The 52,093-nt window shown below is 61.0% G+C and carries 74 protein-coding genes (1 of these 74 cut by a window edge); 54 read left to right on the forward strand and 20 right to left on the reverse strand.

The genetic code is table 11. The annotated features are described in order from the left end of the window. Together EGJ22_RS06535 and EGJ22_RS06540 are read right to left on the reverse strand one after the other, a co-directional pair. A partial coding sequence (locus EGJ22_RS06535) for a hypothetical protein (RefSeq protein WP_125920161.1) occupies nt 1-247 on the reverse strand: 247 nt, incomplete at its 3' end. After that, nucleotides 247-669 carry a hypothetical protein gene (locus tag EGJ22_RS06540; protein ID WP_029888042.1) on the reverse strand — a complete coding sequence of 141 codons (423 nt, stop codon included), beginning with the start codon at nt 667-669 and terminating at the stop codon, nt 247-249. The genes EGJ22_RS06540 and EGJ22_RS06535, both read right to left, overlap by 1 nt. A 182-nt stretch (nt 670-851) precedes the next feature. Between EGJ22_RS06540 and EGJ22_RS26400 the strand changes: the two genes are divergently transcribed. After that, nucleotides 852-1,151, forward strand: a complete 300-nt coding sequence (locus EGJ22_RS26400) for a hypothetical protein (protein ID WP_049274152.1) — start codon at nt 852-854, stop codon at nt 1,149-1,151. A 47-nt stretch (nt 1,152-1,198) separates the two neighbouring features. Here EGJ22_RS26400 and EGJ22_RS06550 read toward each other — a convergent pair whose 3' ends face one another. The 13 genes from EGJ22_RS06550 to EGJ22_RS06610 all read right to left on the reverse strand — a co-directional run bounded on the left by EGJ22_RS06550 (nt 1,199) and on the right by EGJ22_RS06610 (nt 9,266). Continuing rightward, nucleotides 1,199-2,122, reverse strand: a complete 924-nt coding sequence (locus tag EGJ22_RS06550; protein ID WP_125920162.1) for a DNA cytosine methyltransferase — start codon at nt 2,120-2,122, stop codon at nt 1,199-1,201. A gap of 18 nt (nt 2,123-2,140) precedes the next feature. After that, nucleotides 2,141-2,491: a hypothetical protein gene (locus EGJ22_RS06555; RefSeq protein WP_016711325.1), complete on the reverse strand. Its 351-nt coding sequence runs from the start codon at nt 2,489-2,491 to the stop codon at nt 2,141-2,143. An 83-nt stretch (nt 2,492-2,574) separates the two neighbouring features. After that, a complete protein-coding gene (locus EGJ22_RS06560; protein WP_060489023.1) occupies nt 2,575-3,000 on the reverse strand; it encodes a hypothetical protein in 426 nt (141 codons plus the stop codon). A gap of 365 nt (nt 3,001-3,365) precedes the next feature. Then, entirely contained in the window at nt 3,366-3,917 is a 552-nt protein-coding gene (locus tag EGJ22_RS06565; RefSeq protein WP_029885840.1) for a hypothetical protein, read from the reverse strand. Between the two features lie 249 nt (nt 3,918-4,166). Beyond that, nucleotides 4,167-4,679, reverse strand: a complete 513-nt coding sequence (locus EGJ22_RS06570; RefSeq protein WP_029885839.1) for a hypothetical protein — start codon at nt 4,677-4,679, stop codon at nt 4,167-4,169. Next, on the reverse strand, nt 4,676-5,305 hold the full coding sequence (locus tag EGJ22_RS06575; protein ID WP_029885838.1) for a lambda exonuclease family protein: 630 nt from the start codon (nt 5,303-5,305) through the stop codon (nt 4,676-4,678). Before EGJ22_RS06575 ends, EGJ22_RS06570 begins: the two co-directional genes overlap by 4 nt. Continuing rightward, nucleotides 5,292-6,236 carry a recombinase RecT gene (locus EGJ22_RS06580; protein ID WP_029885837.1) on the reverse strand — a complete coding sequence of 315 codons (945 nt, stop codon included), beginning with the start codon at nt 6,234-6,236 and terminating at the stop codon, nt 5,292-5,294. Before EGJ22_RS06580 ends, EGJ22_RS06575 begins: the two co-directional genes overlap by 14 nt. Nucleotides 6,237-6,243: 7 nt before the next feature. Further along, complete coding sequence (locus EGJ22_RS06585; protein ID WP_029885836.1) at nt 6,244-7,368, reverse strand: hypothetical protein; 1,125 nt, start codon at nt 7,366-7,368, stop codon at nt 6,244-6,246. Between the two features lie 288 nt (nt 7,369-7,656). Further along, nucleotides 7,657-8,112 carry a hypothetical protein gene (locus tag EGJ22_RS06590; RefSeq protein ID WP_029885835.1) on the reverse strand — a complete coding sequence of 152 codons (456 nt, stop codon included), beginning with the start codon at nt 8,110-8,112 and terminating at the stop codon, nt 7,657-7,659. Further along, nucleotides 8,109-8,324: a hypothetical protein gene (locus EGJ22_RS06595; RefSeq protein ID WP_016711314.1), complete on the reverse strand. Its 216-nt coding sequence runs from the start codon at nt 8,322-8,324 to the stop codon at nt 8,109-8,111. Before EGJ22_RS06595 ends, EGJ22_RS06590 begins: the two co-directional genes overlap by 4 nt. Continuing rightward, a complete protein-coding gene (locus EGJ22_RS06600) occupies nt 8,321-8,524 on the reverse strand; it encodes a hypothetical protein (protein ID WP_029885834.1) in 204 nt (67 codons plus the stop codon). The genes EGJ22_RS06595 and EGJ22_RS06600 overlap by 4 nt, the downstream gene beginning before the upstream one ends. After that, nucleotides 8,521-8,934: a hypothetical protein gene (locus tag EGJ22_RS06605; RefSeq protein WP_029885833.1), complete on the reverse strand. Its 414-nt coding sequence runs from the start codon at nt 8,932-8,934 to the stop codon at nt 8,521-8,523. Before EGJ22_RS06605 ends, EGJ22_RS06600 begins: the two co-directional genes overlap by 4 nt. A gap of 20 nt (nt 8,935-8,954) precedes the next feature. After that, entirely contained in the window at nt 8,955-9,266 is a 312-nt protein-coding gene (locus EGJ22_RS06610) for a hypothetical protein (protein WP_125920163.1), read from the reverse strand. A 917-nt stretch (nt 9,267-10,183) separates the two neighbouring features. Here EGJ22_RS06610 and EGJ22_RS06615 point away from each other — a divergent pair. Continuing rightward, nucleotides 10,184-10,510 carry a DUF1654 domain-containing protein gene (locus EGJ22_RS06615; protein WP_029885831.1) on the forward strand — a complete coding sequence of 109 codons (327 nt, stop codon included), beginning with the start codon at nt 10,184-10,186 and terminating at the stop codon, nt 10,508-10,510. Between the two features lie 40 nt (nt 10,511-10,550). Here the strand turns inward: EGJ22_RS06615 and EGJ22_RS06620 are convergent, their stop codons facing one another. The 3 genes from EGJ22_RS06620 to EGJ22_RS06630 all read right to left on the reverse strand — a co-directional run bounded on the left by EGJ22_RS06620 (nt 10,551) and on the right by EGJ22_RS06630 (nt 13,080). Continuing rightward, the gene (locus EGJ22_RS06620) at nt 10,551-11,375 is read right to left on the reverse strand and encodes a DUF3037 domain-containing protein (protein WP_029885830.1); all 825 of its coding nucleotides are present in this window, start codon (nt 11,373-11,375) and stop codon (nt 10,551-10,553) included. Then, nucleotides 11,375-12,175, reverse strand: a complete 801-nt coding sequence (locus tag EGJ22_RS06625; protein ID WP_125920164.1) for a HipA family kinase — start codon at nt 12,173-12,175, stop codon at nt 11,375-11,377. The genes EGJ22_RS06620 and EGJ22_RS06625 overlap by 1 nt, the downstream gene beginning before the upstream one ends. Before the next feature lie 62 nt (nt 12,176-12,237). Next, nucleotides 12,238-13,080 (reverse strand): S24 family peptidase, encoded by an 843-nt coding sequence (locus EGJ22_RS06630; RefSeq protein WP_029885828.1) that lies wholly within the window; start codon nt 13,078-13,080, stop codon nt 12,238-12,240. A gap of 96 nt (nt 13,081-13,176) precedes the next feature. Here EGJ22_RS06630 and EGJ22_RS06635 point away from each other — a divergent pair, with 96 nt between their 5' ends. The 40 genes from EGJ22_RS06635 to EGJ22_RS06820 all read left to right on the forward strand — a co-directional run bounded on the left by EGJ22_RS06635 (nt 13,177) and on the right by EGJ22_RS06820 (nt 38,368). Beyond that, on the forward strand, nt 13,177-13,425 hold the full coding sequence (locus tag EGJ22_RS06635) for a Cro/CI family transcriptional regulator (protein WP_029885827.1): 249 nt from the start codon (nt 13,177-13,179) through the stop codon (nt 13,423-13,425). A gap of 27 nt (nt 13,426-13,452) precedes the next feature. After that, nucleotides 13,453-13,644: a hypothetical protein gene (locus tag EGJ22_RS06640; protein WP_012053015.1), complete on the forward strand. Its 192-nt coding sequence runs from the start codon at nt 13,453-13,455 to the stop codon at nt 13,642-13,644. A gap of 18 nt (nt 13,645-13,662) precedes the next feature. After that, nucleotides 13,663-13,848, forward strand: a complete 186-nt coding sequence (locus EGJ22_RS06645) for a hypothetical protein (RefSeq protein WP_029885826.1) — start codon at nt 13,663-13,665, stop codon at nt 13,846-13,848. Nucleotides 13,849-13,977: 129 nt separating this feature from the next. Next, the gene (locus EGJ22_RS06650; protein WP_029885825.1) at nt 13,978-14,781 is read left to right on the forward strand and encodes a Rha family transcriptional regulator; all 804 of its coding nucleotides are present in this window, start codon (nt 13,978-13,980) and stop codon (nt 14,779-14,781) included. Continuing rightward, nucleotides 14,778-15,233, forward strand: coding sequence for a hypothetical protein (locus EGJ22_RS06655; protein WP_029885824.1), 456 nt, complete (start codon nt 14,778-14,780; stop codon nt 15,231-15,233). Before EGJ22_RS06650 ends, EGJ22_RS06655 begins: the two co-directional genes overlap by 4 nt. Further along, on the forward strand, nt 15,230-16,135 hold the full coding sequence (locus EGJ22_RS06660; RefSeq protein ID WP_029885823.1) for a helix-turn-helix domain-containing protein: 906 nt from the start codon (nt 15,230-15,232) through the stop codon (nt 16,133-16,135). Before EGJ22_RS06655 ends, EGJ22_RS06660 begins: the two co-directional genes overlap by 4 nt. Further along, nucleotides 16,122-16,928 carry a hypothetical protein gene (locus tag EGJ22_RS06665; RefSeq protein ID WP_029885822.1) on the forward strand — a complete coding sequence of 269 codons (807 nt, stop codon included), beginning with the start codon at nt 16,122-16,124 and terminating at the stop codon, nt 16,926-16,928. The genes EGJ22_RS06660 and EGJ22_RS06665 overlap by 14 nt, the downstream gene beginning before the upstream one ends. Beyond that, nucleotides 16,925-17,194, forward strand: a complete 270-nt coding sequence (locus EGJ22_RS06670) for a hypothetical protein (RefSeq protein ID WP_080709206.1) — start codon at nt 16,925-16,927, stop codon at nt 17,192-17,194. Before EGJ22_RS06665 ends, EGJ22_RS06670 begins: the two co-directional genes overlap by 4 nt. Beyond that, nucleotides 17,194-17,505, forward strand: coding sequence for a hypothetical protein (locus tag EGJ22_RS06675; protein ID WP_050492193.1), 312 nt, complete (start codon nt 17,194-17,196; stop codon nt 17,503-17,505). Before EGJ22_RS06670 ends, EGJ22_RS06675 begins: the two co-directional genes overlap by 1 nt. After that, a complete protein-coding gene (locus EGJ22_RS06680; RefSeq protein ID WP_029885820.1) occupies nt 17,502-17,972 on the forward strand; it encodes a hypothetical protein in 471 nt (156 codons plus the stop codon). Before EGJ22_RS06675 ends, EGJ22_RS06680 begins: the two co-directional genes overlap by 4 nt. Beyond that, nucleotides 17,969-18,286: a hypothetical protein gene (locus EGJ22_RS06685; protein ID WP_029885819.1), complete on the forward strand. Its 318-nt coding sequence runs from the start codon at nt 17,969-17,971 to the stop codon at nt 18,284-18,286. The genes EGJ22_RS06680 and EGJ22_RS06685 overlap by 4 nt, the downstream gene beginning before the upstream one ends. After that, nucleotides 18,277-18,579: a nuclease domain-containing protein gene (locus EGJ22_RS06690; RefSeq protein ID WP_029885818.1), complete on the forward strand. Its 303-nt coding sequence runs from the start codon at nt 18,277-18,279 to the stop codon at nt 18,577-18,579. The genes EGJ22_RS06685 and EGJ22_RS06690 overlap by 10 nt, the downstream gene beginning before the upstream one ends. Continuing rightward, the gene (locus tag EGJ22_RS06695; RefSeq protein WP_029885817.1) at nt 18,576-18,935 is read left to right on the forward strand and encodes an endodeoxyribonuclease RusA; all 360 of its coding nucleotides are present in this window, start codon (nt 18,576-18,578) and stop codon (nt 18,933-18,935) included. Before EGJ22_RS06690 ends, EGJ22_RS06695 begins: the two co-directional genes overlap by 4 nt. Further along, entirely contained in the window at nt 18,932-19,060 is a 129-nt protein-coding gene (locus EGJ22_RS26405) for a hypothetical protein (protein ID WP_256671754.1), read from the forward strand. The genes EGJ22_RS06695 and EGJ22_RS26405 overlap by 4 nt, the downstream gene beginning before the upstream one ends. After that, the gene (locus EGJ22_RS06700; protein WP_029885816.1) at nt 19,051-19,641 is read left to right on the forward strand and encodes a hypothetical protein; all 591 of its coding nucleotides are present in this window, start codon (nt 19,051-19,053) and stop codon (nt 19,639-19,641) included. The genes EGJ22_RS26405 and EGJ22_RS06700 overlap by 10 nt, the downstream gene beginning before the upstream one ends. Before the next feature lie 239 nt (nt 19,642-19,880). Beyond that, on the forward strand, nt 19,881-20,390 hold the full coding sequence (locus EGJ22_RS06705; RefSeq protein WP_023661594.1) for an acyloxyacyl hydrolase: 510 nt from the start codon (nt 19,881-19,883) through the stop codon (nt 20,388-20,390). A 243-nt stretch (nt 20,391-20,633) separates the two neighbouring features. Beyond that, on the forward strand, nt 20,634-21,407 hold the full coding sequence (locus tag EGJ22_RS06710; protein WP_029886754.1) for a hypothetical protein: 774 nt from the start codon (nt 20,634-20,636) through the stop codon (nt 21,405-21,407). A gap of 45 nt (nt 21,408-21,452) precedes the next feature. Continuing rightward, entirely contained in the window at nt 21,453-21,827 is a 375-nt protein-coding gene (locus EGJ22_RS06715) for a putative holin (protein WP_029886755.1), read from the forward strand. Beyond that, the gene (locus tag EGJ22_RS06720; RefSeq protein WP_029886756.1) at nt 21,828-22,109 is read left to right on the forward strand and encodes a phage holin family protein; all 282 of its coding nucleotides are present in this window, start codon (nt 21,828-21,830) and stop codon (nt 22,107-22,109) included. Between the two features lie 50 nt (nt 22,110-22,159). Next, the gene (locus tag EGJ22_RS26080; protein WP_023661590.1) at nt 22,160-22,324 is read left to right on the forward strand and encodes a hypothetical protein; all 165 of its coding nucleotides are present in this window, start codon (nt 22,160-22,162) and stop codon (nt 22,322-22,324) included. After that, complete coding sequence (locus EGJ22_RS06725; protein ID WP_023661589.1) at nt 22,321-22,755, forward strand: proteasome subunit beta; 435 nt, start codon at nt 22,321-22,323, stop codon at nt 22,753-22,755. Before EGJ22_RS26080 ends, EGJ22_RS06725 begins: the two co-directional genes overlap by 4 nt. 9 nt (nt 22,756-22,764) lie before the next feature. After that, nucleotides 22,765-23,382 (forward strand): hypothetical protein, encoded by a 618-nt coding sequence (locus EGJ22_RS06730; RefSeq protein WP_023661588.1) that lies wholly within the window; start codon nt 22,765-22,767, stop codon nt 23,380-23,382. Nucleotides 23,383-23,384: 2 nt separating this feature from the next. Beyond that, the gene (locus EGJ22_RS06735) at nt 23,385-24,875 is read left to right on the forward strand and encodes a hypothetical protein (RefSeq protein ID WP_029886757.1); all 1,491 of its coding nucleotides are present in this window, start codon (nt 23,385-23,387) and stop codon (nt 24,873-24,875) included. Continuing rightward, a complete protein-coding gene (locus tag EGJ22_RS06740) occupies nt 24,875-26,326 on the forward strand; it encodes a DUF4055 domain-containing protein (RefSeq protein WP_125920165.1) in 1,452 nt (483 codons plus the stop codon). The genes EGJ22_RS06735 and EGJ22_RS06740 overlap by 1 nt, the downstream gene beginning before the upstream one ends. Then, on the forward strand, nt 26,253-27,347 hold the full coding sequence (locus EGJ22_RS06745) for a minor capsid protein (protein WP_125855477.1): 1,095 nt from the start codon (nt 26,253-26,255) through the stop codon (nt 27,345-27,347). The genes EGJ22_RS06740 and EGJ22_RS06745 overlap by 74 nt, the downstream gene beginning before the upstream one ends. Nucleotides 27,348-27,460: 113 nt before the next feature. After that, nucleotides 27,461-28,234 carry a hypothetical protein gene (locus EGJ22_RS06750; RefSeq protein ID WP_125855478.1) on the forward strand — a complete coding sequence of 258 codons (774 nt, stop codon included), beginning with the start codon at nt 27,461-27,463 and terminating at the stop codon, nt 28,232-28,234. 3 nt (nt 28,235-28,237) lie between these two features. Beyond that, on the forward strand, nt 28,238-29,215 hold the full coding sequence (locus EGJ22_RS06755; protein ID WP_111475755.1) for a major capsid protein: 978 nt from the start codon (nt 28,238-28,240) through the stop codon (nt 29,213-29,215). A gap of 46 nt (nt 29,216-29,261) precedes the next feature. Then, entirely contained in the window at nt 29,262-29,567 is a 306-nt protein-coding gene (locus EGJ22_RS06760) for a HeH/LEM domain-containing protein (protein WP_125855479.1), read from the forward strand. Between the two features lie 3 nt (nt 29,568-29,570). Further along, nucleotides 29,571-29,948 carry a hypothetical protein gene (locus tag EGJ22_RS06765; protein ID WP_125855480.1) on the forward strand — a complete coding sequence of 126 codons (378 nt, stop codon included), beginning with the start codon at nt 29,571-29,573 and terminating at the stop codon, nt 29,946-29,948. A gap of 3 nt (nt 29,949-29,951) precedes the next feature. Further along, nucleotides 29,952-30,344 carry a hypothetical protein gene (locus tag EGJ22_RS06770; RefSeq protein ID WP_125855481.1) on the forward strand — a complete coding sequence of 131 codons (393 nt, stop codon included), beginning with the start codon at nt 29,952-29,954 and terminating at the stop codon, nt 30,342-30,344. Between the two features lie 19 nt (nt 30,345-30,363). After that, the gene (locus EGJ22_RS06775) at nt 30,364-31,020 is read left to right on the forward strand and encodes a hypothetical protein (RefSeq protein WP_371921035.1); all 657 of its coding nucleotides are present in this window, start codon (nt 30,364-30,366) and stop codon (nt 31,018-31,020) included. Then, the gene (locus tag EGJ22_RS06780) at nt 31,017-31,445 is read left to right on the forward strand and encodes a phage tail terminator-like protein (RefSeq protein WP_125920167.1); all 429 of its coding nucleotides are present in this window, start codon (nt 31,017-31,019) and stop codon (nt 31,443-31,445) included. Before EGJ22_RS06775 ends, EGJ22_RS06780 begins: the two co-directional genes overlap by 4 nt. 39 nt (nt 31,446-31,484) lie before the next feature. Further along, the gene (locus EGJ22_RS06785) at nt 31,485-32,144 is read left to right on the forward strand and encodes a phage tail protein (RefSeq protein ID WP_125920168.1); all 660 of its coding nucleotides are present in this window, start codon (nt 31,485-31,487) and stop codon (nt 32,142-32,144) included. Nucleotides 32,145-32,153: 9 nt separating this feature from the next. Continuing rightward, nucleotides 32,154-32,537, forward strand: a complete 384-nt coding sequence (locus tag EGJ22_RS06790; RefSeq protein WP_029886761.1) for a phage tail assembly chaperone — start codon at nt 32,154-32,156, stop codon at nt 32,535-32,537. A 62-nt stretch (nt 32,538-32,599) separates the two neighbouring features. After that, nucleotides 32,600-32,851 carry a DUF1799 domain-containing protein gene (locus EGJ22_RS06795; protein ID WP_029886762.1) on the forward strand — a complete coding sequence of 84 codons (252 nt, stop codon included), beginning with the start codon at nt 32,600-32,602 and terminating at the stop codon, nt 32,849-32,851. A 3-nt stretch (nt 32,852-32,854) separates the two neighbouring features. After that, on the forward strand, nt 32,855-36,292 hold the full coding sequence (locus EGJ22_RS06800) for a phage tail tape measure protein (protein ID WP_029886763.1): 3,438 nt from the start codon (nt 32,855-32,857) through the stop codon (nt 36,290-36,292). Beyond that, nucleotides 36,292-36,630 (forward strand): phage tail protein, encoded by a 339-nt coding sequence (locus EGJ22_RS06805; RefSeq protein ID WP_029886764.1) that lies wholly within the window; start codon nt 36,292-36,294, stop codon nt 36,628-36,630. The genes EGJ22_RS06800 and EGJ22_RS06805 overlap by 1 nt, the downstream gene beginning before the upstream one ends. Nucleotides 36,631-36,639: 9 nt before the next feature. After that, nucleotides 36,640-37,389: a phage minor tail protein L gene (locus EGJ22_RS06810; protein WP_029886765.1), complete on the forward strand. Its 750-nt coding sequence runs from the start codon at nt 36,640-36,642 to the stop codon at nt 37,387-37,389. A gap of 2 nt (nt 37,390-37,391) precedes the next feature. Continuing rightward, complete coding sequence (locus EGJ22_RS06815) at nt 37,392-38,147, forward strand: C40 family peptidase (protein ID WP_029886766.1); 756 nt, start codon at nt 37,392-37,394, stop codon at nt 38,145-38,147. Nucleotides 38,148-38,173: 26 nt separating this feature from the next. Further along, a complete protein-coding gene (locus EGJ22_RS06820; protein ID WP_125920169.1) occupies nt 38,174-38,368 on the forward strand; it encodes a hypothetical protein in 195 nt (64 codons plus the stop codon). Here the strand turns inward: EGJ22_RS06820 and EGJ22_RS06825 are convergent. Further along, nucleotides 38,352-38,597: a hypothetical protein gene (locus EGJ22_RS06825; protein WP_029886768.1), complete on the reverse strand. Its 246-nt coding sequence runs from the start codon at nt 38,595-38,597 to the stop codon at nt 38,352-38,354. The two genes, EGJ22_RS06820 and EGJ22_RS06825, sit on opposite strands and share 17 nt — an antisense overlap. Before the next feature lie 329 nt (nt 38,598-38,926). Between EGJ22_RS06825 and EGJ22_RS06830 the strand changes: the two genes are divergently transcribed. From EGJ22_RS06830 to EGJ22_RS06880, 12 genes are all read left to right on the forward strand, one after another. Then, the gene (locus EGJ22_RS06830; RefSeq protein ID WP_050492223.1) at nt 38,927-39,577 is read left to right on the forward strand and encodes an NYN domain-containing protein; all 651 of its coding nucleotides are present in this window, start codon (nt 38,927-38,929) and stop codon (nt 39,575-39,577) included. Between the two features lie 208 nt (nt 39,578-39,785). Next, nucleotides 39,786-40,127, forward strand: coding sequence for a hypothetical protein (locus EGJ22_RS06835; RefSeq protein ID WP_029886770.1), 342 nt, complete (start codon nt 39,786-39,788; stop codon nt 40,125-40,127). A 192-nt stretch (nt 40,128-40,319) separates the two neighbouring features. Then, a complete protein-coding gene (locus tag EGJ22_RS26410) occupies nt 40,320-40,499 on the forward strand; it encodes a hypothetical protein (RefSeq protein ID WP_225785667.1) in 180 nt (59 codons plus the stop codon). Nucleotides 40,500-40,556: 57 nt separating this feature from the next. Next, entirely contained in the window at nt 40,557-41,135 is a 579-nt protein-coding gene (locus EGJ22_RS06845) for a tail assembly protein (RefSeq protein ID WP_029886772.1), read from the forward strand. Nucleotides 41,136-41,191: 56 nt separating this feature from the next. Next, nucleotides 41,192-48,517, forward strand: coding sequence for a phage tail protein (locus tag EGJ22_RS26770; protein ID WP_125920170.1), 7,326 nt, complete (start codon nt 41,192-41,194; stop codon nt 48,515-48,517). Next, nucleotides 48,514-48,894, forward strand: a complete 381-nt coding sequence (locus tag EGJ22_RS06855; protein WP_029887515.1) for a hypothetical protein — start codon at nt 48,514-48,516, stop codon at nt 48,892-48,894. Before EGJ22_RS26770 ends, EGJ22_RS06855 begins: the two co-directional genes overlap by 4 nt. Continuing rightward, nucleotides 48,878-49,048, forward strand: coding sequence for a hypothetical protein (locus tag EGJ22_RS26085; RefSeq protein WP_019750987.1), 171 nt, complete (start codon nt 48,878-48,880; stop codon nt 49,046-49,048). The genes EGJ22_RS06855 and EGJ22_RS26085 overlap by 17 nt, the downstream gene beginning before the upstream one ends. Before the next feature lie 61 nt (nt 49,049-49,109). Continuing rightward, nucleotides 49,110-49,334, forward strand: a complete 225-nt coding sequence (locus EGJ22_RS06860; RefSeq protein WP_029887516.1) for a hypothetical protein — start codon at nt 49,110-49,112, stop codon at nt 49,332-49,334. Nucleotides 49,335-49,394: 60 nt separating this feature from the next. Then, on the forward strand, nt 49,395-49,826 hold the full coding sequence (locus EGJ22_RS06865; protein ID WP_125920171.1) for a lysozyme: 432 nt from the start codon (nt 49,395-49,397) through the stop codon (nt 49,824-49,826). Continuing rightward, entirely contained in the window at nt 49,823-50,185 is a 363-nt protein-coding gene (locus EGJ22_RS06870; protein ID WP_054881867.1) for a hypothetical protein, read from the forward strand. The genes EGJ22_RS06865 and EGJ22_RS06870 overlap by 4 nt, the downstream gene beginning before the upstream one ends. 125 nt (nt 50,186-50,310) lie before the next feature. After that, on the forward strand, nt 50,311-50,616 hold the full coding sequence (locus EGJ22_RS06875) for a hypothetical protein (RefSeq protein ID WP_029886948.1): 306 nt from the start codon (nt 50,311-50,313) through the stop codon (nt 50,614-50,616). Nucleotides 50,617-50,695: 79 nt separating this feature from the next. Then, nucleotides 50,696-51,040: a LexA family transcriptional regulator gene (locus EGJ22_RS06880; RefSeq protein WP_230584491.1), complete on the forward strand. Its 345-nt coding sequence runs from the start codon at nt 50,696-50,698 to the stop codon at nt 51,038-51,040. A gap of 5 nt (nt 51,041-51,045) precedes the next feature. Here the strand turns inward: EGJ22_RS06880 and EGJ22_RS06885 are convergent, their stop codons facing one another. After that, nucleotides 51,046-52,093: the 3' portion of a tyrosine-type recombinase/integrase gene (locus EGJ22_RS06885; protein ID WP_029886950.1), read on the reverse strand. 131 nt of this gene lie beyond the right edge of the window; 1,048 of the gene's 1,179 nt are visible here — the last part of the coding sequence; the start codon falls outside the window, past its right edge; it ends in the stop codon at nt 51,046-51,048.

Raw genomic sequence — 52,093 nt, forward strand, 5'->3', positions numbered from 1 at the left:
GCTGATACCTCTCATCAATCCAGCGCCCAGGCGCCAGAGCGGGTGTAGGTTCGGGTTGGGTTTCGTGCGGGGAGAGCTGGCGCTGGTTGCCGGCCTGCAGCTGGCTGTCGGGGATGCAGCTGATGCCGACCCCATTGAGCAGGTAACAGGTGACGCCGCGCTTGCTGTCGTGCTGCACGTCGATGACGTTCTCGGTTGCGCTGGCACCGGTGGCCAGCAGCAGGAGGCAGAGGGCGAGGCGGGTCATCAATAGTCCTCCCAGTTGAGCTCTTTGATGAAGTCCCCACCAGAGCAAAGGTGCTTGTCCTCGATGGCTTCGACGCTTTTCAGATCCTCTAGCGCGGCCTTTGCACGTTCCATGGCAAGCTCTGCATGCCCCATCTGGCGCCGCTTGCGAATCTTGTAGGAGTGCAGGGCCTTCGCCTTGTCGGGGTATGCGTAGCGCCGACCATGTGATGCCTTGAGTACGCGCTTGATTCGACTGGTCTTCTCGCCTCTTTCGAGAGAGCGCCGGGCCCAGTGTTCTTCTCGCTCGTGGACAATCCAGTAGCAATGCTCAGACTCGCGCAGCACTACGAAGCGATGACACACGATCGTCACCCCGTCAGGGCTGATATCGTCGGCGTATCGGAAATGGTCCGGCCAAGCCGGTTGCTTTTCTGCAGGCATGACTTCGTCCTTGGCCGCCGTATCGCGGCAGTGAGTTGTACAAGTGGTTGGGTTCGGTACAAGAAAATCGGCCGATGGTCCGATTCAGTTCTCAAGCTGCGATACCGAGATTGCGTCTCGCCTCGCTTTGGCTATGGTGAGAGTTCACCTGTGGCATACAACTAAACTCGTAGGAGGTCGACATGAGGATTCGCGGTGAGGTTTTTTGGGGGTGGGCTGATCCAACGCTTCACCACCGTACTCACGACGAAACCCTCAGCGATGGAACGCATATTGATGTTCAGGTGCGACTGTCGCGGGGAGGTACGACGCAGATGTTCATCGGGGTTTATGCCCCTAGCGGTATGGCTATCCATGAGGAGGCCTTCGATTCGCGACCAGGGGAGTCGATGACTCGAGCTCTGGCCTGGGGGGTTGGTCGTGCTCGCCGTATTGCCTCTGATGGCCCTCCCGCCGCTGATCGAATCGCCGCCTCGAAATAATTGGGAGAGGGGTTACAGCTGGATGGAGTACAGATGTGCTCTTTCGGTCATGCGGCCTTCATCAAGGCCTCGATGACTCGCTGACCGGCCAGCGGTGGTACCGCATTGCCGGCCATGTGCATGGTCAGCCGGTGATTGTCCGGCCGTAGGGTGTCAGCTGGGAATGACATCGCGGCCAGGGCCTCGCTGGCGCTGAGCATCCGCATGCGGTCGCCGTCGACCAGAGCCCATCGGTCTAGGGTGGTAATGGTGCCGATCGGCCGGTTGATGTCGCGGCCGGTGGTGCCGGAGCCCTTGCCGTAGTAGGGCATGATGAAGCGATCTCCGAAGCGTTGGCGCCCGTTGCGCACTCGGTCGAGCGTGGCCTGGACCCGGCCTAGCTTCTCGATCTGTGACCAGCGCCCGGCGTCGAAGTCGAGGAAACTGGCGGCTGACACATGCCGTTCCTGCGGCAGCTGCAGCATCAGCGGGGCCTTGCTGCGCGTCAGGACCATGAACAGGCGCACCCGGTGCTGCGGCACACCGAGGTCAGCGCAGTCCACGATGTGCGGCGCTGCCTGATACCCCAGCGCCTGGATGGCTTGCAACCAAGCCGGGTAGAGCACCCAGTCGGTGAACTCCGGTACGTTCTCGATGATGGCTGCCTGCGGCCGGTGGAACTCAAGGGCCGCTACCGGCGCCCAGGCCGTCGAGCGCGATGCGTCATGCTCAGGGTTCCCCGATTTCTTCCCGCGGGCCTTGGCGTGCCCCTGGCAACACGGCGAAGCGAGCAGGATGTCGTGAGCAGGTACCTGCTCCCAGCGAGCCTGGTGCAGATCCTGGCAGACATGCTCGGTGTTGGGATGGTTGGCTGCATGCCATTTCACGGCATCTGGCCAGTGGTTTGCCGCCCAGAGAACCTGGACGCCTGCGGCGCGCGCGCCGGTGCTCCATCCGCCGAGGCCGGCGAACAGGTCGATTGCTGTGGTCATAGTGGTCTCGGTCGAGGATCAGTCGAACAGGTGCTCGCGGCGCCCGGTCTCGTGGTAATGCAGGTCCTGAATGGCCTGCTGCTGGTCGATGGTGAACATCGGGTTGCAGGTGGTGCAGTGGCCGGCGATCTTGATTGCCTGGAACGACAGCGTGATGGATGAATGGTCCCTGTAGCAGGATGGGCACTTGATCGAGTCGCTTTCGCAGCACAAGCGCGCTTCGTCCTCGCCGTCATGGATGGTCTTGCATACCGGGCATTCGAACATCTCCTCCACTTCTGGCTGGCAGCACTCCCGGGCTCCATCTTCATCGTCGTGGATGTCGCCACAGAAGCCGCACTTGTAGAGCGTCCTGATCTGAACCTTCATGGTGTCTCCAGGCAGGCGCCGCCCTCTCCGGGGAGGCGTTCATCGTTTGAGAGGGGAAGGCGCTGGCGGGCAGCGCCGGAGGGTCAGGCGGCGACAGCGTTCTCGAACTTGATCAGAAGGCTCCGGCTGTCGTTGGTGCAGCCATCTTCCTTGACCCGGTAGGTGGCTGGCTCGTAATCGTAGATTCCAGTGATTACGCCCTGCGTGATGCGAGTTCCAATAGGCAGCGGAGGTTGTGGGTTATGCTCTTCAGCCCATGCTTTCACGGCCTTACGCTCCGCCTGATCAACCAGGGCATCGACTTCATCCAGCGCTTCCATGTCATCCCTGGTGGTGTCCCAGTAGGCGTATTTGTCGAGCTCCTTCGCCAGTTCGAAGCCATCCATGTGGCGTCGGTAGTGCTGGGCGATCGTCTCGGCGTCGGCGCCGTCCAGCTTCTCTGCTACCACCTTGCAGGCTTCCAGGATCATTGCCTTGTCGGCTGTCGGGCGGGGCGGGATGTTCTGCATGCGGAATCTCCTGAGCATGCGCCGCCCTCCGTGCTGGTGGCGGCATGGTGGCAATTTGGTTTGGGATGGGGTATTACGGGTGACCGGCATGGGGCCGGGCCATGGAGGTGCTGGATTGAAGAGGTTTCTGGTATTGGCAGCGCTGCTGCTTCCGTTTGGAGCCCAAGCTGAATCTGTAGAGGACAAGTATCCAGGCGATTGGAACTGGGAATACAACACCGCAATCTCCTCGTCGTTGGCTCAAGCCAAGGTAAAAAGCTGCGGCATCATCAGATACAGAGTCAGCAGGGATAGCAGTAGCGAATTCCTGGTTTACTGCTCAAACGACAATGAGAACTGGAAGGCCTACCTAGTCTGGCCAAACATCAACAAAGTTCTTGGGCCATACCAGCCAGACCCCTCATTGCCATAGGCTGGATAACCTCATCCCCTGGATCCTGCTGAATCATCAGCATGCTCTTCCGGTCGAAGGCCATGGCCATGCGGGGCGATATGCTGATTTCATGCCGTGGCGGGGTGAGAAACTTCGCTGCGTGCAGCCTGCCCAGAGCGTGGATGCCGTGGATCAGCGCCTCGATCATCTGGCTGTAAGTGGCGTCCGCCCAGCCGCATATCGCTCGCAGGTGCTGGCCGGTTCGTTTCCTGGCTGACAGCCGCAGCGGTTCAGACCGCGCCACAGATCGGTGAGCTTCGATTTCGTGGCGCGTAATCCTGAATAATGCGTGATGCCCGAGCGCTTCGATGTGATGAATCATCAGCGTCATCGCCTCGCCCTGTTCCTCGATGCCGGCCCACTCCATCAGCTCCAGCAGGGCCTGTTTAGTCCCTGGTCGAACCTTCAAGCGCAGGTCTTCTTCCTGTAACCGTTCGGCTTTGGCGCGGCGCTTCTCGTCGCGTTCCCTGGGTGACATCGCCATACGGCGCCTCCATGATTCCGCTGGGCGGGATGTGTATGTGCAGCTGGCGGCGACGCTGCTGCGTGAGCTTCTGGATGCGTCTCATGGGTGGCACACCTCAATGGGCGTTTTCTTCGTCGAGCCAGACGGCATAACCACCAGTAGACGCTTGTTTCCTCGGTATACGCCCCAAGGCTGACCAGTGGATCTGGCCATGGCGGCCGCGTACTTCACGGCTGGCACAGGCTGAGACATGGTGGCGATCATGGCCTACCCCCGATTCCGCTGGAGCGGGAAGTCGATGTCGAACGCAGCGAGGATGCGGGCGAATCTGCAGTTTCCAATGCCTAGCTCCAGTGTCACGCCCCACCGGGACATGCCGGAATCACGCAGGGCTATGATCTTGTCGGCGAGGTCGCGATCTTCCTGACTCGGCTCGGCCTTTACCTTCTCCGGTCTGGTCGGTTTCGGCGGACTGAAGAACCTGAATCCTCCCCTCGCTGCGACACCCCATAGAGCGGTCTTGGTTTCTCCGAGGAGCTCAGCCACCTCGCCACAGGTCATGGTCTTGGCAAGCTCGGATACCTGTGCAGCGCGAGCCTTGGCACGTGTCTGTTGAGGGTGTTCCTTTGCGGGAGACGCCGGCTTAAGCCTCTTTGGTTTCGGCTCAGGATGCTTGCGCTGCGGTAGCGGGCGGTAGGTGAAGCCCTCCAGCACCACAAGCTGGCCGCCAGATGCGAAGAAGGCCGCTTTTGCGGCCTCCAGGTCGATTGATTGGTTCATGCTGCCTCCTTCATTCGCTCGCGCATCTCCTTTTCCAGGTCGCTGAGCTCTTCCAGAAACACCTTGATCTCTGACTCCATCTCGCGGATGCGCTTGAAGTCGCGCTCAAAGCGGTGGCAAACGTACTGAAGCGGTTCTGGCAAGCGGTCGTCGTAGCTGACGAAGTCTGCCCAGGCCCTGCCGGTGCAGGCCATCTGGGCCAGCATTTGCCACTCGTACTGCGGGTCGTGACGCTCAGATTGCATGGTGGCGATGTGGGTCGCAGTGTTTGGGCACTTGATCTCCAGCACGCCATCGTCGCCTACCAAACCATCCGGTGACGCACCAAAGCCAGCAATTGTCGGATGCATGACCAGGCCGGTTTCGACCACCATCAGGCCTTTGTCGGCCTCGTAGGCCATGCAGGCAAACGGCTCAAGCTCGACGCCGCGCTGCACGGCAGGCTTGTTGGACAGGTCAGGTCCGCTTTGCTGGCCGGTGAGGCGCTCGCACAGCAGCTCCATCATGTAGTTCTTGCGGGTCGCAGATGGCGCGCCACCTCGGCCGCTTGCCATAACGTCTTTCACCCGGCTGGCGGTCACACACCCAAGGCGTGCCGCGAACCATTCAGCGCTACGCTGCTCCATCTAACACCTCCTCAGATTCGCCTTCGATGGGCGCCGCCTCTGCCTTGATGGCGTCGGCGCGCTTGGTGACCTCGGCCTTGAAGCGAGCGTGTCCGGTTGCATCCTTTGCCTGCTTCATGGCTGCGGTTCCCTGCTGATACACATCGGTCAGTGCTTCTAGGCTGCCGGCCTTCTGTGCCAGTGCAATCCAGTTGTTCACCATCTCGGGGTCGGTGGGTGCCGAGCCAGCCAGGCTGGCCAGACCCTCACCACCGTCCGTGTTCAAATGGTGAATCGCCTGCTCCAGGCGCTCAGTCTTCGGCCAGTACTTGTAACCGCGCTTCACTACGGTCTTCTTGGCCATCTCGCCCGGGTCGGTGACCCATGGGCAGGATTTGTTCTTGCTGACCCAAGCCTTCCAAGCGCTGGACCTGTCCCGGATGGCGTTCACATCCTCTATGCTCATCGTTTCGGTCAGGTAGTCGCCGTCGGCTGTCTTGACCACCACGTACACGCCGATAACCTCGCCGCGATCCTTGGCGAACGGGTTGTAGGAATGGGTCGGCGGTTTGTCGAAGCCGTTCAGGCTGAAAGCGTCTGCGGCGTAGACCAGTTCAGCCTGGGCCCAGCGGATTGCGCCGGTCGACATGGCCAGGTCCATCAAGCCGATGTAGCTGATGTCCAAGCAGATGCGGCCGTCTCGAGGTACCAGGTAGGCCTGTTTCTTGGCCGGGTTCAGGCTGATGCCGATTGCGGCGATGTTGGTGATCGCGTTGGCCACCGACTGCCTGTTCTGCATTGCCACCTTGGTGGCGTACTCGCTCGAGGTGATCACCTGGATGGCGAATTCGGCCTCGCGCTCGAAGTTCAGCGAGCGGTCAGTCAGCACATTGGCGAACTGGTTCCGCTGCGCGTAAATGTCCTGCGAGATGATGGCTACTGCCTGGCTCATGGCGACCTCAGTAGGAAATGGCGATGTTCGGGATCTTGCGCTGGGCGATCAGGGTGACCGCTTGCTTGGCGCAAGCTTCTGGCATGCCCTCGGCCATGAAGGCTTCCAGGGCGGCGCGGTTGATGCTCGCCCGGTGCGCCTTGTCGGCCTCGCGTGCTTCTTGCTGGCGAAGGATCTCGGCGGCAGCGGCATCGGCCCGACGGCGTTCTTCCTGGCGGGCCTGCTCGGCTGCTTCCTCTTGCCGGCGTGCGGCGTCTTGGCGCTCCTGCTCCATCCGTTGCTCGGTGGCAACGCGGTCGGCTTCAGCCTGGATTCGGGCGCGCTCGGCTTGCTCGGCCTGCAACTTGAGCTGGAGGCGCTGATTCTCGGCTTCGCGCTCTTGCGCAGCGGCCTGGTCAAGCAGTTCCTGTTCACGACGGGCTGCCGCTTCGCGTTCTGCTTGTTGCTGCTGGGCCACGCGCTGCCGCTCGGCCTCGACCGCGGCCTCTTGTGCCAGCCTGATGCGGTCCTGCTCGGCGCGTTCTTCTGCTTCGCGGCGCAGGCGGGCTAGTTCGGCCTGTTCTGCTTCATACTTCTGCCGCGCGGCCAAAGCTTCACGCAGCGCAGCCAGCACCTGGTCTTTCACCTGGCCAGCCTCGGCGGCGAACTCTTCCCAGGAGTCGTCCAAAGCCACGCTTTCGACCCTGGCGATGCTGCTCAGCAGTTCCTCGGTGTTTAGGGAACCAAGATCTGAAGCTTCGGCGCGAAGGCCAAGCATCCGCATCTCATGCCCTTTAACTCGCTCGGCCTCGGCCTGCTCCCACTCGGTGAGTGGCCGGCGCGTCTCGTCCCGCAGCGCGTCCATTTTGGTCACGAACTCGCGCAGTTCAGCTTCGACCACCTTCGGCATTTCCTTGAGCCGGCGCAGGTAGTCGCGGCCGGGCTTCTCGACGGCCGTCTTCGACTTGCTGACCTTCGCGGCAAGGCTGGCGATGCGCTCACGGCCCTTGCGGGTGGTCAGATCGGGTACCTCACCTTCAACCTCGGCCTTCACCAGGTCGATAAATTGCTTCAGGCCGCCGGCCACGTAGATGGCCGGGGCGTTCTCCTCGCTGATCTCTTCGATCGCGATCAGTTTCTGTTCTGCGGACATTAGAAAACCTCGCGCCAGGCCGGCGCCGTCAGTTGAAAGGGGAAATGCCAGGTCACCCAGGCACGGAGGTACGCTCCAGGCCCTGGCTGCGGTGGATGGTTGCGCGCTCTCGCCGCTTACGCTCCGGGTAGGTCCGGTTATCCCCTAAGGGCCCGCCGGGCTCGGGTGCGTTGAATCAGGAAGTGATGTTGCCGGCCAGAGCGCTCAGGAGCAGCCAGCCGGTGCAGAAGGTGAGGGCGATGAAGCTGCCGCGCCAGGTGGCGATACGGCGTGCACGCTGGTAGATGGTCATGGCTTAGGATCCAGGGCCGCGATCGCCGACTTGCCGAGCGCTCTCAGCGAGCGGCGGAAGTTGCCGAGGTCGCGGCGCGCTTTCTTGCGCTCCCTGACGAAGTAAAATGCTCTGGTGCAGTGGACGCATCCTTGCTTGAGCAGATAATCCATCACTTCTTCGTCATTTAGACCTCGATCTTCATCTTGAGACCACTCTCGGAATGCATCCCACATATGCGTCTTTCGGCGATTTTTCTCGTCGTACAGGATGTTCCAGTGCTCTTCGCTGCCGTTCGGCCAAGGCAGATCGCCAAGCTCGGGGGATTCATTGACAGGCTTCGGACCAATCAACTCGTATCGGCTCTCGCATCGGCCAAGGTGAAGCCCGATCTCAGCCGTCAACGACTTGATCTGCTGCAAGGTTGATTCGTGGGCAGCCAAGGTGATGAGTATCGAGCGCTCCAGCTTCATGTCCGCACCTCGTAGGCCAGGGTGCACATGCCGCATAGGTAGGCCCGGCCCGACCAGGCTGCCGGGTTCTCGATGTGGGCCAGGCGCGCCTGGTTCATGGCGTCTTCCATGGTCAGGCCCTTGAACACCAGCAAGATTCGATCGTCTGGCACGGCCTGAGCGACCTCGGCCACCTGGTCGTCGATGATCGACGGGAAGATCGGCGTAGTCATGCAGCCTCCTTGCGCCGCTCGGCAATACGCCGGATGCGCTCGCAGTAGTGTTTGAACTCCTCAGCGTCGATGGCGAGGAGGGAGAAGTAGGCGACCACCAGGGTCTCGGCCTTGGCGTCCTCCACCAGGCCAGAGCCCGGCAGAAGCATCGTTTCGATAGCCGCGTTGATCGCGCTGACGGCGATGGTGTGAGGGCTCATTCCGCCCCCTCGGCCTGGGCCAGCACTCCTTCTTTGGCGAAGGGGGTGAGCAGCTGGCGGGCGATCTCTTCCAGCGCCGACTCAGGGTTGGCCACGCTCAGGATCTCGTCGGCTGCCGCTGCTGCATCGCTGGTTACCTTGCACCGCGCAGCCAGAACCAGGCGGCCCAGCACCGTGTTGCTGATATCCGGCTGGCCAAGCTGACCCATAACGAACTCATCCACCGCCTGGGCGAAGCGCTCATAGGTGACACCCTGCTTCGGGCGCATCCGGCGCTGAAACACTACGTCGCGGCGCGCCATCAGCTCAGCGATGCCGTCGTCGATCCAGCGCTCCTCCGGCGAGCTCTCACTCACCGCCGGCGGCATCCGGTTGTCGTACTCAAACTGTGCTGCTCGAAGTGCGCCCATGGTCGCCTCCAGGTGGTGGGTTACTTGATAACGATTGATGCCAGGTAGGCGCGCCATTCCTGAACGCGCTTTTCTGCCGCATCAAGCTCTGCGCCAAGGGCCTTGAGCGCGCCTAGGTGAATCATTTCTCGGCCTCGGATTAGCGTCCCTTGGTAGGTGCGGCTGTCGCACTCAGAAACCGCTACAGTCACGCCGTTTACTGTGACCGAGTAGCCACGCTGGCCGCAGTGATTGCGGACAGCGGCAAGTCGCTCTGCTGCGACCTTGTGAGCGGCTTCTGCTTTTTCGAGCCCCTGCGCGGCCTGAACAATTTCCTCCGTGTATTTGCTCATCTTGTGAACCTCGGTAGCCAACCGCATTGGCCAGGCGTCAGGCGCGGGTGACCAAACCCACCATGAAGGGTGGCCTGGTGCCTGCCAATGCGGTCGAATGTTGGGGAGGGGATAGGAAAGAAACCCGGTCTTGCCGAATGTGGGATGAATCAGAAGAGGAGCCGGCGGTAGAGGCCTACTCTGAGCCGCCGGCAATAAGAATTTTCACTCTACGATGCAGGTCCAGCGGTGGTTATGTCGGTACGGCGCTCTGGTAAATGCGACGTCTGAAACTAGGAACATACCGCGCTTCTGGAGCGCTTCGGTAAGTTGAGCGAGTGTCTCTGCTTCGATAGTCATTGCTGTTACCTCGTCAGATTTACTGCGTTCATAAATCCTGACCCAGTAGGCAACTGTCGGATTCAATATTTTTGACTCACTTGCCTTCGCGACGCCGCGTGAGCAATCGATTTCCCGTCTGGCCCTGTCGCCAAGGCCAGCCAGTGAAATCTGTGTTTCCTCGCTGCTCGCACTGTGCCAGGCACCGACGCCCGTTCTGAGGGCATCCCGGCAGGGAGCGGTTGCAGCGCAACCCTTGGCCCGCTTGACGCTTTCAGTGAGGGAGCGCGCCGCATGGCTTCGAGCTGGCCAGTTCCAGAGCTGGCATGGGGATCGAATTTATTGCTCGCGCTGTGCCGTTGCCGGGATCGATCCGCGAGGTTCCCATCAATGTGAAAGAGCGGTGAGGCTTGAGGGCCTCCCGAGGGGCTGTGTAGCGCCTCGATGGAATGAAAGATAAGCCAATGCCTAATTCTTGTAAATAGGTAATGCCTAACTTTTTTCATGAGTGCCTAATCCGCTCTCCGGGCTTGCATCGTTCGATGGCTCGGGTAAGCTCTGCCTAATACTGGATGTATGTACAGTTAACGGAGGAAGGTATGGGCAAGCAGAAGAAGTCGACCCCACAAGCGCGCCAAGAGATGACAGCCCTTGAGCGGCTGGGCCTGCGGGTGTCGTCGATGATCAATCACCCGATCGCGCAGTCGCAGCGCTGGGTGACAATCCATCGCCTGGACACGGATGGAGACATGGAGTGGGAGGAGGTGATGGGACTGCTGGCCGAGACGCCGGAGCTGGACCTGACGTTCAACGACGACGAGAGCGTGACGGTTCGCTGGGAGCCGCAGAGCGCCGAGGATCGCGACGACCTAGTCGTTGAAAAGGATTGGGAGGAGGAGAGGATTGAGGAGGAGGCGCCTTTCTGATACCCAAAGAAAAGCCCGCCGAAGCGGGCTCCTTAACTTATTAGTGTAAAAGTCTATTATGGCCTGCTAGCGAAGAAATCATATCAAAATAACGAGCTGAGTCTTTGGCATTAGCTAGATTGAAGAGTTCATCGCTATAGTCGCTCGCCATGTTAAGGTGTGAAGTGATTTCTTTTTCGATAGTACTGGTCGCGGTGTAAACAAAGTAGCTCCCAGTGTTTTCTCCGAGAGCCTTTCGGCCTTCCATGAAGGTCATAACTTTCATAGAGGTCTCTTTTAGTTTGGAGTTAAGATCGTTCACGTTGAAATCTATAGCTTCAGTTATATGAAACTTCCCATTCTTTAAAATGAAGTCTGCGTGAAATCCACTTTTTTCATTAAGAGGGTAATTGTATACTACTTTGTGTCTGCTAAGGTCATCGGTGTTTTTTGCAAGCAGATCCATCGATTCAAACTTGTCTTTCAAGTGGCTCAAGATGCGCGGGGTGCGAACCGTTTTCTCTTTGGTAGAGTGTGGCTTAATAAGAAGATTGAACAGGTTTCTAACCCGCTGTTCGTATTGATTGTCGTCGTCAATTACGAACTCGCCAGGATCAGATAAGTAGCTAGGCGAACGGAAAGCTCTCAATATAGAAAGCGATCGCTCTACCGAGCCGGCAAGCTCGGAAACTTCTTCTATTGAGTGTTTCAGATTCTCAATATCATCCATGCTAGAGCTACCGTCGAGCATCCGAAGCTTGGCGGAAGCATTTATTACGCGGACGTCGAGTTTATCTGGTAAAAACACTACTAAGCCAATATTGATGACCTCGCCGCGCTTAGGATCTGGCATGTACTTTATTATTGAGTACTTAAAGTGTTTCATCAGATCCTCCTTTTGATAGTATTGATCCTATCGATCCTGGCTTGTGACTTCCACCAGTCAGTATAGCTTTTTTTCTCAGCCTTTGTCAGCCATCCAGCCGGCATGTTTTCTAGGATCTCTTCCACATCCTCAACAGATATTGCGGCAAGTTGATCCAAGCAAGCAATCGCTTCGGTGCGGTCATAATTCATGGTTAAGTTAATAAGCATGAACGAGTCTTGAGTGTTGCAGTCTGGGTGAAGCGCATCATAACAGTCATGGCCGGTTTCAAAGCAGGCCCTGCTGAAATCAAATGCCAGGGCGATAAAGTTGTTGTCAAAGCTCTGCCTCCACAGGTAGTTACCCCAGTGGCGGTCTTCATTGTTTACAAAAATATCAAAAGCATATAGCCGGCTAAGGAAGGTCTTGAGGTTATTAACCTTGATTTTGGCCTTAAGAATCTGCATAACATCATGCATGTCAGATAGTTTTTTTACGCCGCCTTCCCAGAGTGATCCGAACCCAAGCGTTCCGTCAGATAATCTGATGAAAGCGTAATTTGGGGTGGGGATTGTCACCCGGTAAGCCAACTCGTAGCATACAAGCTCGCTTGCGGGGACCTTCCCTTTACCATCGGTGGGCTTTTTAACCGCATAGTCCTTCCCGTCACGCGCATTAACGATCAGCTGAAGGTCCGCAGAACCTTGATTATTAGGGTATTCCGTTAGGATATCCACAGGGAAAAGACGCTTTTGATAACCCCCAACATGCCTAGCGGGTGAAGGATTTATCACTTTTGCTGGGTCTTTTTCTTTGGTCATCACGCTTCCCTTCCCTTGAGTAAAATATCTCTTATTAAGCTGAATTCTGTTTTATTAACTGCTCAGACCAAATGCGCATTCCACACCAGTAGCACTCGAGCCTGGATGTAGGTCATGTCCCGGCGGATCAGCCGATCCTTGTGCCGCGGGTTGTCCGAAATCATCTCGAAGTGCTCCTCATCAGCCACCTGCAGGCGCTTGATGTAGAGCAGGTCATCCCAGACGAAGAGGTACACCCCATCGCCCACGAAGTCGCGGACGTTGATGTTCACGATCAGCGGGTCCCGATGCTTGATGGTGGGCTCCATCGACTGACCCCAGCCGGTGACCACTTTCAGGTGGTAGTGCTCCTCAAACTCGACGCCGATTTCCCGCAGGTGACTGGGGCTGACGCGAATGTCCTTGAGCATTTCCGGGTAGTCGTGGGGGAGTTGGCCGCCACCCATTGCAGCGCGGATATCGTAGTGAGCGATCCGGACTTCGTCCCCGACCAGGCCAGGCCGGGTGAAATCTACGGTAATTACATTTCCCTCATCGGTCGCTTCGGCGGCTGCAATCAACTGCGCGCGCGCCGAATCCGACAAGTTCTTGCCTTGCTTCGCGAGCATGGCGCGAACCATGTCGGCAGCTGAGGTTGGCGCCGGCTCTGCGACAGGTTCCGAAGTGACATCCTGGATGCTCTCGTAGGAGAAACCTGGGCGAAGCCCCCAGTGCTCAGGGCCCACCACATCAGAAAAGTAAGCGATCACGTCCATCAGCTTGGACTTGTCGATCCGGCCGTTTTTCACCCAGCCCTGTACCGACGGAGGCTTCACCTGGAAGTCGTCTGCAAGCTGTTTCTTAGATACGCCCTTGGCGATCCGCGCAGCATCAATGGCTGCACCTAATTCTGGTCCGGTAAGCATTGCCTAATTAGGCCTATCGCCAGCGCGATTAGGCAATGGCTTGTACGAAATAAGGTAATGCCTTATATTCATCGGTAAATCTCCAGGAGAGAACTCATGAAATCAGCAGAAGCAGCCAAAGAAGCATCCCGCGTGCTGGGCAGCCAGGCGGAATTGGCGCGCCGGCTGAATGTGGCGGCACCCACCGTCAACCAATGGTGTTCAGGAGAGCGCATGGTCCCAGCCAAGCGCGCACTACAGATTGAGGCGCTTACGAATGGTGCTGTGAATCGTGCCGATCTGTGTCCTTCGTTCCCATGGAGCCAGATCGACAGCAACCCGACCCACGCGCTTTCCGCCGCTTAACCACTTTCAACCACAAAGGAACCCACCGTGTCGTACTTCGACCCCGACCACCTGCACAACAAGCCCACCAAGGTTCGCTTGGATGAGGCTGCCGACGATCTGCTGTCGGCGATGGCTCGCTTCAAGCGCACGCAGAAGGCAGTGCTCGCCAGGGAAATTCTGGAGCGCGGTCTCGACCAGATGATGCAAGAGCTTAACGCGAAGACTGACGTGGCCTGAAGTGGCCGAGGAGGCCCTGTGCCAGAAAGCAAAGAGCTGGAGATCCAGCTCGACGGGAAGGGCAATTCGGATCTGGCGTATCTCGCCAGGCAGAAGGGCTTAACCCCTGAGCAACTGGCGGCACAAATCATCAACGAGGCTCTCAACCGGATGACGAGAACAGAGCCTGGCCGAAGCAATGTTCGGTCGTTTCGCAAGGGCTAATAAGCCCCTGAGGGACTCATGAGGAACTGCCGTTGAAAACACCAAAACCCAAACCGCGGACGCAAAAAAGCCGGTGGCTAGACCGGCTTCTTGTACTGCATTCGTAACGCTTGTGTGAGGTCATCATATATGCATCAGACCATCCAAAGCAATACCGCAGCCCTCGCGCCACAAAATGCGAACCACGATTTCGTGGCGCGCACGATGTCGTCGCGTGAGATAGCCAGCTTGACTGGCAAGCGTCACGCCAACGTGAAGCGCGACATTGCGGCCATGCTGGCCGAACTGAAAGCAGATGTACTCAGTTTTGAGCACATCTACTTGGACGGGCAGAACCGCGAGCAGGTCGAGTATTTGCTTGATCGGGAGCACACCGACTGTCTCCTGACCGGCTACAGCGCCGTCCTGCGCATGAAGGTAATTCGCCGCTGGCGTGAGCTGGAAGGCCAGTCCGAGGCGCGCCAGGCCGTGATGGCCAATGGCACCAAGGTGATAGGCGAGATCGCCATCATGGAGTGCTTCACGCGCCTGCTGAAGCCAGCCGCATCCTGCCAGGTGCAGATGCTCGCCAAGATCGCCGAGAGCAACGGCCTCGACCCGAAGTTCCTGCCCAGCTATGCAGTGGATGCGCCTGCTGACGCGGCTGGCGGAAGCTCTTTGCCAACCAAAGCGCTGACCGCCCTGCTCAAGGACAACGGTATCCGCATGTCGCCCGCGTCGTTCAACAAGGCGCTGCAGCAAGCCGGGGTGCTCAAGGTCATGCAGCGCAAGAACTCGAAGCAGGAGGTGGTCACCTTCTGGGCGATCACCGAGAAGGGTTTGCGCTACGGCAAGAACCTGACCAGCCCACAATGTCCTCGCGAAACGCAGCCTCACTGGTATGTGGATCGCTTCCCTGAGCTGGCCGAGATGGTCGGGAAGGGGCGGCCATGAAGTACGTGACCCTTGTTGTAGAAGACGCTGCCGAGCCGATCCACCTGGGCATGGCGCTGGCTGGAGGCCGCGTTACTGCGGCTGGCACCGGTGACTATTCCCTGTATTGCGACCTTATGGAAGCCGCCAAGGAGCTAGTTTTGCTGCTTGAGGGAGGAATCCCACCGGGGCACGACTCTTTGGACGCTGCCGCGCGCACCGCCCGCGAGATCATCACCAGGCTGGACGATGCTGGGGATGGCGTCCATTCGGAGCACGAAGCCCTGCGCGCTGACGCCAGGCGCTATCGGTACATGCGCGACTTTCCATACAACAACTTAGCCCGGGCGGTGGGGATCACTGACGGCCGACATTTCTGGCTTCAGTACGCTGCTGCCGACCAAGCAATTGATAAGGCGATGGCTGATGACGCCGAGCTTCTTGCATGCATGGCCAGGGAGCATGACCAATGAGCATGGAGCTGATGGTCAAGGCCATGAAAACCAAGGTCGGCAACCCGCTGCGCAAGCTCGTGCTCATCAAGCTGGCCGACAACGCCAACGACATGGGCGAGTGCTGGCCGTCGTATCAGCACGTTGCCGACCAGTGCGAGATCAGCAAGCGCTCTGTGATGAACCACATCAACACCCTGTGCGGTGCCGGCCTTCTGCGCAAAGAGATCCGTAAGGGCGGCCCAAAGGGTAACTCTTCGAACGTCTACTACCTCACCTTGAGTGGTGCAGCAGATTCACTAGGGGTAGTGCAGCAGATTCACCAGGGTAGTGCAGCAGGTTCACCCCCTAGTGCAGCAGATTCACTAGGGGGTAGTGCAGGAGCTGCACCCAGAACCAGTCACTCTTTTGAATCAGTAACGGAACCAGTCATTGAACCAGTTGCGACCCAGGCTGAAGCCGTGGTCGCGGAGGGTATCGTGGTTCCGTTTACGGCTCAGCAGCCGCGCTGCGAGATCCCGGCAGATATGCCAGGGCCGAAGAACCAGTCCTGCAAAACCTTCAAGGCCTGGGCGAACTACGCCATGGCCTACCGCAAGCGCTACCACGCGTGGCCGGTATGGAACGCCAAGGCCGGCGGCCAGGTTGGCCAGCTGATCAGCCGTCTCGGCATCGATGTCGCCCACCATGTGGCCGCGTACTTCCTGACGATCAACGACGCTCGCTTGATCAACGGCTGCCATAACCTGGGCGACCTGCTGGCCAAGGCCGAGGCATACCACACCCAGTGGGTGACCAACCGCCAGATGAACGCCACGACTGCCCGGCAGCAAGAGCAGACTCAGGCGAACATAAACGCGGCGCAGGAAGCGGCGGACGCAATCCGGAACCGCCAGGGGGGTAAGCGCAATGCTTTCCTCTGACCAACAAGCCGAACTGGCCGTGGCCATCTGTGCAACTGCCGAGGCAATGGGCCAGGCAATCAGCGCTGGAGGCGCTGAGCTCATCGCTGAGGACCTTTCGGCTTATGAGCCTGGCGTGATCATCGGCGCACTACGCGCGTGCCGTAGAGAGCCTGCTGGGCGCCTTTCGCTCGGCATGGTTCTCAAGCACATCCACGCGGCTGATAGCCGTCCCGGCAAGGATGAGGCGTGGTCGATCGCGCTGGCGGCCAGTGACGAGCATGAAACCGTCGTGCTCACCACTGAAATCCGCCAGGCCATGATCGCCTCAGAGCCAATCCTTGAGGCCGGCGACAAGATCGGCGCCCGTATGGCCTTCATGAGCGCCTACGAGCGCCTGGTCAGCTTCGCCCGCGCCGAGGATCAGCCGGCCAAGTGGGAAGTGTCGCTGGGTTACGACGCTGGGTGCCGTGTGGTTGCCATCGAGTCCGCCGTTCTTGCCCAGCTCATCACCCAAGAGACCGGCGCCAAGTACCTAGCCGATCTGCGCATTGCGCCGACCACCCAAGACGGCGAAGCCATTGCGGGCCTGCTGACAGGTGCAGTTCGCCCGCAGGCCAGCGAGAAGACGCGGGAAAAGCTCGCCGAGGTGCGCTGCATCCTCAAGGCCGCCAAGGCCAAGAAAGACCGCGAGCGCGCCAAGGAAGACCAGCGCCGCCGCATCGAAACCTACCTGCGCAAGCGGCAAGCACGCGCCGCAGTCGCTCAGTTGAACATCAAGCGCGCCGGGCAGCCGGCCGGGGAGGGGGTGTGAGCCTATTCCAGTGCTACGAATGTGGCTGCCGAGAGAACACGGCCACCAGTAATTTTTGGGTTCGCATGGAGGGGCAGTGGCGCGGGCTGCCAAGCCAGCCTTGGATGCTGTGCTCCGCATGCGATCCGTGCATCCACGAATGGCACGGCCAGTTCGAGCGTCTGTACCTGCCCAAGGGTGAGTTCCGCACAGACGGCCAGGGAAACCTTGAGCACATCGCCACCGGGAAATCGGTATCGGAATTTCTGGCCGGGGAGAAGCACTGATGGACACCAACAAGATGCGCGAGCAGTTCGAAGCGGCATATGCAGCAAAGAGCACGGCCCGGAATGGCCGCTTCTACCCGGGAGTGCTTACACGCTGCGATGACGGCGAATACGTGATCCCATCCGTTCAATCTGCATGGTGGGCCTGGCAGGCCTCCCGCGAGGCCGTGGTGGTGGAGCTGCCGAATCGATCAGCTGAGGCCTACCGCGAGGAGTTCGACGACGTGGAAGGCGGCAGCTTCAACGAGGCGGCCTACATCCGCGACGTGCGCAAGGCGATTGAGGCCCAGGGCCTGAAGGTGGCGCCATGACCGAGAAGATAAGCGTCAACAGCCAGGCCAAGCTATCCGAGGCCGTGACCATGCTCACTCGGATGTTCCGCGACAAGAAGTTCGTCGTGGTGAGCATGCGCCCTGGCAAGGACCGCACCCTGGACCAGAACGCTCTGTGGTTCGCCATGTACGACCGGATCGCCAAGAGCACCGAGATGGGCGGCATCGAGGATGTGCGCAGGTACTGCAAGCTGCACTTCGGAGTGCCTATCATGCGCGCCGGCTGCGACGAGTTCCGCACTGGCTGGGCCGAGTCGTTCATCCACCTGCCGTATGAGGTGAAGCTTCGCCTGATGGGGCCGTGCGCGATGTTCGGGCCGGATGGTTTCCCGGTGACTCGGCTGTTCGACCGGGCCCAGGGGGGCCAGTACACCGACAGAATCGTGGACGAGTTCGCGCCGCAGGGTGTGGTGTTCAGTGATCTGTTGAGTGAGGAGGCTGCATGAGCCATCAATTCAAGCCGGGCGACCTGGCGCTGATCGTGGGTGCTCACCGCTTCACTGAGAACATAGGCAAAGCGTGCGAGCTCGTAGAGTTCCTGACGCCGGGCCAGGTGAGCGCTTGGCGAGATCCGGCAGACGGGCGCCCTGTAAGCAATGCGTCTGGTCGCGAATGCTGGCTCGTCGTCGGCGATGGTCTGGTCTCCAGCATCCAGGATACCTATGGTGCGTGCCTTTCGATGCCGGCGCACCTGATGCCCTTGCGCGGCGACTTCGTGCCCGGGCAGCAGAAAGCAAAGGAGGCCGAGCCATGCGCGTAGTCAGCAAGAAGGTGCGCGAGAGCGCCCGGGGCCAGGACTGCACAGTCCGCCTCCCTGGCACCTGCAACTTCAACCCCGAGACCACCGTGCTGGCGCACCTGCCATGCGGCCAGAAAGGCATGGGCATGAAGGGCTTCGACACCGTGGCGGTCTACGCCTGCTCGGCCTGCCATGACGTGCTGGATGGGCGCGGGCGGGGTGAGGTGGATTGGTCGGACATGCCAAGGGCCATCGCGGAGACGCATGAGGCCCTGATCAGCGCCGGGCTGATGACAGTCAAGGGGGCGGCATGAACGAACTGACGCTCCCATGGCCGCCGGCCGCATGCAGCCCCAACGCCCGGGTGCACTGGTCGAAGAAGAGCAGGGCGGCCAAGGCCTACCGTGCGGCGTGCCATGTGCTCGCCAAGCAGGCCGGCCTGCAATCGCTCGTGGGCCAGGCCCTGCTGGTGGTCGAGTTCGTGCCGCCCGACCGCCGCCGGCGCGACGACGACAACCTGCTGGCGATGTTCAAGGCTGGCCGTGACGGCCTGGCGGACGCACTGGGCATCGACGACAACGTATTCGCTACCCAGATCAGGGTTAGCAAGGAAACGACCAAGGGCGGCGCTGTGCGCGTCCACATCAAGCCAATGGGGGCAGCAGCATGATCTGGACCATCACAGACACGGCCGGCGTGCTGCTCCTCGCTATGGCCATCGTTTCGGCCTGGTGCGCTATGCGCGCCAACAGTATTCAAACCCGCCGCAAGAAGGAGAACGGCCCATGCAACTGAACAGCGCACGGCAGGCGTGGCATGACTGCCTCTACACGGCATGGGATAGCCAAGGTGCATTCATCGAGCAACTCGGCCTGCTGGGGGCGATGGTGCAAACCACGGAACGACAGCGCCACGCCGGCCATGCCGCACACCAGGTCATCGCCGGCCAGGTGCAGTCGGCGATCGGCAAGCTAACCGCGCACGTGAAGGCCTTCGGCAACTTCATGTACTCACCGCGGCTCGACGTCGACACCAAGGAGACGGCCGAGGAATCGGTTTTCATCATGGTGACGCAGCGCTCTCCGCGCATGACCGCCGCCAAGCGCGAAAAACTCGAGTACGTGGTAAAGGGCGTCATGGCCAGGTACCGGTACATGCACCAGGGCGGGCAGTCGGCCAATGATGACCCGCTGGAGTCGCCTGAGGGCTTCCGTGCCTGGCTGGATGCCCACTATGGGGTAAGGCTGGAATCGGTCCGCTGGGAGCGAGAGTGGGGCGGATATGTGCGCCTTGCGTTCGAGTGCTGCGAGGATCTGGACAAGGAAGCACTGAGTCCGGTGGCAGCCGCAATTTACGAAATGCGCAGGGCCGCTTGAGGCCCTATTGCGTTCCCGCTCGGCTGGTGGCATGATTTCGCCATCCTGATAATTTTGCCTCCGGCAAAAACTCAAATTAACCCGGCCATTGCGCCGGGTTTTTTATTGCCCGAAGAGGCCCTCAAGAGGCCCGACGCCACCTCTGGCGAGGTCAGATTTTTTTTGTGTAGCACGGAACGTTTTGATGGCGCTATGATTCTGATAGGTTGCTAACTAAACAAACATGGAAGACCGTGATTATGAAAACAGTTCTAGCTGCTGCAGCACTGTCCCTTTTTGCTGCGTCTGCCGGAGCAGCTGAGCTTTCCGGTGCGCTGGGTGCGACAAGTCAAGGCGGCATTACGGCGCGTGCAGGCGTTGGCTTTAACTGGGACAAAAGCTGGTTTGAATCCAGTACTGGCCGTCTAACCGGTTACTGGGATGCTGGGTATACCTATTGGGAAGCAGGAGATGCTTCCGGTGGCGCTCACTCGCTGTCCTTTGCGCCAGTTTTCGTTTACGAGTTCGGCAGCGGTAACGTGAAGCCATTCGTTGAGGCTGGCATCGGCCTGGCGGTCTTCTCTGGTACGTCCGCAGGTGACCAGGACTTTGGTTCGGCCTTCAACTTCGAAGACCGCATCGGTGCGGGCTTGAAGATCGGCGAGACGCAGAAGGTTGGCATCCGAGCGATTCACTACTCCAACGCTGGCATTAAGCAGCCCAACGACGGTATCGAGTCGTACTCGCTGTTCTACAGCCACCAGATTTAAAAAAGCACGATCCCTCTTTGCCCGCCCTGTGCGGGCTTTTTTATGCGGATGACACGCTCAGGCAGCTGGGCTAAGTCGGTAGTGGCGTCGATCAAAGCCGTGCGCTCCCTGATCGACTACGCGATGAGAGTCTGGGGTACGTGACCCAGCGAGCCAGACCAGCAAGCCGGGTACGCACCGGCCCTCCGCACCCATTCTGAGCCTCGGTACATGCCGGGGCTTTTTCGTATCTGGAGCATGCAAATGTCCGAAACCAACGAAACCCTCGCGTCATTGCGCTCCAGCATCGAAGCGCTGCACAGTTTTGGCGTCACTCTGCAGATGATGGTCTCGAGCAAAGCAGAAGCCTCTTTCGTTTCAGAGCTTGCATCCCGCGTCACTGCCTGCGAGGGCCGGGTCGCCGCATGCGGAGGCCAGGTTGCGGCCCAGGGCGCGCCGATTGCTGCACTGGGTCATGCTGTGGCATCGCCTGGAAATAAGGCGGATAGCACCGCGACCGAGATGCTCACCAGCCGAGTAACCGGCCAGAGCGACCACAGCGGCTACGTCACGGGCGAGAAGCCAGCCCGACAAGCCATGGAGGAAGTGGTTTCCCGCGCCGAGGCCGATCTGGCGCTGGCTAAGCGTATCGGGTCCTACGAATGCAAGCTTTCTGCCGGCACCGTGAAAGTCACCTTGGCCGCTGACGTGCCCAGCGACGAACAGATTAAAGGCGAAGCCTTATTTGTCGTAATCGACGGCCAAGTCTTCATCAACAACGCGACCCTCAAGGATTCCGCCATCGACCCGGCCCGCATCAAGGTCGAGAGTGACAAGGCCAGGAGCGATCATCCAGTTCTCGAAGGCTACAGGGTGAAGTTGGCCGTGAACGAGCAAGGCCAATACTACGTTGCCGGTGTTGGGATAGGCGTGAGCCCTGTCACCAGCGGTCTCAAGCTCGGGCCCTGCTTGGAAGAGGACGTTCGCCGCTTGCTCCGAGAGGAGTTGAAACCGGGCGGTATCCTGCATCGCTACTGAATACAGCCCGCCGAGTGCGGGTTTCTTTTTTCTATGGAGCACCCTATGGCCGAACCGAGTACCGGCGCCCTTGCAGTGACCGGCGTACTTGCCAGCGTCGGCCTGGGTGCTTTCTTCCCTGAACTGGACCTAGCCACCCTGGTGGGCGCGTTCGGCGGGGCTTTCTTCTACGTCGTGTACGCCAAGGACATCGGCATGCTTCGCCGCATCGGCTACCTGCTGGCCGGCTGGATCGGTGGCTACCTTGGTGCTGCTGAGATGCTGGGCAGGGCCTGGACGCAAACCGCAGGCTTCAGCGCCTTCGTGTGCGGCGTGCTCTGCGTCGTCACGTTCTCTGGCTTGCTGGAGTGGATGCAGACCGGGCAGATGCCCCGGTGGCTGCAATGGGTCTTCCGCCTGCGAGCCAGGAAGGAGGGTTGAATGGTTGCCGTTATCCAGGCCGCACTGTGCGCCGTCATCTTCGTGATGATCGGCTTGCGCTACCGGCCATACCCCGATGCCCGCTACAAGCTGGGCGTATCCCTGATGGCCTGGGCTGCCTGCGCGGTGACCGGCATGCAGTGTGTCAGCCTCATCGGCCGCATGGTGCTCCATGACGAGTTCGCTGATGTGTCGTGGTTCAACACTGCGTTCTATCTTCTGGCCGCCATTCTGGTGTGTCGGGCCAAGGGGAACGTGGCCAAGATCGTGCGCGTTGACTGACCCGCGCCACAAATTCGAGATTCGCCGTTTCGAGGCGCGAGGAATGGCCAATGGCTTCGGTAACTGCTCATGTCGTCTGCCGCCAGCGGTGGTGGCTGACATACTACTTGGCCGGTGTTCTGGCCCTGGCACAGCTGACCCGTCGTGAGCCATGCCTGGAGCGTGTCAGCTACTGGGTGGGCCGCGGCATCGAGATCGAGGTTCACCCTGAATGACCACCATCGCCTACAAGGACGGCGTAATCGCCTACGACTCCCGAGTCACCCGAGGCGACCTCATCACCGACGATGATTGCGACAAGTGCATTGAGCGCGATGGCGTGAAGTTCTTCCTGACAGGCGCCGTCTGTGACTATGACGCTCTGGTGGGGGCCTATTTCGGCACATCCCCATCGGGGAAGGTCGACGCTTCTGCAATCGTCCTTCACGACGGCAATCTGATGATGGTTGCCGTAGACGACGATACCGGCCTGTGGAAGTCGCCACTCAAGGCAGACCGGCCGTACGCCATTGGCAGCGGAACGCCATACGCATTCGCTGCGATGGACATGGGCGCATCTGCCGAGAAGGCCGTCGAGATGGCGGCAAGGCGCGATACAAGCACTGGTGGCAAGGTCCGCACGCTTCGTATCGACCGAGATCAATAAGGATTCGACATGAGTACCAAGCAACCCGACTGGGAGGCGATCGAACGAGCCTACCGGGCCGGCGTGCTTTCCGTGCGAGAGATCGCAGCCGCCCACGAGGTTTCCCATACCGCCATCAACAAGCGCGCCAAGCGCGATGGCTGGGACCGAGACCTGAAGGCGAAGATCAAGGCCAAGGCCGATGCACTGGTTTCCAGGCGAGAGGTTTCCACAGAGGTTTCCAGCAAACAGGCGGAAACCGAAAGGGAGATCATCGAGCTCAATGCTGAGGTCATCGCCAACATCAGGATGGCGCACCGGGGTGATATTTCCCGGAGCCGCCGGCTGACAAACAAGCTGCTGGATGAGCTGGAATCGCTGACGGATGAGCAGGGCACCATCAAGGAACTGATCGATCAGCTGAAGGATGGCGACCACGAAGACGGCGAGGCGATGGCCGATGTGCTGGCTCTGGCCAAGAAGATGAGCGCGCTGCCTGCCCGGACCAAGACCATGAAGGAATTGGCCGAGACGCTGAAGACGCTTGTTGCCCTGGAGCGCCAGGCTTATGACCTCGACGTCAAACAGGGTGGTAGCGAGGAAGACACTCTATCCAAGCTGATGGATGAACTATCGAAGGACGCCTGACCATGAAGCCCGAGCACCTGAAACTGCTCCGGGACCGGTTCTGGCGGCTGAACAACCTGTATTTCATCACGGACAAGCAGGGCAAGAAGGTCCGCTTCCGCATGACGCAGGAGCAGATCGATTACTTCCAGGGGATGCACACCCGTAACATCATCCTCAAGGCCAGGCAGCTGGGCTTCACGACCCTGGTCTGCATCGTCCAGCTGGATGCCGCGCTGTTTGAGGCTGCCAAGTGCGCCCTGATCGCCCACACACTGAACGACGCCAAGCGGCTATTCCGAGAGAAGGTCAAGTATGCGTATGACAACCTTCCCAAGGAGATACGCGCTGCTAACCCTGCTCGCAACGATGCTGCTGGCGAGCTTGTGTTCAGCAAAGGCGGATCGCTCTACGTGTCCACATCCTTTCGGGGCGGGACTCTACGGTATCTGCACGTATCCGAGTTCGGGAAGATCTGTGCCAAGTTTCCGCACAAAGCCCGAGAGATCGTCACCGGCGCCTTTGAGGCTGTCGCCGCAGAGTGTTTCGTTACGATCGAGTCGACGGCGGAGGGGCGGGCTGGCTATTTCTTCGATTACTCGCAGAGCGCAGAGAAGCAGCAGCTGGCTGGTGTGCCCCTGGGCCTGCTGGACTGGAAGTTCTTCTTCTTCAGCTGGTGGCGGAACCCGCTCTACTGGCTTGACCCGACCGACGTCCTGATCTCGGACCGCTTGACCAAGTACTTCGACGACCTGGCCGCCAAGCACGGCATCGTCACCAACCCCGGCCAACGCGCCTGGTACACCGCCAAGGAAAAGACCCTCGGCGACGACATGAAGCGGGAATACCCGTCGATCCCTGCCGAGGCATTCCAGCAGACGATCGAGGGCGCTTACTACGCCAAGCAGTTCACCAAGCTCTACGCCGCCCAGCGCATCGGGAAGCTTCCGGACAACAGCCACCTGCCGGTGCACACGTTCTGGGACATCGGTGTGGGCGACTCCACGGCCATCTGGTTCGTCCGGATCGTCGGCGAGGAGTATCACATCGTCGATTTCTACCAGAACAGCGGCGAAGGCCTGCGGCACTACATGAAGGTGCTAAAGGATCGCGGCTACGAATACGGCGAGCACTGGGGACCGCACGACATCGACAACCGGGAATTCGGTAGCGACGGCAAGACTCGGCGTGAACTCGCTCGAGAGGGCTACGAGATCGACGGCGAGAAGTATCGAATGACCTTCCAAGTCGTTCCGAAGCTCGGCGTTGACGAAGGTATCGAGCAGGCGCGCGAGATCCTGCCCAACTGTGCTTTCGATGAGGCCAAGTGCAGTGAGGGCATCACCGCGCTGGAGAGCTATCGCAAGGAGTGGGACGACAAGCGCGGGTGCTGGAAGGACAAGCCGCTTCATGACTGGTCCTCGCACCCGGCTGACGGGTTCCGCTATTTCGCCGTTGCCATGGCGCGACGTAAACGCACAGGCGGTGTCCGCCGCATCGGAGGTTTGGCGTAATGCCTGTTCAATCCACCAACCCTGACTACGACGCTCACATCGAAGAGTGGCGGATGATGGACGACGCCCTGGAGGGCGAGGGCGCTATCAAGCGCAGCCCGCGCAATCTGCCCAAGCCCGGCGGCATGGTCGAGGCGGAGAAGCTGGACGGCCAGGGGAATGCCTACCTCTACCGGAACTACACCGATCGGGCCCAGTACGAGCACTGGGTTCGCGATTCGCTGCGCTCGATGATGGGCCTGGTCTCCCGGCTCATTCCCGAGGTGAAGCTGCCCAACGGGCTGAAGGACCTGGAAGAGAACGCTACGGCCGACGGCTTCGGCTTGACCCAGCTGTTCCTGCGCGTCGTGCGCCAGGCTATCTCCCATGGCCGAGTGCCGCTGGTAGTGAACGTGGATGACTCCGGCCAGCCGTACTTCGCCACCTACGCGGTGCGCAACGCCATCAACTGGGACACTGCCGACCAAGGCGGGCGCCAGGATCTGGTGTTGGCCGTGTTCCGCGAGTTCAGGAAGAAAGCCGAGGACCGCTACAGCCACGATTGCGAGACGGTTTTCCGCGAGTTCTACATGCTCGACCAGATCTGCTATACCGCCGTGCGCAACGAGGCCGGCGAACTGATCGAGCAGGACCGCCCGCTGGGTACTGTCGGTACCGACAACCAACTGGTGCGCGGTCTCGAGTACATCCCGGTGATCTACTGTGGGTCTACCGACAACTCGCCAGACGTGGATGAAATCCCGCTGCTGACGATGGCGCGGGCGGCACTGAAGTCGTACCAGCTCAGCGCCGACTATTTCACCGCGCTGCACCAGACCAGCCATCCGCAGCCATGGGTGTCCGGCCTGGATGAGAGCGTTGAGCTAAGCGTCACCGGGCCATCGGCGGCCTGGGACCTAGGCCGAAGCGGTTCGTGTGGCTATCTGGAGTTCCAGGGCGCTGGCATCGAGGCCGTACGCAAGGCCATGGAGGATCAGAAGAACGCCGCCCTAGAGTCGGGCGCGAAGGTATTGGATGTTTCCGGTACCGAGTCTGGCGAAGCGCGCAAGACACGCCAGAACGACCAGCACGCGACCTTGCATAGCATCGTCATCACCGCGGCCGCTGCGATCGAACAGGCCCTGCGCTATGCCGCCGAGTGGACCGGCTACAACCCGGACGAAGTCGCATTCAATGTCAAGCCGGAGTTTGTGATGCCGGTGGTTGACGCCCAGGTGCTGGCTGAGCTGCAGAAGAGTGTCATGGCCGGCACCATCAGTGCCGAGACGTATTGGCAGTATCTGACCACTGGAAAGCTGCCCGAGCACCCCTATGATGAAGAGGCCGAACTGATCGGCGACGACCGCGGCGCAGCTGGAATTGACCTGGACCAAGAAGATGGCGACGAAACCGGAGCAAACGGCCGACGAGAAGCTGCTGGAGCAGGTCAGCCGCCACTCGGTGCTGCTTGAGCGGCTCAAGGCTGGCGAGGTCAAGAAGTTCGAGACCTACCTGCGCAGAGCTGATGCTCATGTCCGCGACCAGCTCACCCGCAAGGAGCTGACCACCTACAGTCGAGGCCGGCTTGAGGAGTTCCTTGGGCGGGTGGGTGGCAAGCTGCTGGAGATCTACACGGCCTTCAGCGATCGGATGCAGTCCGACTTGGTGGACATCGCGCAGTACGAGGCTGCGTTCGAGGGGCGCAGCCTGGCGAAGGCGCTGCTGATCGACGCGGTCATGCCGTCGGATTCCCTGATCCGGGCTGCGATCAACACGCAGCCCCTGCAGGTGGCTGGGGTGGACGGCGGCAAGCTGCTCAAGCCATTCCTGAATGGATGGACGCGCATCGAAGCGGACAGGGTAACCAATGCCATTCGGATGGGGGTCGTCCAAGGCCAGACCAACGCCGAGATCACCCAGGCCGTGCGCGGCACGGCGGCGCAGAACTTCACGGACGGCGTACTGGCGGTCACGAACCGAAGCGCCCGGGCCGTCGTCCAAACCGCAGTTCAGCATGTGGCCACCACGGCGCGCATGGAAACGCTCAAAGCGAATGCCGAGGTGGTGCCCGGGTATCGAATCGTTGCCACCCTGGACCGAAAGACCAGCGTGCAGTGCCGGAGCATGGACGGCCGCGAATTCGAGATGGGCAAGGGGCCTGTGCCCCCGTTCCACATTCACTGCCGGACCACCATCACGCCGATCACCAAGTTGTCGGCGCTGTTCGAGCAAGGCGCCACGAGGGCGGCAGTGGGCGCTGATGGCGGCGGTCAGGTCTCTGCAAGCCTCAGCTACTACCAGTGGCTCAAAACGCAGCCAGCGGCCTTCCAAGACGCCGCGCTGGGGCCGGTGCGCGGCAAGCTGTTCCGCGATGGCGGGCTGACTGCCGAGCGCTTCGCCGGCTTGCAGCTGGACAAGAACTTCAAGCCGCTGACGCTGGACCAGCTCAAAGAGTTGGAGCCGCTGGCGTTCGAGCGGGCAGGGATCAACTGATCCGCGCCACGAAACTTCGGGCCACTCTTTTGTGGCGCGCATTCAAGGCCTCGCTATCGCGGGGCTTTTTCTTGCCCGCCAGGCGGGCCAACCAATCCCAAGGGGATAGCCACATGCCTTTTGACTTCGACCCGGCCGCCCACGGCCTCACCCTCGACGAAACCCAAACTGCCGCGCTGAAGGCAGCGCTGGGCGGCGAGGTGCAGAAATTCCTGGACGGCGAGGTCTCGGGCCTCAAGTCCAAAAACACCGAGCTGATCGGCTCCAACAAGACCATCAAGGCCGAGCTGGACAAACTGAAAGGTCAGTTCGACGGCCTGGACATCGAGGCGGTCAAGGGTCTGCTGGCCAAGGCCGGCCAGGACGAGGAAACCAAGCTGATCGCCGAGGGCAAGCTGGACGAGGTCATCAGTCGTCGCACCGAGCGCCTGCGTACCGACCTGGACAAGCAGGTCAAGGCTGCCAACGAGCGCGCCGACAAGGCCGAGGCCTTCGCTGCCAGGTACAGCGACAAGGTGCTGGCTGACTCTATCCGCGCTGCCGCCATCAAGGCCGGCGCGTTGCCCGAGGCTACCGAGGACATCATCCTCCGCGCCCGCGGCACCTTCAAACTAAGCGAAGACGGCGAGCCCGTAGCTACGGACCGTGCTGGCGAAGTCGTGTACGGGAAGGACGGCAAGACCCCGCTGTCCCCCCTCGAATGGGCGGAATCGCTGCGCGAAACCGCTACCCACCTGTGGCCAAGGGCTCAGGGTGCCGGGCAGACCGGCGACAACGGTGGCAAGGCCACGAAGAAATGGGGCGAGTACTCCGAGCAAGAGCGCGCCGCGCTGGCTCGAGACAACCCTGAAGCGTTCAAGCGACTCCAAGCCACCCAAGGAACCTAATCCATGGCAACTACCCAGCTGTCGGACATTTTCGTCCGCGACTACTACGGCGCGTTGGCGCCGGTGAACACCCCCGAAAAAACCGCCGTCTTCGAATCGGGCATCGTGACCCGCTCGCCGACGCTGGACAACATCGCTAACAACGGCCAAGGCACCTCCGAGATCAGCTACTGGCAGGACCTCGACGCCGACGAGGCGCCGAACATCTCGAACGACAACCCGGATGACCTGGGCGAGGTCGGCAAGGCCGAACAGGGCAGCATGCGTGCCCGCACGCTGTACCTCAACAAAGGCTATGGTGTTGCTGACCTCACCGCCGAGCTGGCCAACAGCGAGCCGATGCAGCACATCCGCAACCGCTTCGGCACCTACTGGACTCGTCAGTGGCAGCGTTACCTGCTGGGGGCCGCACGAGGCATCATCGCCTCGAACATCGCCAACAACGGTGGTGACATGGTCAAGGACGCCGGTGCCAGCATCAGCGCCTCGGCTTTCCAGGATGCAGCCTTCACCGCCGGCGACGCGGCCGACATGTTCGGCGCGATCGGCGTGCACTCGGTCGTCATGAACCAGATGGTCAAGCAGGACCTGATCGAGTACCTGCGCGACTCCACTGGCAAGATCATCCTGGCCACCTATCTCGGCAAGCCCGTCTTCATGGACGACAGCCTGACCTACGCGTCCGGCCAGTTCCTGTCGGTCTTCTTCGGTCAGGGCGCATTCGGCTACGGCGAAGGCACCCCTCACACCCCTGTCGAGATGCAGCGCAAGCCTGACGGCGGTAACGGTGGTGGCGCCGAGGTTCTGTGGGAGCGCAAGACCTTCATCCTGCAGCCTGCCGGTTTCAGCTGGAAGGGCAGCAACAACCTGAACCTGAGCCCGAATGCTACCCAGTACGCCAGCGCCGGGAACTGGGAGCGTGTATTCGACCGCAAGCAGGTACCGTTTGCCGCTGTCATCAGCGGCACCGCCACCCCTTGATCCGTCATGCGGGGCGCTGACCTGGCGCCCTGCGCAGGAGACCACCATGAAAGTCATCTACACCGACAAGCCAGGCCGCGAGCGCGGCGTTTGTTACCGACTCCTGAGCCAGTTCTTCGGGGTCATCGACGGCGCAACGCAGGTTGTGGTCGAAGGCGAGGCACCCGAGATCGTAGAGTCCTACGAGGCGGCCGGTATCAAGGTCGGCGAGCAATCCGGGGGCGACCAGTCTGAGACCGACCCGCACAAGATGAACGTCCCCGAGCTGAAGGAATGGCTCACCGCGAAGGGTATCGAGTTCGACGCCAGCGCGAAGAAGCCCGACCTGCAAGCGCTGATCCCACAGGAGTAACACATGACCGACTTCATCACCGTTGCTGACGTCGACGCAAAGCTCGGCCAAGGCTGGGCAGGTACCGGTGATGCGGTCATTGCCGTCGCGATGGCCAACGCCTGGCTCACGGCCAAGATCAAGCGCGCGGTGCCCGAGGTGGTGCCGGACGCCATCAAGTCCGCCGGTGCGCAGGTGGCCAAGCTGGCCGCAGCAGGCAAGCTCTACAAGGACACCCAGCGCGAAGTGCAGAGCAAGACTGTGTCGGCCCAGGCTGGCACCTCGACCAGCAAGACCTACGTTGCGGGGTCTGTTGATCGCTCGACCGGTGAGAACTTCGCCCTCGACCTCATCGCGCCCTGGACCCGCCGCTCCGGCACCGTGATGCTCAAGAGGATCTGACCCATGGGCATGCGCGAAGAGCTGCAGGCCGAGCTGGCGGAAGCGTTCGATGATCCAGACGGCCTTGCCGACGCTGTGAAGCCTGTCGCCGGGAGCCGCACGGTCAAGGGCGGGTATGACCCCGAGGCTGGCGGCACTGTCCCGGCCTCGACCATCCACTACATTGGACGCGGCGTGTTCGGCAGCTACCTGGCCAAGGAAATCGATGGCACGCGCATCCAGACCGAGGACGTGAAGCTCCTAGTCCTCCAGAACGAACTGTTCGAGGGGCAGGTAGGCGCTGTAACCGATGTCCCGGCGGCCCCCAAGATCGGCGACCAAGTGAGCGGCTACCGAGCACTCAACGTCTCCGAAGATCCTGCCCAGGCAACCTGGACTGTTCAGCTGAGGAAATGATATGCCACGCGGCTCACACATGACCCAGCGATACGGCGGTCAGCAGGGCGGCTTTGCCGAAGCTATCCGTGCATTCGCCGAACAGGCTGAGCAAGCCCTCGACGCAACCTTCCGCGAAATTGTGATCGAGATCGGCAGCAGCGTTATTCGCATGTCGCCGGTAGGCAATCCCGAACTGTGGGCGGCAAACGTTGCACATCGGACAAAGGCCAACAAGGCCGCCGACGACTACGACTTCAAGGTCGCGGTCCGCAACACCCTGATCAACCTGAACCAGGACAACTTCACCAAGGCCGGAAAGCTGCGCAAGGGCGTGAAATACGCCAAGCCCCTGACAAAAACCGAGCGCGAGCAGAACTTCGCCACCAATGGTCTTGTAGCAGGCCAGGGCTACGTCGGCGGGCGGTTCCGGGGTAACTGGCAATTCTCCATCGATTCGCCGGCGACCGAAGAGCTCGACCGCATCGACCTGTCGGGCAGCGAGGCCATTACCGCGCTGATCACGCAGGTGCAGGCGCTGACCATCGGCCAGACGGCCTACATCGTGAACAACTTGGCGTATGCGGTACCGCTGGAATACGGACACTCAACCCAGGCGCCGGCCGGCATGGTCCGGGTCACCCTGACCAACTTCCAACGCATCGTCGACGAAGCCATCAGGAACAACAGCGTATGAGCCATGCACGAGCCCGCCAGGCTATTGAAATCAAGCTGATGGCCTGGGCCTCGGCGCGCCCGATCCGGGTCGCGAACTTCGAGCAAGGATTCGAGGCTGGGGCCGACGAAACCTATTTGCAAGCATTCCAACTGCCGGCGGGCACCACCTGCCGCTACCTGGGCGGCGAGGCCTACGAGTACGCCGGCGTCTACCAAGTAAGCATCGTCTGCCCGGCAGGCCAGCCTTTGGCCACAGCCGAGGAGCTGGTCGACGAGCTTTCGAGCCTCTTCCGAGTTGATTCGGCGCTCAGCCGCAACGGCTTCGAAGGCATCGTTAGCGAACCAGTTGACCAGGGCCCAACCATCACCGAGTCGGCGACCTACACGGTCCCGACCAGCTTCACCTACCGCGGTGTCGCGGACCAACCGCCCGCTGGGGCATAACCAACCGCCGCCCGGCGGGCTTTCAAGAGGAAATACACCATGGCCGCACGCTTCCCGCTGCCGAACGGCTCTGTGCTGGAAATCGCCAGCGTTCTCGCCGCTGCCGTTGCCTTCACCGCCCTGACCAACGCTGCTCCTCCCGTGGCCACCGCTGCGGGCCACAACATCAAAAATGGCGACGTCCTGGTTGTCAGCTCCGGTTGGTCGCTTGTCAACGACCGCGCTGTCCGCGCAGCCAGTGTTGCCACTGACAAGTTCTCGATGGCCGGCCTGAACACCACCAACGCCGACAAGTACACCGCCGGCGCAGGTGTCGGCTCTGTTATCCCTGTGACCAATTGGGCTCAGATCTCGAAGGTGACCGCCTTCACCTCTTCCGGCGGCGAGCAGCAGTACCTCACCGTTGGTTACCTGGAGGACGATGACGATCGCCAGTTTCCCACCAACCGCAACCCCATCACTTTGTCGATCACTGTCGAAGATCAGCCAGCCGCTGCTTACGTGAGTCTGGTTGAAGCCTACGGTGATAGCAAAGAGCTGACGGTCGTCCGCCTCAAGCTGCCCAACGGCGACCAGATCCTCTATCCGGGCTACGTGAGCATCACCACCACCCCGACCATGGAGCGCAACAACCTGATGACCCGAACCATCAGCATCGCGCTCTCGGGCCGTCCGGTTCGCTATCTGGCTGCTGCCTAAGGAAACCTCATGGCGAAGATCAAAATCGCGCAGAACCCCACTTTCGCTGCCGTGGTGCAGGTTCCGCGCATTGGCGCCGAGCCGGCACCGGTGGAATTCCAGTTCCGCTACATGGACCGCGTGGCCCTGTCCGCAATGTTCGACCGCTGGAACAAGGCGCGCGACGCCTGGGCGGAAAAGGCCCAGAAGGACGGCGCGACTTGGGAGGAGGTCACCACCGGTGAAATCGCCCTGCAGGCTGAGCAGCTGGGCGATATCGTCACAGGCTGGGACCTGGAGGACGAGTTCAGCGCCGAGGCCATCGCCGACCTGGTGCGCACCTGCACCGGCGCACCGAAGGCAGTAATCGACGCCTACCAAGCCGCCTACAGTCCGGCCCGCCTGGGAAACTGAGGGCGGCGGCCCGGGCTTGCTACAAGCGCGGCCCGTCCGCTGAGCAACTGGCGGCGCTGGGGCTGACCCTTGATGACATCGAGGAGGAGGTAGTGGAGATCTTGCCGGATGCTTGGCCTGCCTTCCGCCTGTTCGATGCGCTGGGCACGCAGTGGCGGGTGGCTTCGGGCGGCCCGTCCGGCCTGGACTACGCCGCCATTCCTGCAACGGCCTCAATGCTCGGCATCAAGCGCCGCGACCTCACCGACATTTTCCCCGATCTCCGCGTGATGGAGGTTGAGGCCTTGGCCGTCATGGCCGAATCGATGGAGTAGATCATGACCACCATTGCCTCTCTCGGTCTTCAGATCGACTCCGGTGATGCCGTCGAAGCCAAGGACAACCTCGATCAGCTGACGGACGCCGGCAAGCGCAGCGAGGAGTCGGCTGGGCGAACCGGTCGAGCCTGGGAGACTGCCCTGGGCAGCCTGCAGGGTGACACCCGGCAGATCGTGCAGGAACTGCAGGCGCTCAACGCCAAGCAGACAGAGTTGGCGCAGCAGATGGCCACCGTGGGGCGCGCCGTTACCAGCGCTTCCACGGCATTCAGCAGCGCCGCGGCGAACATGGGCGCGTTCCGGACCGAGGCCGCGCAGGCGGGTAAGGTGCAGGAGGCGCTCACCACCGCCACTGATGCCGGTGCCCAGGCTGGCCGGCGCGCCGCTGAATCCGCCGACGAGCAGCAGGCCAGGATTCTGGCCGTGGCCAAGGCCTCGCTGGAGGCCAGCCAGTACGTTCAATCGCTCAACCGGGCAACCGAGCAGAGCGCCGAGGTCACCGCTCAGGCGAACGCCGTCCTGTCGGATAGTGCCGGCCGTCAGGCGTCCATCAACAGCCGGGCCCAGGCCCTCATCGCCACGGAAGAGCGCCAGGCGGAGGCGGCGAAGAAGGCCGCCGGCGCGCATCGGGAAGAAGGCCAGGCGCTCGAAGAGCTGCTGGGCAAAATTGACCCGACCGTCGCAGCAATGAGCCGCCTGGACCAGATGGAGCAGAAGCTGAAGGGCTTCCGCGCAAGTGGCGCGCTCGATGCGGAAACGTTCGGCGAGTACCAAGCAAAGATCGACCAGGCCCGCACAGCTCTTGGCAGCGCCGATACCGCGCTGAGCCGCACTGGCATGACTGCAAAGGCTACCGCTGCAGCGTTGCGAGGTGTGCCGGCTCAGTTCACTGATATCTTCACGTCGATCGCCGCTGGCCAGCCAATCATGATGGTTGCCTTGCAGCAAGGCGGACAGCTCAAGGATATGTTCGGTGGGATCACCCCTGCCGCTAAGGCCTTGGGCGGCTACATCCTTGGGCTGGTCAATCCCCTTACCGTGTCGGCTGTCGCCGCAGCAGCACTTGGATATGCCTTCTACAAGGGATCTGAAGAGGCGGACGCCTACAGCAATGCGCTGATCCTCACGGGTAATTCCGCTGGGCTGACTGCCGACCAACTAGGCAGTATGGCCAAGCAGGTGAGTGCGACTGTTGGCACCACCGGGGCGGCTGCGTCGGTTCTTGCGAGCCTGGCTGGTAGCGGCAAGATCGCCGGTGACAGCTTCATGGATGTGGCGCAAGCAGCCATATCGATGGAGGAAGCAACAGGCAGAGCAGTTTCAGAGACCATTGCCGAGTTCGTAAAGCTGGCAGATGACCCAGTCAAAGCTTCTGCAGCGCTGAACACGCAGTACAACTACCTGACGAGCTCGGTCTACTCGCAGATTGCCGCGCTCGAACAGCAGGGGAGGCACGCGGACGCCGTCAAGCTTGCCACCGAAGCCTTCGCAGACGCTATCAACGAGCGCACCCCGAAGATCATCGAGAACCTGAGCTGGTGGGAGCGCGGTTACAACGCGGTTGCCAAGGCTGCTGATCAGTTGAAAAACATTGGTCGAGAGAGCATCGACGACGATATCCGCCAAGCCGAGATCAACTTGGCCCGTGCCGAGCGAGGCGACGTTGGTGCCTTCCAGAACCGCGACACGATGATCGAGTTTTACACCGATCAGCTCCAGTTCTTGAAGGACAAGAAAGCAGCCCAGGAGGATATCGCTGCATTCGACCGCCAGGAAGCGGAAGCCAACGAGAAGGCTATCAAGGCCATGGCCAAGGTCGATGCCCTGGAAAAGTCGGCCTGGACCAACTCCAAGAAACGCAGCGAGGCGCTCAAGGAGTACGAGCGGTCGCTGGAAGTCATCAGGAAGAAGGATCCAGCCGACGCGCGACTCAATCCTGAAACTGTCGCAAGGGTGCGCAGCAACATCGCCGAGCAGTACAAGGACCCAGTCGGGCGCACTGGTACTGTTGACCTCTCTGGCTTCAATACACAGAAGAACGCACTCAATTCCATCCTGGCTGAGTATAAGAACAACCAGAAGGAGCTGGACGCGGCACAGAAGGCCGGTCTGATCTCGCAAGAGTCGTACGCCGCCCAGCGGGCCGCAATCATCGAGCAGCAGAAGGCCGAGGTCACGAACGCCTACGAGGCCGAGATCAAGGCGCTGGAGGAGGCCAAGGGGCATAGCAGCACCAGCGCCCAGCAGCGAATCCAGCTTGACCAGAAAATCGCGGATGCCCGCGCCGCCATGGTGAAGGCGCAAAAGGACGCCGATACCGAGCTTTCGGTGCTGGCGACCAATGAGCAAGGACGGTTGGCCAAGCAGACTGCTGCAACCCAAGCTTATGTCGACCAGCTGGAGCGGCAGCGTGCTGCGCTCTCTATATCGGGCACGAGGGCCGCGAACAATCTCGGTCTTGGTGATCGCCAGCAAGGCTTGCAGCGTGATCTCGATGGCGTAACCGACCGGTTCAACGATGAGCGCACAAAGCTTCTTGATCGCAGGCGTACCGCCCCAGACAAGTACAGCCAGAACGACTACGAGCGCGACCTGGCAATTCTGAGCAAAGCCGAGGATGGGTACCGAGATACGGTCGTGGACAACTACGACAAAATTTCGGAAGCACAGGGCGATTGGCGCAAGGGGGCGTCATCGGCCTTCCAGAACTATCTGGAACAGGCCCGGGATGTCGCCGGGCAGACAAGATCTCTGTTCACCAACGCCTTTAGCTCGATGGAAGACGCGGTCGTGAACTTCGCCATGACGGGCAAGTTCTCGTTCGCCGACTTCACCAAGTCGGTTCTGGCCGATATGGCTCGCATCGCGACACAGCAGGCTGCTTCTGGCCTGCTGGGTAGCTTGGTGAGCTGGGGTGCCACTGCAGCCTCTGCCTATTTCGGTGGAGGCACCGGTAACGGCATGGAGGCTGGGTCTGCAGGCGCGGTGTCGTCCAACCTGGGAGCATCCCAGGCCGGGTACTCGTCCGCGTATGGATTCTCTGACGGCGGCTACACAGGAGATGGTGGCAAGTATGAACCTGCCGGCATTGTCCATGCCGGCGAGTTCGTACTGCGTCGCGAAGTTGTCAGCCAACCAGGAATGCTTGATTACCTGCAAACCCTGAATAGTCGCGGCTACGCAGATGGCGGGTTGGTGACGCCGACGGCGGTACCCCGCCAGATCTCCAGCGCGAGTGGTGGGGCTTCGTACAGTTTCCCGGTATCGGTTCAGGTCGATGCGTCTGGGCAGTCATCCTCAGGGGCTCAGTCGCCTCAGGACATGGCTGCCGTCGGACAGGGCATCCAGGCTGCCACCAAGGCTGAAGTCGAGAAGGCCATCGCCGCCGGGCTACGGCAGGGTGGTTCGATCTGGCGCGCAATTAACAGGAGGGGCTGATGGCCATCGAAAAATTCAGCTGGCCAACCCAGCGCGGGGAAACGCCGGAGATCAGCTACCGAACCCGCGAGTCGCGCTTCGGCGGGGGGTACCGACAGGTCGTTGGCGACGGACCCAACAACAAGGAAGACAGCTACCCCATCACGGTTACCGGCACGAAGGCCCAGGTACGCAAGATCATGGAGTTCTTCGATAAGCACGGCGGTGCCAAAGCCTTTCTCTGGACTACGCCACTTGGGGACCTCGGTTTGTTCACCTGCAAAGACCCCAAGCCTACCCCGGTGGGCGGCGGCCGCTTCAAAGTGAGCGCCACCTTCGAGCGGGCCTTTCATCCATAAGGAGCCGGCATGTCACTGATCAAGGATATCCAGACACTGGAGCCCGGCAACGAGGTGCTGCTGTTCGAGCTCGACGGTTCGGACTTCGGCGCCGACACCCTGCGCTTCCATGGCCACGCCATTCCTCACACCCCCGAGGAGCTGGCCGCCGCCGGCGCGAACGCCGACCAGCTTCCGGCCAAGTCGATCTGGTGGCAAGGCAACGAATACGGCGCCTGGCCTATGCAGATCGACGGCATCGAGGCGAATTCGGACGGTACGGCCGTGCGCCCCACGCTGACGGTTGGCAACGTCAACGGGCGGATTACCGCCCTGTGCCTGGCCTTCGACAACCTGCTCGAGTTCAAGCTGACCATGCGTCACACCATGGCTCGGTACCTGGACGCTGCCAACTTCCCCGGCGGCAACGCTGAAGCTGACCCAGCCGAAGAGGCGATCGAGGTCTGGTATATCGACCAGAAGGTTTCCGAGAACGGCACCACGGTTTCTTGGGAGCTGGCCAGCCCTGGCGACGTGGGCGGGGAGACGATCGGCCGGCAGATGACCCAGCTATGTCACTGGGCAATGACTGCCGGCTACCGTGGCCCCAACTGCGGCTACACCGGCCCCTATTACAATTTGGACGGCAACCCCACGGACGACCCGGCCAAGGATCAGTGCAACGGCTGTCTGGATACCGGGTGCACCGTCCGGCATGGCCAGGGCAACGAACTTCCCTTCGGCGGCTTTCCTGCCGTCTCGCTGATAGCCCGGAGCTGACCATGCGCAAACACATTCTCGCCGCCGTGCAAGCGCACGCTGCGGCGGAATACCCGCGGGAGTGCTGCGGGCTGCTCATCGCTGCGGGGCGCACTCAGCGGTACTTCCCGTGTGACAACACCGCTGTGGATCCTGCAGAGGAATTTCGCATCTCGCCGGAGCAGTACGCCGCGGCTGAAGACCAGGGCGAGGTGATCGGCATCGTGCACTCGCATCCAGATGCCACCAGCAGGCCGTCAGCTCGTGACTTGGCCGTGTGCGAGGCCACCGGGCTGCCCTGGTACATCCTGTCGTGGCCGGAGGGTGACCTGCGAACTGTCACGCCAACAGGTCACGCGCCGCTGCTCGGGCGGCCGTTTGTGCACGGCGCTTGGGACTGCTGGCAGGTCTGCGCTGACTGGTACAAACGGGTGTGGGACCTGGATTTCCCGGCCTATACCCGGAAAGAGGGCTGGTGGGAGAAGCCGGACGGACCGAGCCTCTATGAACAGGCTTACGAGGCAGCCGGTTTCTATCAGGTGAGCCAGCCGCAGCGCGGCGACATGATCGTCATGGCCGTGGGCCGTACGGCTCACCCGAATCACGCCGGCATCTACCTGGGCGCCGACGCACAGCTGCCCGAGGAGCGCGCCCAAGTCTTCGGGCCTGGCCCCTTCATGCTGCACCACCTGCTCGGCAGGCCATCAGAAATCATCGTGTTCGGTGGGCCCTGGCTCGACCGGACGCGCCTTGTGTTGCGTCATCGGGACGCGAAGTGAAGCGGCGTTGCCGCGGGAGAAGATGCATGGTTATTACCGAGCCTCAAGATGAAGAGCGCCAGATTCCCGGCTGCGAGAACGACCATCAACCTTTCCTGGCGGCTGTAGGCTTGCCAGTAAACTTCGGGACAGAATCGGTAAAGCAAGCCGGCCTGGTTGAGCGCCGGCTGCAGCGTATCGAGAGAATATTGGGTCTTGAACCTATCAGCCAGGAAGCTTAGCGGCATCAAAAATCCTGGAGATAGCGGAAGTATCCGCGTTGGGCTGCATGGGCCGGTGCATCTGTTTTGCTGTATCCAGCGCGCGAGCCTTCGCCCGTTCAAGCGATTCGGGCCCGCCTGCTGCGGCGAGCTCTGAGATCAGGCCAGAGATTATTGCCGTCAATGTATTCAGGTGCGAGGCGTGATTATTCAGGTGCTTGGTAATTTCGCGCTGTTCTTGCGGTGTCATTACGACCTCCTAGGTCATCATGCCCCGGTCCATGGGCTTTCCGGCAACGGACCGGGGCGGGTCGTTGGAGGCGCAACGCTACTACGGCGGGGAGCTGGCTGGTTACTGGCTTTCCGTCCAGGGTGGATAAGTGGACAGCGAGGCATACCGCGAGGCTAGCTGACCTCCGTGAAGCTCGGTTGGTACATGTTGGGATGCTTTGGTACGTGTTGACGGGCGTACAATGTGCGCCTATAGTTCGCTCCAAGAACCGGCTGCTCTACGGGTGACATATAAGAGGGATTCGTCCCCACCCGTCTAGCGGCCTTTTTTTTGCCTGGAGGAAATGGATGCTTAGGTACGCTGTTCTGATCGATGCGGGTTTTATCAAGCCGAAGCTTTGGCCTGTCAAAAAGGCGCCGATCACCAGCGAAATGATCGAGCTAGTCACCAAGAAGCTTTCTCAATCGCCCCACCTGATCAACCATCGTCTCCACCGGGTCTATTTCTACGACGCCAAGCCGTTGACCACCCAAGCAGAGCACCCCGACGGTACTACCGTCGATTTCGGGAAAACATCTGTTGCGAAGAACAACGAGGCGCTCCACGCCGGCTTGGAGAAAAGTCCTTATGTCGCGCTACGCTTCGGGGAGCTTGTCCACCAAGGGTGGAGGATAAATGGTCGAGCACTCAAGAAGGCGAACGCTGAGACGACGTTTTCCATTTCTGACCTGGAGCCCAGCATTCAGCAGAAAGGTGTGGACATGCGGATCGGGCTCGACATTGCCAGTCTCACACTGAAAAAGCAGGTTGACATTATTGTCTTGATAACTGGTGACAGTGACTTCATCCCTGCCATGAAATTCGCCCGACGCGAGGGAGCTCAGCTTTACCTCGTAACGATGGGGCATGGCGTTCGACCGGTCGTGCATCAGCATGCAGATCTGGTGATCAGTGAGCCAGCATCACATTATCTAACTGAAGACCCGCCAGTCCTGTGACCCAAGCCCAGCCCCGCGCTGGGCTTTTTGCGTCTGACACAGTGGAAAGCCTGCGCATGGCCGAGAAGCTTCAGGCTGGAATGCCGGAGGTCGTCGCGCACGGCCTGTCGCGGTAAACATCTGATCGAAGCCGAACCCCGCCTGCGCGGGGTTTTGGTGTTGGCGCCGATGATGTTAGATTGCCCTCGCCTACATGGAGGGATAAGGAATGCGTAATTCGTTGGCGGTCGGGTCAATTCTCGCAATGTCGTTGGTGTCGACGGCGTCTTTTGCTGCGAGGCCTTCCCAGGAGACGTTAGAGTTCTGTGACGGAATATCCAAACTGGCAAACTCGGTAATGACATCGCGTCAAAATGGCGTTGCTATGTCGAAATTAATGCAAGCCAAGGTTTCTGACGAAGCCATGAATGACCTGGGAGCACTGATGATTGAGCAGGCTTACGACTCGCCCGCTTATGGATCTCCTGAGTACAAGCAGAAGGCAGCCACTGACTTTGAGAACAGTTGGTTCTCCAATTGTTTGAAAGCCCGAAGCGCCGCCAAGAGCTAGGGGCTTAGTCGCATGCTAACTAATGTGAATTCAGTGGTTACCATTGTCGCCCTGATACTGCTGGCGGGGTGTACAACTCCCGGGGACTTACTAAAGAGTACTCCGACGATCGTGTCGGAGACCTCGAAAACACCAAAGGCATACGCCCTTTGCGTCCTGCCGGAATGGCAAGAGCACCAGGCTGGCGTAACCATGAATGAGACTCTGACGGGCTATCGACTGATCTCCTCAGCTGAGTCGATAGGCCAAACCAACGAGTTGCTGGAGATTAAGCAAACTACTCACGGCAGCGAGGTAAAGCTCTATCAGCGGATGCCTGGCATCAGCATTGGCAGATCAAAAATCATGTCGTCTGTGAAAAAGTGTCTGTGAACATTTTTTGAAGTGAGGAGCCGCCACTGGGCGGCTTTTTTTCGTCTGGAGAAAAGCATGACCCAAGAAATGACACTTATCGAGTTCTCAGGAACCTTGCGTAAAGCTCTGGGGAAACAGCATCGACGGCTTCTGGATACAGGCAGCGTCCGTGAGCTGCTGAAGGCGCTGACGATCACGTTGCCAGGCTTCAAAGAGGAGGTTGATCGTCTGTCTCGCCTGGGGATGAACTTCGCGATTTACCGAAACGGTAAAAACGTTGGTGAAACCGAATTCAGTCGTGGCGGAGCCAAGGCGGTGAAAATTGTACCGGTCGTTGCTGGCAGTAAGCGCGGCGGGGTGCTGCAGACAGTGATCGGCGCGATATTGATCGCTGCTTCTTTCATCCCCGTTCCTGGATTCCAGGCACTTCTGCCTGCAGGTGTGGCAATGGTAGCCGGCGGCGTAATCCAGATGCTCAGCCCCCAGGCAAAGGGTCTATCGCAGAGCGCCGCGCCCGAGAACCTGCCGAGTTACGCCTTCGGCAGCGCCAAGAACACCACCGCCAGCGGCAACCCCGTTCCGATCTGCATCGGCGATCGACGCTGGGGTGGGGCGATTATCTCCGCCTCGATTGAGGCGCAGGACAAGGCATAGCGCCAAAAGAATGCATAGACCGCCAGCTGGCGGTTTTTTTTCGCCCGGAGGAAAGCATGGGCCCTGTAGATCATCTGGAAATCACCGGCGCCAAGGGCGGCGACAGCAAGCCGAAAACTCCGGTCGAGGCACCGGACAGCCTGCAGTCGACGAACATCGCCAAGATCCTGCTGGCCGTGGGTGAGGGCGAATTCGACGGTAGGCCAACCGACCGTGACATCTACCTCGACAACACGCCGATCATGGACGCCAGCGGCAATGTGAATTTCCCAGGCGTGAAGTGGGAGTGGCGCCCAGGCTCCGTCGAGCAGGAGTACATCCAGGGCATTCCTTCGATTGAGAACGAAACCACCGTCAACGTCGAGCTGCGCAGCGACAACCCGTTCACCCGCGCCCTGAGCAACACCCAACTCTCGGCCGTGCGCGTGCGCATGACTTGGCCGCGCCTGGCGCAGCAGGACAGCAACGGCAACACCAACGGCTACCGCATCGAGTACGCGATCGATATCGCCACCGACGGCGGCGCCTACGTCGAGGCACACCTCGGCGCCGTGGACGGCAAGACCACCAATGGCTACCAGCGCTCCGTGCGTGTGAACCTGCCCAAGGCGACCTCCGGCTGGATGCTGCGTGTGCGCCGGATTACCCCAAACGCCAACAGCGGCACAATCGCCGACACGATGACCATCGCTGGCTACACCGAGATCATCGACCAGAAGCTGCGCTACCCGAACACCGCGCTGCTGTACATCGAGTTTGACGCCCAGCAGTTCCAGAACATCCCGGCTGTCACCGTGAAGTGCAAGGCCAAGCGTTGGCCGGTACCGACCAACTACGACCCGGTAGCCCGTACCTACACAGGCGTATGGGACGGCACCTTCAAGCAGGCCTGGACCAACAACCCAGCGTTCGTGACCTACGGGCTGTGCGTCGAGGATCGTTTCGGCCTGGGCAAGCGCATCAAGTCGTGGATGGTCGACAAGTGGGAGATGTACCGCATCGCCCAATACTGCGACCAGCTGGTGCCGGATGGCGTGGGTGGTCAAGAGCCGCGCTATCTGTGCGACATGAACCTGCAGGGCCGCTCCGAGGCCTGGACGCTGCTCCGTGACTTGGCAGCCATCTACCGGGGCATGGTGTACTGGGCTCACGGCTCCCTGTTCATGCAGGCGGACATGCCGCGCGCCCAGGATATCGACTACGTCTTCACCCGGGCCAACGTCATCGACGGCGAGTTCGTGTATGGCGGCGCGGAGCGCAACACGCACTACAGCCGCGCCCTGGTCAGCTACGACAACCCGGCCAACAACTACGACACCGACGTCATTCCGGTGACCGATCTGTCGCTCCAGCGCCGGTACCGCGATCGCCCAATCGAGCTGTCGGCGATTGGCTGCACCCGCGCCTCCGAGGCCCAACGCCGCGGTAAGTGGGCGCTGTTGAGCAACAGCCAGGACCGCACCGTCACCTTCAAGACCGGCATGGAGGGTCGCATTCCGCTGCCGGGCTACGTCATTCCTGTGGCTGATGAACTGGTTGCCGGGCGGCCGAACGGTGGCCGGATCGCCTCCGCAGCCGGCCGCGTGGTGACCCTGGACCGTGACACGCCGATCAAGGCCGGTGATCGTCTGATCTTGAACCTGCCGAATGGGACTGCTCAGGCGCGCACCGTGCAATCGGTAGCTGGGCGCGCGGTCACGGTGACTACCGATTACGGGGTCCAGCCTGAACCTGAGCTGCAGTGGGCAATCGACTACGACGACCTGGCGGTGCAGTTGTTCCGCGTGCTGAAAACGACGCGCACACAGGAAGGCGAGTACGAGATCACCGCGCTTGAGTTCAATCCGAGCAAGTTTGCAGCGATCGATACCGGCGCCAAGCTGGACGACCGCCCGATCAGCGTCACCCCGGTGACCACCGTGCAGCCGCCGGCGAGCGTGACGCTGTCGTCTACCCACATGATTGATCAAGGCATCGCGGTCAGCACCATGACCATCGCTTGGCCGGCAGTGGAGGGTGCCGTTGCTTACGATGTTGAATGGCGCAAGGACAACGGCAACTGGATTCGTCTGCAACGCACCGGCGCTGCTTCGGTTGATGTGGTAGGAATCTACGCTGGCGCTTACCTGGCTCGGGTACGGGCGGTCAGTAGCTTCGACATCACGTCGATCTGGAAAAGCTCGAATCTGACTCAGCTGAATGGCAAGGAAGGCCTGCCGCCGGCCGTTACGTTCCTGGATACCGAAAGTCTGCTGTTTGGCATCGGCATCAAGTGGGGCTTTCCAGCGGGCGCCGAGGACACCCAGCGAACGGAGCTGTGGTACAGCGAAGGCACCGATCTGGGCTTGGCCACCAAGCTGGCCGACCTGGCTTATCCGCAGAACGAGCACGTCATGCAGGGCCTGCGCGCCGGGCAGCGTTTCTTCTTCTGGGCGCGCCTGGTGGATCGCACCGGCAACCTCGGCCCGTTCTTCCCGGAGGCCCCGGCAGTGGTTGCCGGAATGGCGAGCGCTGATGCTGGCGCGATCCTCGAGCAGATCAAGGATCAGATCACCGAGAGTGAACTGGGCCAGGAGCTTACCAGCCGAATCGACCTGATAGACAAGAATGGCCCTGGGTCGGTGAACGATCGGATAGGGACGGCCAAGACCGAACTGGTCCAGCAGATCAGTGAGGTAAACAACGCCCTCAACACCACCAAAGGCAACTTGCAGCAGCAGATCACCGCTGTGAGCGTTGATGTGTCGGCTGCCAAGGCCGACCTGCAGCAGCAGATCGCCAACGTCTCGGCCTTGGCCGGCTCGTTGCCGTACCGGAAAGACAAGGCCTACAGCGTCGGGCAAAGCGCCCTGGGCAGCGATGGTAAGTTGTACCAGGCCCTGAAAACCGTGCCGCTGAACACGCCGCCGCCGAACACCGCCTACTGGACCGATGTTGGCCTAGCTGTAGTTACGGCCAACGGCATTGCCGCGCGCGTCCAGACCATGGAAACCAAAGTCGAAACCCTGGAGGGCGCCACCTCAGCCCAGGCCCAGCAGATCTCGGGCCTGCAGTCGAGCCTAACCACCACCAATGGCAACGTGTCGGCTGCCCAGCAGGCTGCGCAGGATGCGGCCACGCTGGCGGGCGGGAAGGGCAAGGTCATTGTTCAGTCGGCCGCGCCTGCCGTCGCCGACCGTCTGGCTCAGAACCTTTGGATCGACACCACCAGCAATGCCAACACGCCGAAGAGGTGGAGTGGCACCGCCTGGGTCGCTGTAACTGACAAGGTTGCAACCGATGCTGCCGCAGCTGCCGCCGGCGCATTGGCCTTGGCCCAGACTAAGGCCGACGCCACGGTAGTCAGCAGCCTGACCACCCGGGTCAGCGATGCCGAGGGCAAGCTCACGTCGCAAGCCACCCGCATGGACGGCATGCAGACCAGCATCGACGGCAAGGCCAGCTCGCAGGCGCTGCAGCAGGTCACCACCCGGGTGGCGGCTACCGAAGACAAGGACAAGGCGCAGGATCAGCAGCTTTTGTCGCAGAGCCAAGCCCTGACTTCGTTGACCGATAGTGTGAGCAAGAAGGCTGAGGCCTCGGCGGTTCAGTCGCTGGGCAATCGGGTCGACAGTGCCGAAGGCGTTCTTACCAGCCAGGGGAGCGATATCACCCAGCTCAAGAACAGCCTGAGTGCCGCGCAGTCGTTTGTGGCCGGCAAGGCGTGGGAGTTCACGGGTTCGACGCGGGGTTGGTTTGGCACCCTCAGCGGTTCGACGTTTGTTGCCGGCCCGTTGTTCGCCACGGCCGGTAGCTGCCCGAACCTGCAGTGCAACTTCACCCCGGCAATCGCCGGCGCCGAGAACCCTTACCTGCGTATCCGCCTGCGTCGGCGCAACACCACCCGCGCAGGCGCCCAGATGTATTGGGCGAACGAAGATGGCGGGTTGGCCGAAGCCCGGCGCATGGCCTGGACGATCAACACCACCACGACCGATTGGCAGGATATCGAGATTGACCTGTCTGGCCACGCCGGTTGGAACGGCAAGAACATTCTGGCGATTCGTCTTGACATGATGAGTGCGTCGGATACCACCGGCGAAATCGACATTGCCTATATCGCGGTAGGGCGCCGTTCGATTGCGGCCTCGGCGGAAGCCGTATCCAACCTGAGCAGTGCCGTCAGTGACGCCGATGGCAAACTGACCACGCAGGGTCAGTCGATTATCGGCCTGCAGAACGGCCTGACCACGACCAATCAGGGGGTGACTGCTGCCCAGCAGGCGGCGCAAGCGGCAGCGACAGCCGCAGGTGCCAAGGGCGAGGTGATCTATGGATCGGCCGCCCCTGCAGCGGATAAGCGCCTGACGCAGAACCTGTGGCTCGACACCACCGGCAACGCCAACACGCCGAAACGCTGGAACGGCAGCAGCTGGGTAGCCGTGACTGACAAGGTGGCTACCGATGCAGCTGCGGCAGCGCAGTCAGCGCTGACCGAGGTGGCCAAGAAGGCCGATGCGTCGACCGTGCAGACCTTGTCCAACACGATCGCCCAGCATGGCCAGGACATTACCGCCCAAGGTCAGGCGATGACGGCGATTGACGCCGCGATCGCCGAGGTGGGCGGGGAGAACCTGCTGTACAATCCCACTTTCAATCGTGCCAGCGCGACCGATGCCAACGTGCCAGATGGGTGGGTGCTGGAGGGTAGTGCACCCAGAAACCCAAGCAGGGTGCCGTCCTGGTTGAACTCGGGAGAGCGGGCGTTGCGGGTCGCGGTCACTGGCGTCACGAACGCGAGCCCCTATTTTTCGCTGGTCACCCAGTCAACCCAGCGGCCAAGGGTAGCGGGCGGGCAGAGCGTCACCACATCGGTCAACGCCCGCCGCATGGCGGAGGCGGGCTTGCTGGCCCTGCGCATCATCTACCAGTGGATTAACGAAGCCGGCACGGTAATCTCGGCGCCGGCCAATGGATTCATGCCGATCACGGTTGAAGGTAGCCGACACTCGTTCACAGCGGTGGCCCCTGAGGGGGCTGTTCGATTCAACGTATATTTCCGTGTTCATAGCCAGACGGCAGCGGCTGTGAACGGCACTTTGGAGCTGGCCAGGCCGCAAGCTGAGTACGGTTCACGCGCAACGGGATGGCGTGACAATGGGCAGGTTGCGGCAGGTGAAATCGCCGCGAACGTCTCGGCTACCAACCTGCTGTCTGGGAGGGTCGAGCAGACTGAGCAAGGTTTGGTCTCCCACGGACAATCCATCATTTCACTGCAAGGAGGGTTGAATACTACCAACCAGGGCGTCACTGCTGCACAGCAGGCTGCCCAAGCGGCGGCGGCGGCGGCCGGCGCCAAAGGGGAGGTCATTTACGGCTCTACCGCGCCGGCTACAGACAAGCGCCTGGCGCAGAACCTGTGGATTGATACCACTGGCAATGCCAACACGCCAAAACGCTGGAATGGTAGCGCCTGGGTTGCGGTCACGGACAAAGTTGCAACCGACGCAGCGGCGGCGGCGGCCAACGCCTTGGCCGTCGCCCAGAGCAAGGCGGATGCCTTGGCGGTGCAGAGCCTGAGCACCAAAGTCAGCGATAACGAAGGCAAGCTGACCACGCAAGGCCAGGCGATCACGGGACTGCAGAACAGTCTGACGACCACCAATGGCAACGTCACGGCGGCGCAGCAGGCGGCACAAGCGGCGTCCGACGCGGCTGGCACCAAAGGCAAGGTGTTGTACCAGTCGACCGCGCCGGCCGTTGCGGATCGGATTTCCCAGAACCTATGGATCGACACCACCGGCAATGCGAACACGCCGAAGCGCTGGAACGGCAGCACCTGGGTGGCTGTCACCGACAAGGTGGCCACGGATGCGGCTGCAGCTGCGGCGGCTGCCAGTGCCTTGGCAGCGACCAAGGCGGACGCGTCGGCGGTGAGCCTGCTGAGCAACCGTGTTGGCACTGCCGAGGGCGTCCTGACCAGCAACAGCAGCGATATCACCCAGCTGAAAAACAGCATTGGAACGGCCCAGCCATTCGTGGCGGGCAAGTCCTGGGAGTTCATCGGCTCTACCCAAGGATGGGTAGGTACCATCGCCGGTTCGACCTTTACCGCTGGGCCGCTGTTTGCCACGGCGGGCAAGTGCCCGAACCTGCAGTGCAACTTCACCCCGGCAATCGCCGGCGCCGAGAACCCTTACCTACGTATCCGGCTGCGTCGACGCAACACCACCCGTGCGGGCGCCCAGATGTATTGGGCAAACGAGGACGGTGGCCTGGCTGAGGCTCGCCGCATGGCGTGGACCATCAGTCTGACCACCGACGATTGGCAAGACATTGAGTTTGACCTGTCGGGCCACGCGGGCTGGAACGGCAAAAGCATCATCGCCATTCGCCTGGATATGATGAACTCGGTGGACGCGTCGGGCGAAATCGACATTGCCTACATCGCGGTTGGCCGCCGCTCGGCGGCCGCCTCGGCGCAGGCGGTGGCCAGCCTGGAGAGCAACGTTACCCAGCAGGGCGGCAAGCTCACCGCCGAGGGGCTGCGGATCGACGGGTTGTATGCGTCGGTCGGTGATGCGGACGCAGCGATTCAGAATGAAGCCAAAGCGCGGGCCGATGCAGATGGTGCACTTAGCCAGCAGATCCAGACCACCCAATCGTCCTTGGGGGCCACCAATGCTTCGGTACAGCAGATCAGTACCGCGCAGACCGGATTGAATAATCGGGTCAACGCTCAGTTCTCGATCAAGGTTGCAGTTACGCAAAGCGGAGTTTATGCGCTCGGTGGGATTGGAGTAGGCATTCAGAACCAGAATGGTGTGCTGCAGTCGGTCGTGGCCGTCTTGGCGGACCAGTTCGCGGTAATCAACGCCGCCGGCAATGGTTACGTCAGCCCGTTTGCGATTCAAGGCGGCCAGGTGTTTATGAATGATGCCTTCATTCGTGATGGCAGCATCATCAACGCCAAGATCGCCAACGGTGCGATTACGTCCGCGAAGATCGGGGTGGCGGAAATCGACACGCTGCGAATTCGTGGTAACGCGGTCACTGTGCCGGTATCGGCAAGCAGCCCCGGGAATGTGCTGGGTGCGGGGGTAGGCCAATGGCAAAACCTGGTCGCTGTCGGCGTGCATATGGACGAGGGCGGTTTCATCACCGCCCAGTACAGCTGCTACCAAGGGTTTGGCAGTGGTATCCGTAAATACCAATTTCAGATGGACATCAACGGCTTGGTGATCGCGGAAGGTGGCGGCGATTGGGCGGATGGCTTCCCTAACCTGACGGGATCAATCGGCGTTGGCCCTGGTTATTTCGTCATCACTGTGAAGTGGTGGGGGGAGAACACGGGTGTCGGCGTGAGAAATCATAACCTCTTTGCGATGGGAACCAAACGATGAGCAACACTGGACACTTCGCAGCCTATGAGCCTGACGGCCGGATCGTATTTGCCGTCAGCTGCCCGCCCGAGTATGGGAAGCAGATCATCAGACTCAACACCGACCGGCCTTTCATCCAGGTGGCCACACCGGCAAGGCCGGCCGAACACTTCGTGGTGGGGCAGATGCTCAAGGAGCGTCCCCAGATGGGGGCGGTTCTCCAAGGGCTCTGGTTGAAGGGGGTGCACGAAGGTGCCGCCGTCAACATCGAGAGCGAAACCTACACCGCTGACGGCAGTGACATCGAGCTGGGATTTTCGGCGCCGGGTATCTACACCGTCACGGTCAGCCTTTGGCCATACCGCGATCAGGAGTTCACCGTTGAAAATTCAGCATAAGTGCGACCACACCAAGCGCCGTGCGGCCGAGTATCCGCCGGTGGAGGAACAACTGGACATGCTGTGGCATGCCATGAATCAAGGGCACATGCCCAAAGCAGAGCCGTTTTTCTCGACCCTGCAGCAGATCAAACAGCAATACCCCAAGGCTTGAACCCAAGCCAACTACCCAATGCCCGCCATCGAGCGGGCTTCTTTTGCCTGGAGATTTACCCATGCCATTTGTCGCCATCAACCTGAGCAATGACTACGAAGTTGCCAACAAAACTCGCTACGCCACCCAGGAGGAGGCCGACGCCCGAGCCCGCGAGATCTTGAGCCAGTTCCCGGCCGCCCAGGTCTGTGTCGCCCAAGTGCTGAAGGACTACACCGCCAAAGTCTCCATCAGCGCAAAAGATCCGGCAGAGCCAGCACCAGAGCCTGAGGCGCCTGCTGCCTGACGGCGTTCGCAACCACCCAATGCCCGCTCAACGCGGGCTTTTTTCGCCTGGAGAATACCCATGCGCACATCGCAACGCGGCTTGAACCTCATCAAGTCGTTCGAGGGCCTGCGCCTGCAGGCCTATCAGGATTCTGTCGGCGTCTGGACCATCGGCTACGGCGCCACCCGGGGTGTGAAGGCTGGCATGAAGATCAGCAAGGAGCAGGCCGAGCGTATGCTGCTTAACGACGTGCAGCGCTTCGAGCCAGAGGTGCAGCGCCTGATCACCGCGCCGCTGAACCAAAACCAGTGGGACGCCCTGATGAGCTTCACCTACAACCTGGGCGCGGCCAACCTCGAATCATCCACGCTCCGCCGGCTGCTCAATGCGGGCAACTACGCAGCTGCTGCCGAGCAGTTTCCGCGCTGGAACAAGGCCGGCGGGCAGGTGCTGTCCGGGCTGGTCCGCCGGCGGGCCGCTGAGCGGGATCTGTTCCTGGAGGCGATATGAACGACTGGGTGATGCGGCTTGCCGGTGCCGCCCTGATGGCCCTGCTCGGCGTGGCAGTGGGCGTCTGGCTCGCCACCAGCCATTTCCGGCCGGCTCTGGACGAGGAGCAGGACCGGGTCGCAGCATGCACAGCGGCGCGAGACAACCTTGCAGGCCTGGCGCAAGAACAGGGGAAGGCCCTGGGCGACCTGACCCTGGCGGCGAATGAGCGCCAGGCCAGGGTCGCGCAGGCGGTGGCCGAAGCCGGGGCCGGCGCAAAAGTCGACTATGCGGCGGCAAACCGCCTGCAGCAGGAGCGCACCGGCGGCGACCAATGCGCTGCCGCCACCTCAATCATCGATCTGGAGCTAGGGCTATGACCGATTTAGGGGTGGGCCTGCCCGGCCATCAAGCAGGCGAAATTACCACTGGAACCCGCATGGCTTCTGGGCTTGAGGGTGGCCACCAAGGTGGGCCCTGCAGGAGCAGCGAACAAGTGCAGGTCTTGCACAAAAGTGCAGGCGGTGCAGGTGCTGCAGGTCGAATCCTGCGCGGGGTGGGGGTGCTCGCAGGCATCGCCCTGCTGGCCGGCTGCGCAGGGGAGGTCGCGCCAGAGGTCCAGTACGTGCGCGTCGAGGTGCCAGTGCAGGTGCCGTGCCGGGCGCCGGAGGTGGCTGTTCCGCCCTGGGCAGCTGCCGGGCTGCGAAAGACCGACAGCCTGGAAGTGAAGGTGCGGGCGCTGCTGGCAGAGCGCCGGCAGCGGATCGGATACGAGAAGCAGCTGGAGGCTGCTGTTGAATCCTGCCGCTGACCGGCTGTTGCCTGAGTTGGCCTGCCCATAAGATACTGTATATATATCCAGTAATCGGCCAGCCACCATGCCTTCAACCATGCCCTCAGAAACTGACCACTTGCAGGTCTCCATCGACGATCTGCTCAAGCTGCACGCGCCCAACGTCTACCTGGTCAAGGTGGAGGGCGACAGCATGCAGGGGGCCGGCATCTATACCGGCGACCTGCTGATAGTCGATCGCCTCGCTGAGCCAAAGTCAGGCAGCATCATCATCGCCGCGCTGAACGGCGATGCCACCTGCAAGCGGATGATCATCCGTGACCGCCAGGTGGTTCTGGTACCGGACAACCCGAAGTTCCCGTCCAGGTACATCATGGAGGGTGACCACTTCGAGGTTTGGGGTGTGGTGACCCACAGCATTCGGGACCATGACCGCCGCTAGAGTCCTCAATGACGATCCGGCAATACCATGTCAGCCCATTCCTGCATCATCCGGCGCCGCTGCTCTATATAGGTGGCGTGGTTGTACACGTCGCGGATTGTACTGCTGTCGGCATGGGCAAGCTGGCGCTCGATCCAGTCCTTGTTGTAGCCGCGGCTGTTCATCTCTGTCGAGAACAAGTGCCGGAACCCGTGCGGCGACTGGCGGCCGGTGTAGCCACACCGGTCCATCAGGTTCACCGCGTAGTTGATGCCGATCGGCCGAATGGGGTCCGTCCGGTTCGGGAAAACGTACTTCAGGTTCCCGGATATCGGCAGCATCAAGCGCAGAATCTCGACCGCTTGGCGCGATAGTGGCACCACGTGGTCGCGGCGCATCTTCATCTTGGCGGCCGGGATGGACCAGGTCGCGGTTTCCAGATCGATCTCTGACCACTCGGCCTTGCGCACCTCTGCCGGGCGGCAGGCTGTCAGGATGAGCAGCTTGGTGGCGCACTGCAGCTGTAGGCCTGACTGGCTCGCCTCAATAGCCTTGATGATGGTCGGCATCTCGTCGAAGGTCAGGAACGGCCGGTTCTTGTGCGGCGCCATCTTCTCTGTCACAGCGTGCATTTCCGCCGTGGGGTTTACCTCAATCATTCCGATCGCAACCGCATAGCGGAAGACCTGGCCCGTCCACTGCCGAGTCTTAACGGCGGTAGTGATCGAGCCGCGCCGCTCTATGCGGCGGATCAGCGTAATCACGTCAGCGCGCCTGATGCTGTCGATCTGGCGCGGGCCAAATGCCGGAAGTACATCCAGCTCCATTGCGTTTGAAATAACCTTGACCGTTGACTCGGTCAGGCCTCCCTTCCTGAATTCAAGCCACTCTTCATAGACGCGGCGGAATGTCCTTTCTTGGGCGCCCAGGCGCTCAATCTTCTTCTCCCTCCTCGATTCGCGCGGGTCCTTACCTTGCGCAACCTCTTCGCGCGCCTCATCCCTCCGCGCACGCGCTTCCTTCAATCCGACTTCTGGGTAAGTACCAAGCGAGATCCTGGCCTGCTTGCCAAGC

The organism is Pseudomonas sp. p99-361 (assembly GCF_003935475.1).
Taxonomy (GTDB): Bacteria; Pseudomonadota; Gammaproteobacteria; order Pseudomonadales; family Pseudomonadaceae; genus Aquipseudomonas; species Aquipseudomonas juntendi.

Bases quoted from the DNA above. Each gene is read 5' to 3' on its own strand.
- EGJ22_RS06540 (WP_029888042.1), bottom strand. From the start codon at position 669: ATGCCTGCAGAAAAGCAACCGGCTTGGCCGGACCATTTCCGATACGCC.
- EGJ22_RS26400 (WP_049274152.1), top strand. From the start codon at position 852: ATGAGGATTCGCGGTGAGGTTTTTTGGGGGTGGGCTGATCCAACGCTT.
- EGJ22_RS06550 (WP_125920162.1), bottom strand. From the start codon at position 2,122: ATGACCACAGCAATCGACCTGTTCGCCGGCCTCGGCGGATGGAGCACC.
- EGJ22_RS06555 (WP_016711325.1), bottom strand. From the start codon at position 2,491: ATGAAGGTTCAGATCAGGACGCTCTACAAGTGCGGCTTCTGTGGCGAC.
- EGJ22_RS06560 (WP_060489023.1), bottom strand. From the start codon at position 3,000: ATGCAGAACATCCCGCCCCGCCCGACAGCCGACAAGGCAATGATCCTG.
- EGJ22_RS06565 (WP_029885840.1), bottom strand. From the start codon at position 3,917: ATGGCGATGTCACCCAGGGAACGCGACGAGAAGCGCCGCGCCAAAGCC.
- EGJ22_RS06570 (WP_029885839.1), bottom strand. From the start codon at position 4,679: ATGAACCAATCAATCGACCTGGAGGCCGCAAAAGCGGCCTTCTTCGCA.
- EGJ22_RS06575 (WP_029885838.1), bottom strand. From the start codon at position 5,305: ATGGAGCAGCGTAGCGCTGAATGGTTCGCGGCACGCCTTGGGTGTGTG.
- EGJ22_RS06580 (WP_029885837.1), bottom strand. From the start codon at position 6,236: ATGAGCCAGGCAGTAGCCATCATCTCGCAGGACATTTACGCGCAGCGG.
- EGJ22_RS06585 (WP_029885836.1), bottom strand. From the start codon at position 7,368: ATGTCCGCAGAACAGAAACTGATCGCGATCGAAGAGATCAGCGAGGAG.
- EGJ22_RS06590 (WP_029885835.1), bottom strand. From the start codon at position 8,112: ATGAAGCTGGAGCGCTCGATACTCATCACCTTGGCTGCCCACGAATCA.
- EGJ22_RS06595 (WP_016711314.1), bottom strand. From the start codon at position 8,324: ATGACTACGCCGATCTTCCCGTCGATCATCGACGACCAGGTGGCCGAG.
- EGJ22_RS06600 (WP_029885834.1), bottom strand. From the start codon at position 8,524: ATGAGCCCTCACACCATCGCCGTCAGCGCGATCAACGCGGCTATCGAA.
- EGJ22_RS06605 (WP_029885833.1), bottom strand. From the start codon at position 8,934: ATGGGCGCACTTCGAGCAGCACAGTTTGAGTACGACAACCGGATGCCG.
- EGJ22_RS06610 (WP_125920163.1), bottom strand. From the start codon at position 9,266: ATGAGCAAATACACGGAGGAAATTGTTCAGGCCGCGCAGGGGCTCGAA.
- EGJ22_RS06615 (WP_029885831.1), top strand. From the start codon at position 10,184: ATGGGCAAGCAGAAGAAGTCGACCCCACAAGCGCGCCAAGAGATGACA.
- EGJ22_RS06620 (WP_029885830.1), bottom strand. From the start codon at position 11,375: ATGAAACACTTTAAGTACTCAATAATAAAGTACATGCCAGATCCTAAG.
- EGJ22_RS06625 (WP_125920164.1), bottom strand. From the start codon at position 12,175: ATGACCAAAGAAAAAGACCCAGCAAAAGTGATAAATCCTTCACCCGCT.
- EGJ22_RS06630 (WP_029885828.1), bottom strand. From the start codon at position 13,080: ATGCTTACCGGACCAGAATTAGGTGCAGCCATTGATGCTGCGCGGATC.
- EGJ22_RS06635 (WP_029885827.1), top strand. From the start codon at position 13,177: ATGAAATCAGCAGAAGCAGCCAAAGAAGCATCCCGCGTGCTGGGCAGC.
- EGJ22_RS06650 (WP_029885825.1), top strand. From the start codon at position 13,978: ATGCATCAGACCATCCAAAGCAATACCGCAGCCCTCGCGCCACAAAAT.
- EGJ22_RS06655 (WP_029885824.1), top strand. From the start codon at position 14,778: ATGAAGTACGTGACCCTTGTTGTAGAAGACGCTGCCGAGCCGATCCAC.
- EGJ22_RS06660 (WP_029885823.1), top strand. From the start codon at position 15,230: ATGAGCATGGAGCTGATGGTCAAGGCCATGAAAACCAAGGTCGGCAAC.
- EGJ22_RS06665 (WP_029885822.1), top strand. From the start codon at position 16,122: ATGCTTTCCTCTGACCAACAAGCCGAACTGGCCGTGGCCATCTGTGCA.
- EGJ22_RS06675 (WP_050492193.1), top strand. From the start codon at position 17,194: ATGGACACCAACAAGATGCGCGAGCAGTTCGAAGCGGCATATGCAGCA.
- EGJ22_RS06680 (WP_029885820.1), top strand. From the start codon at position 17,502: ATGACCGAGAAGATAAGCGTCAACAGCCAGGCCAAGCTATCCGAGGCC.
- EGJ22_RS06685 (WP_029885819.1), top strand. From the start codon at position 17,969: ATGAGCCATCAATTCAAGCCGGGCGACCTGGCGCTGATCGTGGGTGCT.
- EGJ22_RS06690 (WP_029885818.1), top strand. From the start codon at position 18,277: ATGCGCGTAGTCAGCAAGAAGGTGCGCGAGAGCGCCCGGGGCCAGGAC.
- EGJ22_RS06695 (WP_029885817.1), top strand. From the start codon at position 18,576: ATGAACGAACTGACGCTCCCATGGCCGCCGGCCGCATGCAGCCCCAAC.
- EGJ22_RS26405 (WP_256671754.1), top strand. From the start codon at position 18,932: ATGATCTGGACCATCACAGACACGGCCGGCGTGCTGCTCCTCGCTATG.
- EGJ22_RS06700 (WP_029885816.1), top strand. From the start codon at position 19,051: ATGCAACTGAACAGCGCACGGCAGGCGTGGCATGACTGCCTCTACACG.
- EGJ22_RS06705 (WP_023661594.1), top strand. From the start codon at position 19,881: ATGAAAACAGTTCTAGCTGCTGCAGCACTGTCCCTTTTTGCTGCGTCT.
- EGJ22_RS06710 (WP_029886754.1), top strand. From the start codon at position 20,634: ATGTCCGAAACCAACGAAACCCTCGCGTCATTGCGCTCCAGCATCGAA.
- EGJ22_RS06715 (WP_029886755.1), top strand. From the start codon at position 21,453: ATGGCCGAACCGAGTACCGGCGCCCTTGCAGTGACCGGCGTACTTGCC.
- EGJ22_RS06720 (WP_029886756.1), top strand. From the start codon at position 21,828: ATGGTTGCCGTTATCCAGGCCGCACTGTGCGCCGTCATCTTCGTGATG.
- EGJ22_RS26080 (WP_023661590.1), top strand. From the start codon at position 22,160: ATGGCTTCGGTAACTGCTCATGTCGTCTGCCGCCAGCGGTGGTGGCTG.
- EGJ22_RS06725 (WP_023661589.1), top strand. From the start codon at position 22,321: ATGACCACCATCGCCTACAAGGACGGCGTAATCGCCTACGACTCCCGA.
- EGJ22_RS06730 (WP_023661588.1), top strand. From the start codon at position 22,765: ATGAGTACCAAGCAACCCGACTGGGAGGCGATCGAACGAGCCTACCGG.
- EGJ22_RS06735 (WP_029886757.1), top strand. From the start codon at position 23,385: ATGAAGCCCGAGCACCTGAAACTGCTCCGGGACCGGTTCTGGCGGCTG.
- EGJ22_RS06740 (WP_125920165.1), top strand. From the start codon at position 24,875: ATGCCTGTTCAATCCACCAACCCTGACTACGACGCTCACATCGAAGAG.
- EGJ22_RS06745 (WP_125855477.1), top strand. From the start codon at position 26,253: ATGGCGACGAAACCGGAGCAAACGGCCGACGAGAAGCTGCTGGAGCAG.
- EGJ22_RS06750 (WP_125855478.1), top strand. From the start codon at position 27,461: ATGCCTTTTGACTTCGACCCGGCCGCCCACGGCCTCACCCTCGACGAA.
- EGJ22_RS06755 (WP_111475755.1), top strand. From the start codon at position 28,238: ATGGCAACTACCCAGCTGTCGGACATTTTCGTCCGCGACTACTACGGC.
- EGJ22_RS06760 (WP_125855479.1), top strand. From the start codon at position 29,262: ATGAAAGTCATCTACACCGACAAGCCAGGCCGCGAGCGCGGCGTTTGT.
- EGJ22_RS06765 (WP_125855480.1), top strand. From the start codon at position 29,571: ATGACCGACTTCATCACCGTTGCTGACGTCGACGCAAAGCTCGGCCAA.
- EGJ22_RS06770 (WP_125855481.1), top strand. From the start codon at position 29,952: ATGGGCATGCGCGAAGAGCTGCAGGCCGAGCTGGCGGAAGCGTTCGAT.
- EGJ22_RS06775 (WP_371921035.1), top strand. From the start codon at position 30,364: ATGACCCAGCGATACGGCGGTCAGCAGGGCGGCTTTGCCGAAGCTATC.
- EGJ22_RS06780 (WP_125920167.1), top strand. From the start codon at position 31,017: ATGAGCCATGCACGAGCCCGCCAGGCTATTGAAATCAAGCTGATGGCC.
- EGJ22_RS06785 (WP_125920168.1), top strand. From the start codon at position 31,485: ATGGCCGCACGCTTCCCGCTGCCGAACGGCTCTGTGCTGGAAATCGCC.
- EGJ22_RS06790 (WP_029886761.1), top strand. From the start codon at position 32,154: ATGGCGAAGATCAAAATCGCGCAGAACCCCACTTTCGCTGCCGTGGTG.
- EGJ22_RS06800 (WP_029886763.1), top strand. From the start codon at position 32,855: ATGACCACCATTGCCTCTCTCGGTCTTCAGATCGACTCCGGTGATGCC.
- EGJ22_RS06805 (WP_029886764.1), top strand. From the start codon at position 36,292: ATGGCCATCGAAAAATTCAGCTGGCCAACCCAGCGCGGGGAAACGCCG.
- EGJ22_RS06810 (WP_029886765.1), top strand. From the start codon at position 36,640: ATGTCACTGATCAAGGATATCCAGACACTGGAGCCCGGCAACGAGGTG.
- EGJ22_RS06815 (WP_029886766.1), top strand. From the start codon at position 37,392: ATGCGCAAACACATTCTCGCCGCCGTGCAAGCGCACGCTGCGGCGGAA.
- EGJ22_RS06820 (WP_125920169.1), top strand. From the start codon at position 38,174: ATGGTTATTACCGAGCCTCAAGATGAAGAGCGCCAGATTCCCGGCTGC.
- EGJ22_RS06825 (WP_029886768.1), bottom strand. From the start codon at position 38,597: ATGACACCGCAAGAACAGCGCGAAATTACCAAGCACCTGAATAATCAC.
- EGJ22_RS06830 (WP_050492223.1), top strand. From the start codon at position 38,927: ATGCTTAGGTACGCTGTTCTGATCGATGCGGGTTTTATCAAGCCGAAG.
- EGJ22_RS06835 (WP_029886770.1), top strand. From the start codon at position 39,786: ATGCGTAATTCGTTGGCGGTCGGGTCAATTCTCGCAATGTCGTTGGTG.
- EGJ22_RS26410 (WP_225785667.1), top strand. From the start codon at position 40,320: ATGAATGAGACTCTGACGGGCTATCGACTGATCTCCTCAGCTGAGTCG.
- EGJ22_RS06845 (WP_029886772.1), top strand. From the start codon at position 40,557: ATGACCCAAGAAATGACACTTATCGAGTTCTCAGGAACCTTGCGTAAA.
- EGJ22_RS26770 (WP_125920170.1), top strand. From the start codon at position 41,192: ATGGGCCCTGTAGATCATCTGGAAATCACCGGCGCCAAGGGCGGCGAC.
- EGJ22_RS06855 (WP_029887515.1), top strand. From the start codon at position 48,514: ATGAGCAACACTGGACACTTCGCAGCCTATGAGCCTGACGGCCGGATC.
- EGJ22_RS06860 (WP_029887516.1), top strand. From the start codon at position 49,110: ATGCCATTTGTCGCCATCAACCTGAGCAATGACTACGAAGTTGCCAAC.
- EGJ22_RS06865 (WP_125920171.1), top strand. From the start codon at position 49,395: ATGCGCACATCGCAACGCGGCTTGAACCTCATCAAGTCGTTCGAGGGC.
- EGJ22_RS06870 (WP_054881867.1), top strand. From the start codon at position 49,823: ATGAACGACTGGGTGATGCGGCTTGCCGGTGCCGCCCTGATGGCCCTG.
- EGJ22_RS06880 (WP_230584491.1), top strand. From the start codon at position 50,696: ATGCCCTCAGAAACTGACCACTTGCAGGTCTCCATCGACGATCTGCTC.